Annotated in this window: 44 protein-coding genes and 2 tRNA genes (2 of these 46 cut by a window edge); 33 read left to right on the plus strand and 13 right to left on the minus strand. The window is 31.6% G+C overall.

Annotated elements, in window-relative coordinates; genetic code table 11:
- Positions 1-1,033 carry the 3' portion of a G-D-S-L family lipolytic protein gene (locus tag ACQY6M_RS09690; protein ID WP_428741606.1) on the plus strand. The gene continues 620 nt to the left of window position 1, outside the view, so the window shows 1,033 of its 1,653 coding nt (coding positions 621-1,653); its start codon lies off the left edge, out of view; it ends in the stop codon at positions 1,031-1,033.
- A gap of 31 nt (positions 1,034-1,064) precedes the next feature.
- On the opposite strand, the gene ACQY6M_RS09695 is transcribed toward ACQY6M_RS09690, so the two are convergent.
- Together ACQY6M_RS09695 and ACQY6M_RS09700 are read right to left on the minus strand one after the other, a co-directional pair.
- Positions 1,065-1,292 carry a hypothetical protein gene (locus tag ACQY6M_RS09695; protein WP_428741605.1) on the minus strand — a complete coding sequence of 76 codons (228 nt, stop codon included), beginning with the start codon at positions 1,290-1,292 and terminating at the stop codon, positions 1,065-1,067.
- Positions 1,293-1,377: 85 nt separating this feature from the next.
- Positions 1,378-2,925 (minus strand): glycine--tRNA ligase, encoded by a 1,548-nt coding sequence (locus tag ACQY6M_RS09700; protein WP_428741604.1) that lies wholly within the window; start codon positions 2,923-2,925, stop codon positions 1,378-1,380.
- 93 nt (positions 2,926-3,018) lie between these two features.
- Here ACQY6M_RS09700 and ACQY6M_RS09705 point away from each other — a divergent pair, with 93 nt between their 5' ends.
- The gene (locus ACQY6M_RS09705) at positions 3,019-5,544 is read left to right on the plus strand and encodes a DUF3857 domain-containing protein (RefSeq protein WP_428741603.1); all 2,526 of its coding nucleotides are present in this window, start codon (positions 3,019-3,021) and stop codon (positions 5,542-5,544) included.
- Positions 5,545-5,578: 34 nt separating this feature from the next.
- Here ACQY6M_RS09705 and ACQY6M_RS09710 read toward each other — a convergent pair whose 3' ends face one another.
- From ACQY6M_RS09710 to ACQY6M_RS09720, 3 genes are all read right to left on the minus strand, one after another.
- Positions 5,579-6,457, minus strand: coding sequence for a hypothetical protein (locus tag ACQY6M_RS09710; protein ID WP_428741602.1), 879 nt, complete (start codon positions 6,455-6,457; stop codon positions 5,579-5,581).
- A 42-nt stretch (positions 6,458-6,499) separates the two neighbouring features.
- Positions 6,500-7,345, minus strand: coding sequence for a hypothetical protein (locus ACQY6M_RS09715; RefSeq protein ID WP_428741601.1), 846 nt, complete (start codon positions 7,343-7,345; stop codon positions 6,500-6,502).
- A gap of 113 nt (positions 7,346-7,458) precedes the next feature.
- Positions 7,459-8,019 carry a class I SAM-dependent methyltransferase gene (locus ACQY6M_RS09720; RefSeq protein ID WP_428741600.1) on the minus strand — a complete coding sequence of 187 codons (561 nt, stop codon included), beginning with the start codon at positions 8,017-8,019 and terminating at the stop codon, positions 7,459-7,461.
- A gap of 55 nt (positions 8,020-8,074) precedes the next feature.
- Here ACQY6M_RS09720 and ACQY6M_RS09725 point away from each other — a divergent pair, with 55 nt between their 5' ends.
- Positions 8,075-8,767 (plus strand): ComF family protein, encoded by a 693-nt coding sequence (locus tag ACQY6M_RS09725; RefSeq protein ID WP_428741599.1) that lies wholly within the window; start codon positions 8,075-8,077, stop codon positions 8,765-8,767.
- Positions 8,768-8,821: 54 nt separating this feature from the next.
- The gene (locus ACQY6M_RS09730) at positions 8,822-10,417 is read left to right on the plus strand and encodes an Ig-like domain-containing protein (protein ID WP_428741598.1); all 1,596 of its coding nucleotides are present in this window, start codon (positions 8,822-8,824) and stop codon (positions 10,415-10,417) included.
- A 96-nt stretch (positions 10,418-10,513) separates the two neighbouring features.
- Here the strand turns inward: ACQY6M_RS09730 and ACQY6M_RS09735 are convergent, their stop codons facing one another.
- Positions 10,514-10,732 carry a hypothetical protein gene (locus ACQY6M_RS09735; RefSeq protein ID WP_428741597.1) on the minus strand — a complete coding sequence of 73 codons (219 nt, stop codon included), beginning with the start codon at positions 10,730-10,732 and terminating at the stop codon, positions 10,514-10,516.
- 15 nt (positions 10,733-10,747) lie between these two features.
- A complete protein-coding gene (locus ACQY6M_RS09740) occupies positions 10,748-11,239 on the minus strand; it encodes a DinB family protein (RefSeq protein WP_428741596.1) in 492 nt (163 codons plus the stop codon).
- Positions 11,240-11,458: 219 nt separating this feature from the next.
- On the opposite strand from ACQY6M_RS09740, the gene ACQY6M_RS09745 reads away from it, so the two are divergent.
- A complete protein-coding gene (locus tag ACQY6M_RS09745; protein WP_428741595.1) occupies positions 11,459-12,415 on the plus strand; it encodes a helix-turn-helix transcriptional regulator in 957 nt (318 codons plus the stop codon).
- On the opposite strand, the gene polA is transcribed toward ACQY6M_RS09745, so the two are convergent.
- Positions 12,412-15,243, minus strand: coding sequence for a DNA polymerase I (gene polA / locus ACQY6M_RS09750; RefSeq protein ID WP_428741594.1), 2,832 nt, complete (start codon positions 15,241-15,243; stop codon positions 12,412-12,414). The genes ACQY6M_RS09745 and polA overlap by 4 nt on opposite strands.
- Before the next feature lie 171 nt (positions 15,244-15,414).
- Between polA and ACQY6M_RS09755 the strand changes: the two genes are divergently transcribed.
- Complete coding sequence (locus ACQY6M_RS09755; protein ID WP_428741593.1) at positions 15,415-16,638, plus strand: metallophosphoesterase; 1,224 nt, start codon at positions 15,415-15,417, stop codon at positions 16,636-16,638.
- Positions 16,639-16,725: 87 nt separating this feature from the next.
- Complete coding sequence (locus tag ACQY6M_RS09760; RefSeq protein WP_428741659.1) at positions 16,726-17,019, plus strand: thioredoxin family protein; 294 nt, start codon at positions 16,726-16,728, stop codon at positions 17,017-17,019.
- Here the strand turns inward: ACQY6M_RS09760 and ACQY6M_RS09765 are convergent.
- Together ACQY6M_RS09765 and ACQY6M_RS09770 are read right to left on the minus strand one after the other, a co-directional pair.
- On the minus strand, positions 17,016-17,663 hold the full coding sequence (locus tag ACQY6M_RS09765; RefSeq protein ID WP_428741592.1) for a polysaccharide deacetylase family protein: 648 nt from the start codon (positions 17,661-17,663) through the stop codon (positions 17,016-17,018). The genes ACQY6M_RS09760 and ACQY6M_RS09765 overlap by 4 nt on opposite strands.
- 3 nt (positions 17,664-17,666) lie before the next feature.
- Positions 17,667-20,780, minus strand: a complete 3,114-nt coding sequence (locus tag ACQY6M_RS09770) for a protein O-mannosyl-transferase family (RefSeq protein ID WP_428741591.1) — start codon at positions 20,778-20,780, stop codon at positions 17,667-17,669.
- Between the two features lie 185 nt (positions 20,781-20,965).
- Here ACQY6M_RS09770 and ACQY6M_RS09775 point away from each other — a divergent pair.
- The 22 genes from ACQY6M_RS09775 to ACQY6M_RS09880 all read left to right on the plus strand — a co-directional run bounded on the left by ACQY6M_RS09775 (position 20,966) and on the right by ACQY6M_RS09880 (position 52,625).
- A tRNA-Gln gene (locus ACQY6M_RS09775) sits at positions 20,966-21,036 on the plus strand.
- A gap of 173 nt (positions 21,037-21,209) precedes the next feature.
- Positions 21,210-21,896 carry a toxin-antitoxin system YwqK family antitoxin gene (locus ACQY6M_RS09780; protein ID WP_428741590.1) on the plus strand — a complete coding sequence of 229 codons (687 nt, stop codon included), beginning with the start codon at positions 21,210-21,212 and terminating at the stop codon, positions 21,894-21,896.
- A 61-nt stretch (positions 21,897-21,957) separates the two neighbouring features.
- Positions 21,958-23,067, plus strand: coding sequence for a hypothetical protein (locus ACQY6M_RS09785; RefSeq protein WP_428741589.1), 1,110 nt, complete (start codon positions 21,958-21,960; stop codon positions 23,065-23,067).
- The gene (locus ACQY6M_RS09790; protein WP_428741588.1) at positions 23,040-23,393 is read left to right on the plus strand and encodes a hypothetical protein; all 354 of its coding nucleotides are present in this window, start codon (positions 23,040-23,042) and stop codon (positions 23,391-23,393) included. Before ACQY6M_RS09785 ends, ACQY6M_RS09790 begins: the two co-directional genes overlap by 28 nt.
- Positions 23,383-23,871 (plus strand): PulJ/GspJ family protein, encoded by a 489-nt coding sequence (locus ACQY6M_RS09795; RefSeq protein WP_428744952.1) that lies wholly within the window; start codon positions 23,383-23,385, stop codon positions 23,869-23,871. Before ACQY6M_RS09790 ends, ACQY6M_RS09795 begins: the two co-directional genes overlap by 11 nt.
- Positions 23,861-24,994: a type II secretion system F family protein gene (locus tag ACQY6M_RS09800; RefSeq protein ID WP_428741586.1), complete on the plus strand. Its 1,134-nt coding sequence runs from the start codon at positions 23,861-23,863 to the stop codon at positions 24,992-24,994. Before ACQY6M_RS09795 ends, ACQY6M_RS09800 begins: the two co-directional genes overlap by 11 nt.
- A 27-nt stretch (positions 24,995-25,021) precedes the next feature.
- Positions 25,022-25,429, plus strand: coding sequence for a prepilin-type N-terminal cleavage/methylation domain-containing protein (locus ACQY6M_RS09805; RefSeq protein WP_428741585.1), 408 nt, complete (start codon positions 25,022-25,024; stop codon positions 25,427-25,429).
- A 158-nt stretch (positions 25,430-25,587) separates the two neighbouring features.
- On the plus strand, positions 25,588-25,923 hold the full coding sequence (locus ACQY6M_RS09810) for a hypothetical protein (protein WP_428741584.1): 336 nt from the start codon (positions 25,588-25,590) through the stop codon (positions 25,921-25,923).
- The gene (locus ACQY6M_RS09815; RefSeq protein WP_428741583.1) at positions 25,924-27,300 is read left to right on the plus strand and encodes a GspE/PulE family protein; all 1,377 of its coding nucleotides are present in this window, start codon (positions 25,924-25,926) and stop codon (positions 27,298-27,300) included.
- Entirely contained in the window at positions 27,301-29,187 is a 1,887-nt protein-coding gene (locus tag ACQY6M_RS09820; RefSeq protein WP_428741582.1) for a type II secretion system protein GspD, read from the plus strand. It abuts the gene before it with no gap.
- Positions 29,188-29,189: 2 nt separating this feature from the next.
- The gene (locus tag ACQY6M_RS09825; RefSeq protein WP_428741581.1) at positions 29,190-30,338 is read left to right on the plus strand and encodes a hypothetical protein; all 1,149 of its coding nucleotides are present in this window, start codon (positions 29,190-29,192) and stop codon (positions 30,336-30,338) included.
- Positions 30,335-30,868: a hypothetical protein gene (locus ACQY6M_RS09830; RefSeq protein WP_428744950.1), complete on the plus strand. Its 534-nt coding sequence runs from the start codon at positions 30,335-30,337 to the stop codon at positions 30,866-30,868. Before ACQY6M_RS09825 ends, ACQY6M_RS09830 begins: the two co-directional genes overlap by 4 nt.
- Before the next feature lie 3 nt (positions 30,869-30,871).
- Positions 30,872-31,339 carry a hypothetical protein gene (locus ACQY6M_RS09835; RefSeq protein WP_428741579.1) on the plus strand — a complete coding sequence of 156 codons (468 nt, stop codon included), beginning with the start codon at positions 30,872-30,874 and terminating at the stop codon, positions 31,337-31,339.
- Between the two features lie 7 nt (positions 31,340-31,346).
- The gene (locus ACQY6M_RS09840) at positions 31,347-31,880 is read left to right on the plus strand and encodes an OmpH family outer membrane protein (RefSeq protein ID WP_428741578.1); all 534 of its coding nucleotides are present in this window, start codon (positions 31,347-31,349) and stop codon (positions 31,878-31,880) included.
- A complete protein-coding gene (locus ACQY6M_RS09845) occupies positions 31,867-32,517 on the plus strand; it encodes a hypothetical protein (RefSeq protein ID WP_428741577.1) in 651 nt (216 codons plus the stop codon). Before ACQY6M_RS09840 ends, ACQY6M_RS09845 begins: the two co-directional genes overlap by 14 nt.
- Before the next feature lie 92 nt (positions 32,518-32,609).
- Positions 32,610-38,963 (plus strand): thrombospondin type 3 repeat-containing protein, encoded by a 6,354-nt coding sequence (locus tag ACQY6M_RS09850; RefSeq protein ID WP_428741576.1) that lies wholly within the window; start codon positions 32,610-32,612, stop codon positions 38,961-38,963.
- Between the two features lie 10 nt (positions 38,964-38,973).
- Positions 38,974-40,416 (plus strand): hypothetical protein, encoded by a 1,443-nt coding sequence (locus ACQY6M_RS09855; RefSeq protein ID WP_428741575.1) that lies wholly within the window; start codon positions 38,974-38,976, stop codon positions 40,414-40,416.
- Positions 40,403-41,143 (plus strand): hypothetical protein, encoded by a 741-nt coding sequence (locus tag ACQY6M_RS09860; RefSeq protein WP_428741574.1) that lies wholly within the window; start codon positions 40,403-40,405, stop codon positions 41,141-41,143. The genes ACQY6M_RS09855 and ACQY6M_RS09860 overlap by 14 nt, the downstream gene beginning before the upstream one ends.
- A 10-nt stretch (positions 41,144-41,153) precedes the next feature.
- Positions 41,154-51,107, plus strand: coding sequence for a DUF6443 domain-containing protein (locus tag ACQY6M_RS09865; RefSeq protein WP_428741573.1), 9,954 nt, complete (start codon positions 41,154-41,156; stop codon positions 51,105-51,107).
- Positions 51,091-51,516, plus strand: a complete 426-nt coding sequence (locus tag ACQY6M_RS09870) for a hypothetical protein (protein WP_428741572.1) — start codon at positions 51,091-51,093, stop codon at positions 51,514-51,516. The genes ACQY6M_RS09865 and ACQY6M_RS09870 overlap by 17 nt, the downstream gene beginning before the upstream one ends.
- Positions 51,517-51,832: 316 nt before the next feature.
- Positions 51,833-51,903: transfer RNA gene (locus ACQY6M_RS09875), tRNA-Gln, on the plus strand.
- Positions 51,904-52,139: 236 nt separating this feature from the next.
- On the plus strand, positions 52,140-52,625 hold the full coding sequence (locus ACQY6M_RS09880) for a DUF4252 domain-containing protein (protein ID WP_428741571.1): 486 nt from the start codon (positions 52,140-52,142) through the stop codon (positions 52,623-52,625).
- A 91-nt stretch (positions 52,626-52,716) separates the two neighbouring features.
- Here the strand turns inward: ACQY6M_RS09880 and ACQY6M_RS09885 are convergent, their stop codons facing one another.
- Positions 52,717-53,064, minus strand: coding sequence for an arsenate reductase family protein (locus ACQY6M_RS09885; RefSeq protein ID WP_428741570.1), 348 nt, complete (start codon positions 53,062-53,064; stop codon positions 52,717-52,719).
- A 120-nt stretch (positions 53,065-53,184) separates the two neighbouring features.
- On the opposite strand from ACQY6M_RS09885, the gene ACQY6M_RS09890 reads away from it, so the two are divergent.
- The 4 genes from ACQY6M_RS09890 to ACQY6M_RS09905 all read left to right on the plus strand — a co-directional run bounded on the left by ACQY6M_RS09890 (position 53,185) and on the right by ACQY6M_RS09905 (position 56,067).
- Entirely contained in the window at positions 53,185-53,640 is a 456-nt protein-coding gene (locus tag ACQY6M_RS09890) for a DinB family protein (protein ID WP_428741569.1), read from the plus strand.
- 51 nt (positions 53,641-53,691) lie between these two features.
- Positions 53,692-54,840: a cystathionine gamma-synthase gene (locus ACQY6M_RS09895; RefSeq protein ID WP_428741568.1), complete on the plus strand. Its 1,149-nt coding sequence runs from the start codon at positions 53,692-53,694 to the stop codon at positions 54,838-54,840.
- A gap of 97 nt (positions 54,841-54,937) precedes the next feature.
- A complete protein-coding gene (locus ACQY6M_RS09900) occupies positions 54,938-55,531 on the plus strand; it encodes a TetR/AcrR family transcriptional regulator (protein ID WP_428741567.1) in 594 nt (197 codons plus the stop codon).
- Between the two features lie 50 nt (positions 55,532-55,581).
- Positions 55,582-56,067: an acyl-CoA thioesterase gene (locus ACQY6M_RS09905; RefSeq protein WP_428741566.1), complete on the plus strand. Its 486-nt coding sequence runs from the start codon at positions 55,582-55,584 to the stop codon at positions 56,065-56,067.
- A 50-nt stretch (positions 56,068-56,117) separates the two neighbouring features.
- Here the strand turns inward: ACQY6M_RS09905 and ACQY6M_RS09910 are convergent, their stop codons facing one another.
- Both ACQY6M_RS09910 and fbp read right to left on the minus strand, forming a co-directional pair.
- A complete protein-coding gene (locus ACQY6M_RS09910; RefSeq protein WP_428741565.1) occupies positions 56,118-56,726 on the minus strand; it encodes a superoxide dismutase in 609 nt (202 codons plus the stop codon).
- 124 nt (positions 56,727-56,850) lie between these two features.
- A protein-coding gene (fbp, locus tag ACQY6M_RS09915; protein WP_428741564.1) for a class 1 fructose-bisphosphatase crosses the window boundary here: on the minus strand, positions 56,851-57,671 show its 3' portion. It continues 214 nt past the right edge of the window; only the last 821 of its 1,035 coding nucleotides appear in the window; its start codon lies beyond the right edge, outside the window; the stop codon is at positions 56,851-56,853.

Consider the following 57,671-nt stretch of genomic DNA (forward strand, 5'->3'; position numbering starts at 1 on the left):
AACATTTTTTACGTTGTCTGAGTTTGGAGGAAACGATGTGTTAGGATATGCCATCTCAGGAGGTGATGGATCTAGTCCAATTACAGCTACAGCAACTTTTGATTTTGCTTTAGGTACGGTTGAAACGGCTTTAAAAGCAACAGGAGCAAAAGGTGTAGTGGCAAACTTACCATATATTACAAGTTTACCTCATTTTACAACTGTACCGTACGCACCATTAGATCCAAGTAACCCAAGTTTTGGTTCACAAATACCTACGTTAAACAATGTTTTTGGAGCAATTAATGGTGTTTTTGCAGCGCTAGGAGTTCCAGAGCGTTCAATAGTTTTTGCTACAGATGCTGCTAGTGCTGTAGTTATTAAGGATGAATCATTAGTGTATATTGGAGATCAAATGACGCAGGCTTTTTTAGCTAGTCCAACTTTCCCTCCTTTTGTAGCGAGTTTTGGTTTGCCTACAGACAATACTACTTTACAGAAAGTAGCAGGTTTATTAGGAGCTTACTATGGGCAAGCAAGACAAGCAACGGCTGATGATTTATTAGTGCTACCTAGTAAGAATGTGATAGGAGAGGTAAATACGGATTCTGTTCAATTTTTAATGGCTCAAGGTTTACCACAACAGTTAGCAGGAATGTTTTCTGTAGAAGGGGTGTCTTTACCATTGGAAGATAAATGGGTTTTAGTTCCTAGTGAGCAGGCAGAAATTCAAGCAGCAACAGATGCTTATAATACAAGTCTTAAGACAATGGCTGATGCAAACGGGTATGCTTTTGTAGATTTTAAAGCAATTTTACAAGAAGCCTCTACAGTTGGTTTAGAATTTGGACGTTACAATATGAATACTAGTTTGGTAACTGGTGGTTTAGTTGGTTTGGATGGAATTCATTTAACAGGTAGAGGATATGCTTTAATGGCTAATAAAATGTTAGCAGCTATTGATGCAACATATGGATCTAACTTTAGTGTTGGAAAAAATGGTTTAGCAAAGCCAGATAATTATCCAACGAACTATTCGCCTACTTTACAATAAAGAGGTGATATAAAATAAAAAAAGCTGAGGATTAATCCTCAGCTTTTTTTTTGTCCTTATCATTATTGATAACGTATTTTTTATACTTTCCATCTTTGTACCTATGATAAATAAATAAGGGCATTAATATAAAAGACATATACATAACCCCTAATCCCATTACTATTTGTGCTTTGGGATGTTCTATATTTAACAAATAGGCGCCAGTTATCATCCATAATAAAAAGATGATAAAAAGTATTTTTATAACTGTTTTCATTGTATAAACATATTTATTACAAAAGTAAAAATCCTAAACAGGTAATGGCTTAGGATTTTTTTAATTTATTTAAGGCTTTTAAAAGCTATGCTTCCATTTTTTGTAACCAAGAACGTATATTTACCTCTTGATTAATAATGTCGCGTAATTCTTCTATTTTAACACGTTTTTGTTCCATAGTGTCTCTATGACGAATGGTAACAGTATTGTCTTCTAAAGTATCGTGATCAACAGTGATACAGAAAGGAGTTCCTGCTGCATCTTGACGACGATATCTTCTACCTACTGCATCTTTTTCATCGTAAGAAACGTTGAAATCCCATTTTAAATCATCAACAATTTTACGGGCTACTTCTGGTAAACCATCTTTTTTAACTAATGGTAAAATAGCAGCTTTGGTTGGTGCTAAAACAGCAGGTAATTTTAATACGGTTCTAGTTGTACCATTCTCTAGCTCTTCTTCTTGCAATGAGTTTGAAAAAACAGCTAGGAACATTCTGTCTAAACCAATAGACGTTTCTACTACGTATGGTACATAGCTTTTGTTTTCTTCTGGATCGAAATATTGTAATTTCTTTCCTGAATATTCTTCATGTGCTTTTAAGTCGAAATCGGTACGAGAGTGAATACCTTCTAATTCTTTGAAACCAAACGGGAATTTAAACTCTATATCAGCAGCAGCATCAGCATAATGCGCTAATTTTTCATGGTCATGGAAACGATAGTTGTCAGCCCCCATTCCTAATGATAAGTGCCATTTTAAACGGGTTTCTTTCCATTTTTCGTACCATTCTTTTTGAGTTCCTGGTTTTACAAAAAACTGCATTTCCATTTGCTCAAATTCGCGCATTCTAAAAATAAACTGGCGAGCTACAATCTCGTTACGGAAAGCTTTACCTGTTTGTGCAATTCCGAAAGGAATTTTCATACGACCTGTTTTTTGAACATTTAAGAAATTCACAAAAATTCCTTGTGCTGTTTCAGGACGTAAATATACTTGCATAGAACTTTCTGCCGAAGCTCCTAATTGAGTTCCGAACATTAAGTTAAATTGCTTTACCTCTGTCCAGTTTTTAGAACCAGTTAACGGATCAGCAATTTCTAATTCTTCAATCAAGGCTTTTACATCAGCTAAATCTTCCTTTTCTAAGGATTTTGCTAATCGGCTAAGAATAGTATCAATTCTTTTCTGATACTCTAAAACTCGTCCGTTAGTTGATACAAACTCTTCTTTGTTGAAAGTATCACCAAAACGTTTTGCAGCTTTTGCTACTTCTTTATCAATTTTAGCCTCAATTTTAGCACAGTAATCTTCTACTAAAACATCAGCTCTGTAACGTTTTTTAGAGTCTTTATTGTCAATTAATGGGTCGTTAAAAGCATCTACGTGACCTGAGGCTTTCCAAGTAGTTGGGTGCATTAATATTGAAGCATCAATACCAACAATATTTTCATGCATTTGCACCATTGCTTTCCACCAATATTCACGAATATTTTTCTTTAACTCTGCTCCGTTTTGAGCATAATCGTATACCGCACTTAATCCATCATAAATCTCTGATGATTGAAATACATAACCGTATTCTTTAGCGTGCGATAATACCTTTTTAAATTGATCTTCTTGTTTTGCCATTCTGCAAAAATAAATTAATTAAACTAAATAATTATTCTCAAAAATATACATTTGCAAAGAATTGCTAATTAATTAAAACTCTTTGAAAAGTCTATGAAAAAAAACTACATTATTTCTTTAGTATTTGCTTTAGTTTTCACAACATTAAAAGGGCAAGTACGTAAGATTAAAACTCCTGATTGGGTAACTTTAAATGAATATGAATTAAACCCAGAAATTGCTTCAAATGAAGTTGATCAAGGTAGTTTAATGTTATTGTACGATGAGCAAATAAACCTTGATAGTCAAGAAGACTACTTTAAAACAGCTACAAAAATTACTGAAAATGTTGGTGTTCAATCTTCGTCTACAATTAATATAGAGTACGATCCTAATTATCAAAAACTGTTTCTTCATTCATTGTTTGTAACAAGAGAAGGAAAGAAAATAGATAAATTAAAATCTTCTGAGTTTAATTTGTTGAGAAGAGAACTTAATGCTGAAAACTATATTTATGATGGGTCTATTACTGCAATGACCAATATTAGTGATGTTAGAGTTGGAGATGTTATAGAATATAGCTACACCATAAAAGGTTTTAATCCTATTCATAAAGGGAAGTATGCTTCTACCTTTAATCTTGAAACTTCAACACCTTTAGGTATGTTGTTTTTAAAATTTCAATCAACAAAACCATTACACACCAAGCTTTTTAACACCAAGGTTAAGTTAATTTCAGAAAAAAAGAACGGGAAAAACATTTATACAATAAATGAAAAAAATATTAAACCTTTTGAATATGAGGATAATATTCCTTCATGGCATATTACTTCTGCAGTTTTAAATATTAGTAACTATGGAGGTACTTGGAAGGAAGTTGTAGATTGGGGAATTAATGTTTTTAAACATAATGATAAACTATCTAATGCACTTGTAAAAAAGGTTGATGAAATTCAGGAAAATAATGAAACTGAAGGGCAGAAAATTAAAGCATCTTTAGATTTTGTTCAAAATGAAATTAGGTATTTAGGCTTAGAGAATGGTATTGGAGCTTACAAACCTTTTCCACCGAATAAAGTTTTTGAGCAACGTTATGGTGATTGTAAAGATAAAAGTTTATTGTTAGTTACAATGCTTAACAAAATGGGCATTGAAGCATATCCAATACTTGTTAGTACATATTTAAAGAATACGATAACGGCGTTATTTCCATCGGCATATCTTTTTGATCATTGTGTTGTGAAAATTATTGATAGTGACAAAAATGAACTTTATTATGATCCTACAATAACAAACCAAGGAGGTGAATATAACAGTACTCCTTTTCCTGATTATAGATATGGATTAGTGTTAAAAAAAGGGAATACAGAACTAGATGAGATAGCGCCGGTTAACAATAATTTAGTTGAAGTAACGGACAAATATGTCTTAAATAAAGAAACAAAAGGAGCTAGCTTAACAATAACAACGGTTTATTATAGTTCTGAAGCGGATGTAATTAGAGGATATTATAAAAACAATAGTATTTCTTCAATAAAAAAAGAATATGAAAGCTTTTATTCTAATTATTATACTACTATCCGAAGCCAAAAAAATCCTGAGTTTATTGATAACTTAAAAGAAAACAAGTTAACTGTAATTGAGTTATACCAAATTGACAGTATTTGGAAGCCATCTGTTTTTAATAACAACCAAGGTGTTATAGAGTTTTACCCGTATTCAATTACTAACTTACTTAGCATGCCTAGTAAGAATGAGAGAAACACACCTTTTTATTTAAGTTACCCAATTGAAAGAAGCCATAAAACAATTGTACAGTTACCAGGAAATTGGAATGTAGATCAAACCAGTTTTTCAGTAAATAATGACAACTTTTTTTATGATATGAATGTTTACTATGATAATAAAAGTAATATAGTTACAATTGATCATTTGTATAAAAGTCAAAAGGACCATGTAAATGTAGATGAGTTTAAATCTTTTTATTCAGATTTAAAAAAGTTAGATAATAATATTGGTTATAGTATTATGCAATATAATACTAACCTTAGTGCTGGTAATTGGTATAAAATTTTAGGGCCAATTATTTTTATTGCCTTATTAATTTTTTATTCATGGTTAGCTCTAAAATTATACAGGTACGATCCTAAGCCAATCATAGAGTCTTATTTTGAGGAAAATAAACAAATTGGTGGATGGTTGGTGCTAATAGCTATAGGGTTATGCTTTTCTCCTCTTAGAGTTATTTTTAATTTAATTTCTAATGATGTTTATATAACAGGAGAATGGATTTTATTATCTATGAACTCAAACTTTATGATTGGAGTTTTATTGTTTGTTGAGGTTTTGTTTAATTCTTTTATTCTTGTTTTTCTTCCTTTAGCTATAGTTTTGTTTTTTAAGAGAAGAAGTAGTTTTCCTAGAGTTTACTCTATCTTTTTAATAGGAAATTTTGTTTTTATATTAGTAGACTACATGTTAGCTAATAGTCTTTCGAATGAAAATATAATTAGTACTAATGAAACCAATACGCTATTAAGATTATTTATATCAACATCAATAATAGTTCCTTATTTGTTGATTTCAGAGCGTTCAAAAGAAACTTTTGTTATTAGATTACATAAAAAAAGCGATGTTTAAACATCGCTTTTTTTAATTTTTTGTTAGTATATGTTTATCGTAGGTTTATGGTAGTATTTCCTGCATACACACCATCAACAAAAGCACTAATTGTATATTTACCTTTTTTGATATCGTCACGGTTTACCAAAACCAAAGACACTAAGCTTAATTTAGTGTTGTTATAATTTACATCTAATGAGTCTGTGTATTGAATTTGGTTTCCATCTTTTAAAGGAGTTTTCCCTTTAGGAGCCACTACTTTTTTATCCTCATTCATAATTTGAATATGAACTAATTTTTGACCTGGAGTTGTAATAGGATTTTCTAAAAGATCAAAATTAATTCTAAAGGCATCTGTTCTGTTTGATCTAGATGTAGAGGTTAATTTCCCACTACTGCGCTCTTTCATAGCAATAGCTCTTACAGGTGTTGTTTTAATAATTCCACCAATAGCAACTTTAGCTTCTAGTTCTTTGTTTTTTTCAGATAAAGTTACGTTTGCACTATCTTTTTGCTGTAAAATTTCGTTAGCAATAACATTTTCTTGAGTTAAAGCTTCGTTGGCGCTATTTAAAGAGTCTATTTGTATAAATAGTTTTTTGTTTTCGCGTTCTAAACTAGCTAACCTTTTTCGATACTTGCTTAAAAGATTAAAGTTTTCAGATTTTAAACCTTTTATAGAATCACTTAGGTTTTTCATTTTAGCTAACTCCATATCTAATCTATCAGCTAATTGTTTTTTCTCTACCACAACACCTGTATAATCCTTAATCATTTCATCTAAATCTTGCTGTAATTCAGCTTTTTCTTCTTGAAATATTTTATGAAGATTTTCGTATTGATTCGATTTTTGAAAAGAATAATAAACAAGGATTAACGATAAGATTGCTAATACAATTATTAGGGCATTTTTCTTTTTTTGTTGGTTCATGATTTTAGGGGGGATTGATTAAGTTAATTTTAATATTTGTTTTTATTTAAGTGCTATAGTGTTATTGCCAACATGTACACCATTTACAAAAGCATTGATGTGGTATGTACCAGTATTTATTTTGTTATTATCTATATTAACGAGGGAAACTATTGATAATTGTTTGTTCTGATATTCAGTCACAAATACATCACTACACCATATATTTTTGTTATTTTTTAAATGTAACTTTTTTTGGGGAGAAAGGACATGTTCACTTTCGTCTAATATTTGAATACCTATTTCTTTTGGCCCAGAATTTATAAATTTATTTTCTAATAGATCAAAAGTTACTTTAAAAGCATCAGTTTTGCTTGACCTAGTTGTTGAGGTGTATTTTCCATTATTTCTTTTTCTCATAGCTCTTGCTTTTATAGGTGAAATTTCAATTACTTCAGCACTTGCTATTTTTTCTTTAAGCACTTGTTTCTCTATGTGTAAATAACGATTGATAGATGCTAGCTTAGTATTTTGATCTTCTTTCTTTATTAGGGCTTTATTAACACTATCGTTTTTAGAAAGAAGGTTATCGTTAATTTTATTAAGAGAGTCAATTTTAGAGAACAAGACTTTATTTTCTGCAACCAGTTCTTTAGTTTTCTTACTATAATATCGAATGAATTTATAGTCAGTTTCTTTTAAGTTTTTAACAGAATCTCTAAGTTGAACCACTCTATGGATTTTATCTTTTAGTTTTAAAGAAAATTCATTCTTTTTATAATAAGTCTCTTTATAATCTGTTATAATTGATGTTAATTCAGATTCTAACTCGTTTTTTTCGAGCTCAAAAACTTTTTTTAATTCAGTATACTCTTTAGCGTTTTGATAGGATAAAAATCCTATAACCATCACTAAAAGAAGTAAAAAGGCAGTGAAACCTTTATGTTTTATTTTGGAAGGGGTCATCATTACAAAAGATGAATATGATGGATATTTTTTTATAACTCGGGCTAATATACTATTTATTTTTTAACGCATTTATAAATAAAAGCAGGAGGGAAGTTTAAAGGTTCAAAACTTAAATTGATATTGTCACCAAAAACTTCTTTTAACTTTTTATAGTAGGTTAAACTATATTGATATTGAATGAATAACCCTTTTGGTTCAAGGAAATTATAGCTTTTTACTAAAATAGAATGAGATATTTCTTTAGGTATAATGGTTAATGGTAAGCTAGAAACAATATAATCGGTTTTTGAATATCCTAGTTTTTCAATTTCACCTTTAATATTTTCTGCTGAAGCTTTTAAGACGATTAATTGAGGATGTTTTATTTTCTTTAATTCTTTGTAAAAAGCGTCATTAATTTCAAAACAAATTAATACGGTATTAGGTTGAATTTTTTTTAAGATATGATGTGTAATTGCTCCATTCCCTGGGCCTAGTTCTACAATTACTTCTGCTGTATCAAAATCGAGATCTTCAAGCATTTTGTTTGCTAGATATCTAGAACTAGGAACTACTGTTCCAGAGGTTTTATAGTTTTTTACAGCTTCTTTAAAAAAATTAAACTTTTTACCCAAAATATAGTTTTCTTGTTACTTTTTGTATCTTTCTATTAAAAAATGGCTTGTAAAGATGCAATTTTTAAAAGATATATTCTATTTATTTTACCCTAACTTATGTGTTAATTGTGAAATTGCTTTACTACCCAACGAACAATTTTTATGTACCGTTTGTAAAAACGATCTACCAATTATAGACGATAACAAGCATATAAATGTTACATTAACGTCAACTTTTTATGGAAGAGTACCAGTACAAAATGTTCGTTCTTTTTTATACTATCAAAAAAGAGGGGTTACTCAAAAATTGATTCATCAATTAAAATATAAGAATCAAGCTGAAATAGGAGGGTTTATAGGAAATTGGTTTGGTGCTCAATTAAAAGAAGCGAAAGTCTTTACCAATGTAGATTATATTATTCCTGTACCACTACACCCAAAAAAGGAGAAAAAGAGAGGGTATAATCAGGTGACTTTATTTGGAGAAACTATGAGTAAGATTTTAAAGGTTGAATATAAACCTAATATTCTTATTAGAACTTCAAAAGCTACAACCCAAACATTAAAACAACGGTTTGAACGCTTTTCTGATAGCAAAACAAAATTTAAACTTGTTGATACTACAATTTTTGAAAACAAACATGTTCTTCTCATAGATGATGTCATCACCACAGGAGCAACGTTAGAAGCTTGTGCAAATGAGTTATTAAAAACTAAAAATATAACAATTAGTATTGCTACCATGGCCTATACACAAAAAGACTAACAGCATTCCATCTTAATTTACTACTTTTGAACTTGGATTTAAAACCATCAATTTGTGAGAAATAAACATCTTATTTTAGTAACACTTTTTGCATTTATAATAAGTAGTTGTGCCCGTAAAGGAAGGCCAGAAGGAGGTCCAAAAGATGAAAAAGCACCTATTATGGTTACTGCAAATCCACCTTATGAAACGATACATTTTAAAGAAAACAACATTCGTATTTATTTTGATGAATATATTGTTTTAAAAGATTTGCATAAGCAATTGGTGGTTTCTCCTCCAATGAAAAATCCACCACTAATTACACCTCAAGGAACACCTAGTAAATACATCAATATAAAAATCTTAGATACATTACAGCCCAATACAACGTATACTTTTAACTTCGGGAATGCAGTTCAAGATAATAATGAGAATAATAAGTTAGAGAGTTTTAAGTATGTGTTTTCTACAGGAGATTATATCGATTCCTTAAAAATTAAAGGAACAGTTGCCGATGCATTTGATAAAAAGGAAGTAAAAGAGGTAAGTGTATTGTTGTATAAATTAGATAGTTCTTATAACGACTCAATTATTTACAAGCAAAAGCCCAATTATGTAACCAGTACGTTAGATTCTACAAATTTTGAATTTAGTAATTTGCGTGAAGGTAAGTATTTAATGTTGGCTTTAAAGGAGCCAGGAAACGATTATGTTTTTAATAGCAAAACAGATAAGATTGGTTTTGTAGCAGACACCATTACATTACCTGCTGACAGCTTGGTAAATAAACCAATTCGTTTTTTTAAAGAAGTTCAACCGTATCAATTCAAAAGAGGGAAAGAGGTAACGAGAGGAAAAATTCAGTTTGGTTTTGAAGGAAAACAAGAAAATATGAATGTAGAGTTATTGTCAGAAGTTCCTGAAGACTTTAAGTCGTTTTCTGAGTTTGAAAAGGATAAAGATACCTTGAACTACTGGCACACTCCAATAGAAAAAGATTCTTTGAATTTTATAGTAAACAACCTAAACCTTAAGGATACTGTTACAGTGTTTTTAAGAAAAAAGAAAATAGATTCTTTATCCGTAGCATCAAGTGTAAGTGGTGTTTTACATTTAAAAGACACCATGTTTCTTCAAACCAACAATCCGATAGTCTCTTTTGATAAATCGAAGTTTTCATTGGTTGATAAAGATACTGTAGATGTAGCTTTTGAATTAAAAAAACAATCGATTAATAAACTAGCAGTGTTGTTTGAAAAGAAACCAAAACAAGGTTATGTTTTTAAAGGACTGCCTCAAGGAATAACCGATGTTTATGAGACTACAAATGATACCTTAGATTATAAATTTACTACTCGTGCTGTAGATGATTATGGTAGTATTGTATTAGATGTTAAAAAAGAAACGCCTTATCCCGTTATTATCCAATTACTAGTTAAAGATGAGGTAATGGAAACAGTTTGTCTTTCTGAATCTAAAAAAGTAGAGTTTACCTTGTTAGAACCAAAGGAATACAATGTGAGAGCCATTATTGATGAAAATAATAACCATGTTTGGGATACAGGAAACTTTTTAGAGCGTAGACAACCAGAGCAAATTCTTTATTTAGAAACTGTGTTTAAACTAAGAGCTAACTGGATTCAAAACGAAACATTTGTAATTAAATAAACGATATCAAGTAAAATAATGAGAAGTTATAAGGTTTAACTTCTCATTATTTTTGTTTTACTCCTTTGAAATAATGCAGATTGTTAACTCTGATGTTTATAACAGTTCTTCACAATAAAACCCATGATACTGCAATGCTTTTAAAACTGCATCTGCTTTAACCATTTGGGTTTCTACTCGAAGAATATTGTCACAATCCTCTAAATCAAAATTCCAGCGGTCATTTTTAGCAATCAAACGACTTAATGTAGGTTGCACAATTTTTATCTCCTTGTTTTTTGTAACAGATGTTTTAAATACCAAAACTGTTTTCATTTCAAATAATTTTGATTAACGTTCATAAAAATATGGGGGTTCAATACCTAAGGCACGTAAATAAACATATCCTTGTCCGCGATGGTGTATTTCATTATCCATAAAATAGAAGATTGACGACCAAACCGTACCTTCAAATTGACCAAAAATTTTAATGCTTTGTTGAAATTGTTCTGGTTTTATCTGTGCCCAATAAGTGTTTATTTCATTGGTAGCTTCATCCCAAAGTTCAAGAATTTTTGCTTTTTTGTTACCATGATCTACCTGTTCAATTAATTCTTGGATTTTTCCAGTAGCAATTTCTTTGATGCCAGGACCCGCTATACCTAAAAGCTCCATAACCATTTCGGCAAAAGTGCGCATGCCTCCAATAGAATAGTTAAAAAAGGCTTCTTCAGGAAAAGCTTCAATAACTCTTCGGGTTAAACCTCGGTGTCCTTGCCAATGTTTTAATAAATCAGAAGGGGTAATTACTTGTTCTAGTAATGTGGTTGTTGTTGATTCCATAATTGTAATTTTTATTATTTGAAACCAAAATTATGATGGGGTGGTGACAGCTTTATGTCAACAGTAAAAAATAAATTTTAAAAAATACTATTGACAAGCGGTTGTCACTTGCCGTATGTTTATTTGTATGCCATAAGAAGTGAAATCATTATGTTGAAGCCAAAATTTAAAACATACTTCAACCTGAAGTCCTATCTTTGGGAAATATGTTATTGCATTATGAGTATAGATACGGTAAAACGTTTTGATAGAATTATAGCTATTCTTATCCAATTGCAGTCCAAGCGTATTGTAAAGGCACAAGAATTAGCTGATAGATTTGAGGTAAGCCTACGTACCATTTATCGCGATATACGAACGCTTGAAGCCTCAGGGGTACCTATTATAAGCGAAGCAGGTGTTGGTTATTCTATTATGGAAGGATATCGTTTACCTCCTGTTATGTTTACAAGAGAAGAAGTAGGTAGTTTTGTGGCTGCCGAAAAGTTAATGCAAAAGTTTGTAGATAAATCGTTGGGGAATTACTACGAATCTGCCATGATGAAACTAAAATCGGTGTTACGTGGTCGTGAAAAAGATTGGATTTCGGCTTTAGAATCGCAAATATTGGTTGATCCTACACATAAATTATTCAATGAGAGTTTACCAAATGCACTTGAAACGTTGTTTGAAAGTATTGCTGAAAAAAGACAAGTGTTTTTGAAATATCAAGCGTTAAACAGTGAAATTCCTTCTGAGCGTTTTGTGGAGCCAGTTGGTATTTATCACGAATCAGGATTTTGGTATGTGTTAGCTTTTTGTCATTTAAGAAGCGAATACAGACAGTTTAGAACCGATAGAATGCTGGCTATTAAATCAACCCAAAATAATTTTACTAGAGAACATATTACATTAGATGAATATCGCAGTCAGTATGAAAATACCCCAAAAACAAAAGTTGTTATTTCTGTAGATAAAAGTGTGGTGCGATATATAAGCAATAGTAAATGGCAACACGGTTTTGTATCTGAAAAAAACAAAGGGAATCAAGTAGAAATGACTTTTATGACCCCCTATGTTGAACACGGTTTTTCAAGATGGTACATTGTGTTTTCAGATTATGCTAAAATAATTGAACCTGAGAGTTTAAAACTTCAGGTAAAGGAGATTTTAGAAAAAGCGATTACTAAACTTTAATGCGCTTCTAACCAATTTGCCCCTGTATCAATCTCAACATCTAACGGAACATTCATCTTAAAAGCATTTTCCATTTCTTGTTTAATGATAGGTTTAATGATATCAATTTCATCTTTATGAGCATCAAAAACCAATTCATCATGTACCTGTAGTAACATTTTCGATTTAAAGTTTTCTTGCTCAAAACGCTTGTAAATATTAATCATGGCAAGCTTAATAATATCAGCAGCAGAGCCTTGAATAGGTGCATTTACTGCGTTTCTTTCTGCAGCACCACGAACAATAGCATTTCGAGAATTGATATCTTTTAAATAACGACGACGTCCTAAAACAGTTTCTACATATCCGTGTTCACGAGCAAAATCTACTTGTTCAGCAATGTAACTTCTTAATTTAGGGTAGGTAGCGTAATAGGTGTCAATTAATTCTTTGGCTTCTGAACGCGTTAAATCGGTTTGATTACTCAATCCAAAGGCAGAAACTCCATAAATAATTCCGAAGTTTACCGTTTTAGCATTACTACGTTGCTCACGAGTTACTTCTTCAATAGGAACATTAAATACCTTAGCAGCAGTAGAGGCATGAATATCTTCTCCATGCTGAAAGGCTTTAATCATAGTTTCTTCTTCGCTTAAAGCAGCGATGATTCGTAATTCAATTTGACTGTAATCTGCCGCTAATAAAACATAATCTTCATTTCTTGGAATGAAAGCCTTACGTACTTCTTGTCCACGTTTTGTACGAATAGGAATGTTCTGTAAGTTCGGGTTGTTTGAACTTAAACGTCCAGTAGCAGCTACCGCTTGCGCATACACCGTGTGTACTCTTCCTGTTTTTGGGTTGATTTCATTAGGAAGCGCATCAACATAAGTACTTTGTAATTTTTTATACTGACGATATTCTAAAATATCAGCTACTATTTGATGATCTTTTGCTAAATACGAAAGTACATCTTCCGCAGTAGAATATTGTCCTGTTTTTGTTTTTTTAGGTTTGTCAACCAACTTTAATTTGTCAAATAGGATAGGGCCTAATTGCTTTGGAGAAGCAATGTTAAACTCTTCTCCAGCTTGTTGGTAAATGTTTTGTTCTAATTGCTGAATATCTTTGGTTAACTCAACTGATAAAGACTTTAAAAAGTCAGTATCTAAGTTAATTCCTTCAATTTCCATTGCTGATAATACAGAAACTAACGGGGTTTCAACGTCGTTGAACAGTTTGGTAACGTTTCCGCTTTCTAATTCCTTAGAAAAATGCTCTTTTAACTGGTAAGTTACATCTGCATCTTCTACAGCATATTCAGTTTGTTTCGGCAATTCAACTTCGCGCATAGAAAGTTGATTTTTACCTTTTTTACCAATCAATTCAGTTATTGAAACGGGTTGGTAGTTTAAATAGGTTTCAGAAAGTACATCCATGTTATGACGCATATCTGGATTGATAAGGTAATGCGCAATCATGGTGTCAAATAATTTACCTTTTACAGGTATATTGTAATTCGATAATACTTTGATGTCGTATTTTAAATTGTGACCTATTTTTTCAATAGTTTCCGTTTCAAAAAATGGACGGAACTCTTCTAAAATAGTTGTAGTTTCTTCTTGGTCTTCTGGAAAAGCAACATAGTATCCTTTGTTAGCTTCCCAAGAAAAAGCAATTCCAATTAATTCAACCTCTAATGCTTTTAAACCTGTTGTTTCAGTATCAAAACACACAGAGTTTTGTTCTAACAACTTTTCTAATAAAAGTTTTCTTGAAAGAGGTGTGTTGACTAACTGGTAAAAATGATTGGTGTTATCAATGGTTCTAAATCCGTTGATATTAGTTTCTTCTGAAGTGTTTCCACTACCTGGAGCTGCAAACAAATCGAATTGACCAGAAGTGCTAGCTTTTGCAGTTTTTGGTTTTTCAACAGAAGAAGAATTTTCTTGAATCTCTTCTGGAGAAGCAAATGTTTTTAAGAAGTTTTCTGTTAAACGACGGAACTCTAAATCAGTGAAAATTTCTTTGGTAGCCTCAATGTTTGGTTGTTCAAAAATTAGCTTATCCAGTTCTAATTCTACAGGAACATCTAGCATGATGGTGGCCAATTGTTTTGAAAGTAAACCAAGTTCCGCATTGGCTTCAATCTTTTCTTTCATTTTGCCTTTTAATTCATGGGTATTGGCAAGTAAGCCTTCCATAGAACCATAAGAAGCAATAAACTTTTTAGCTGTTTTTTCACCCACACCAGGTAATCCAGGAATATTATCAACAGAATCTCCCATCATACCTAAAAAGTCAATCACCTGTAATGGATCTTCAACTTCAAACTTAGCTTTTACTTCTTCAACTCCCCATTTTTCATATCCATTACCCATACGTGGTGGGCGATACATAAAAATGTTGTCAGAAACTAATTGAGCATAATCTTTATCAGGAGTTACCATGTATATTTGTAAACCTTCTTTTTCTGCTTTTTTAGCTAGGGTTCCTATAATATCGTCGGCTTCATATCCTTCTTTTACAATAGCAGGAATTTTCATGGCTTCTAATATTTTTTCAATATAAGGAACCGCAATTCGTATAGCTTCAGGAGTTTCTTGACGATTGGCTTTATAATCAGGAAAAACATCTACTCGATCTACACTTCCTCCTTTATCAAAACATACCGCTAAATAATCAGGCTTTTCGCGTTTTATTACATCCATTAAGGAATTTGTGAATCCCATAATTGCTGAGGTATCCAATCCTTTTGAGTTGATACGTGGATTTTTTATAAAAGCATAGTACCCTCTAAAAATAAGCGCGTATGCATCGAGTAAGAAAAGTCGTTTTTGATCTGCCATGGTATATATTAAGCCTGTTGAAATAAATTGTTGATACCGATTTGTTTACAAAAAGAAGTCGGTAATTATAGCTATTGTGTACTTCGCAGGTAAAGCTACGAAACTTTAACAAGATGTTAAAAACCAATTTTAAGAATCACAGTATCTTTGTTTTTTTGTAAATAAGAAAATATGTCTCGTTGGTTAGTAACACTTCTCATAATATCAGCACTAATTATTGTATTTGAAACATACGCTTTCCAAGCAATAAGAACGTTGACAAAAAGTAAATTTATTCATTACGGATGGTTATTGTTAGGTTTTTTAGCATACCTAAATTTCTTTTATATCATTTTTACTTATGATAGGAGTTCTGGTCAAACAAGAGAGTTTCAATGGGCTTTCGGAATGCTTTTATTAGCGATGTTACCTAAGTTAATTATACTAGTAATGATGTTTGGGGAAGATGTGGTAAGAGGAATTCAGAAAGGGATTTCGTTTTTTTCAAGAGAAGAAACCAAAACATTGGCAAGCAGAAGAAGTTTTGTAGCTAAATTAGCTTTAGGATTAGCAGCCATTCCATTTGCTACCATACTTTATGGTATTTTTAAAGGGAAATACAATTTTAAAGTACTGAAATATCAATTAAAATTTAAAGACTTACCTGAGGCGTTTGATGGTTTTACAATTACACATATTTCTGATGTTCATTCGGGAAGTTTTGATAATAAAGAGAAGATTCAGTACGGAGTTGATTTAATTAATGAGCAACAGTCGGATGTAATTTTATTTACAGGTGATGTCGTAAATAACTTTGCTCATGAAATGAATGATTGGATTCCTATGTTTTCTGAATTAAAAGCTCCTATAGGTAAATATTCAATTCTTGGGAATCACGATTATGGCGATTATTCTCAATGGGATTCAGAAGAGGCTAAAAAAGCCAATTTTAAAGCCATTAAGGAGATTCATCCTAAAATAGGGTTCGATTTATTGTTGAATGAAAATCGTTATATTGAAAAGGATGGACAACGAATAGCATTGATTGGTATTGAAAACTGGGGAAAAGGATTTAATAAAGCTGGAGATTTACAAAAAGCTTCTGAGGGAATTCAACAAGATGATTTTAAGATATTGCTTTCTCACGATCCTAGTCATTGGGAGTATAAGGTAAAGGAAAACAATTTTAACTATCATTTGACGTTAAGTGGTCATACACACGGTTTACAATTTGGAATTGAAATTCCGGGGTGGATTAAATGGAGTCCTGCTAAATATATGTACAAACAATGGGCTGGTTTGTATGAAGAATTTGGAAGGTATGTTAATGTAAATCGAGGCTTTGGATACCATGCTTTTCCAGGTAGAGTAGGTATTTGGCCTGAAATTACCGTAATAGAACTAAAAAAAGCTTGATTCACAGTATTTTTAAGGTTAAAATAATATTTACCTAACAAAAAATTAGTAATTTTAGACTCCTTACTGATAAAACTTATGCAAAAGATGACAAAGTTTGGTGAAATTATAAGTATTAACAAACCAGTGTTAATTGATTTTTATGCAGATTGGAGTGATTTTGAACCTAGTTTAGATACGCTTCGAGATGTGGCTGCTGCTTTAGGAGACAAAGCTAAAGTAATTAAGATTGATATTAGAAAAAATGAAATTCTTGCTGAGGCTTTGCGCGTCAAAGGAAATCCTACATTTATGATTTATAAAAATGGAGAGATGAAATGGCGTCAAACAGGTGAGCAAGATGCGAATACGCTAATTGGTTTGGTGCAACAATACGTTTAAGAAATCACCTTAAATTCGTAACCTCTCTCTGAAAATTTTTGTAGTAATATAGGCAGTGTGTAATATAGTTTATCACTGGCTTTTATGCTGTCGTGAAAAACGACAATGCTTCCGTTTTGCGTATTGTTAAGTACATTTTGTACACACTTTTCTTTTGAAACTGTCTTGTCAAAATCAGCCGATAATACATCCCACATAATAATTTTATAGCCTTTTGCTATCAATCGCCTTGCCTGACTTCTCTTGATTTTTCCATAAGGAGGACGAAATAGTTTTTGCTGTGTATTGGTTGAGGTGTATGATTGCTGAATTGATTTTTCAGCCAACTCAATATTTTCAAGATAGCTAGTATTGTTGCTTTTCCAGCCATTTAAATGATTAAACGTGTGGTTTCCTACGGAATGCCCTTCGGTAATAATTCTTGAAAAAATAGCTGGGTGTTTTCGAATATTATCCCCAATGCAAAAAAAGGTAGCTTTTGCGTTGAATTGTTGCAATTGGTCAAGTACAAATTCGGTTACTTCAGGGATAGGGCCGTCATCAAAAGTGAGATAAATAGTTTTTTTATTAGAAGAAAAAGACCACGTATACTTAGCAAATAATTGTTTAAGTATACGTGGTGTTTTTATAAAATACAACCTCATTAATTAAGGTTTAATGGTGTCTAGCACTTCAGGAACTTCAGGCTCTTCATCAGGCATTAAATGTTTGAATAAACGAGCGTGATTTATATAATCTTCAAAAAACTTTTTACCATAAGCTTGGTCTTTGTCGTATCTAGTAATTTGTTGCACTAAATTTTGATACATATACAAAGTAGTTTCTAAATTATCAATAACCAACTCTATATCATTGCCTTTAAAAGTACTGTAATATTGAAGTTTTTGTTTAAAAATGTCAGCTAAGGTATCAGCAGTTTCATGAGCCTTATCAACATCACCTATACGATAATACAGTTCAGGGTACCCTAAAGAGAAATTGTAGTGATCAAAATCTTTAATAGGCATTTTGTACAATGATAAATCTAACACGTCTTTAGCTTTTACAGAGTCTCCTTCTTGTAAAAACTCTTCTGATAAGCGAATTAAATTGTTGCGTAATGAAATAGCATTTCTCTTGCTTTGTTCATCAAGGTATATTTTACCATTATTGATTGTTTTCCAGTCCCATTTATTCACATTGGCAAGCATTTTTTCAGGGTCAATACGTCCCATGTCAAAAATAGTTCTTCCTTGGTTTGAGGTTTTAATAGGAACCAGTTTATACGCCATTCCGTCTAATTGTAAATAATCTTTCAACCAGATGTATTCCTCATCAGCATTGGCCCCTCCTGTAAAATAAATAGGTCGTTTCCAGTCGAAGTTGTTTAAAATGTCTAGCATTAAAAGACGTGCTTTTGATAATCCTCTATCATCTACAGTAATATCAATGTAGTCTACAATTTTATCAGCATCTTTTTGAGCTACTAATCCTGTTTTTAACACGTTTTCTTTATTTACAGGAATACGAATTCTATTGGTTGGGTAGAATTTTTCTTTTGACCCTTCACCAGTTTCTAAATAAGTAGCATCATTATCACTAGCAATCCATCTCATAAAATCTTTTATAGACAGTACAGAATCTTTTAACTGCGGAATAGGATAATGATATGCCATATCTAATGTGCCATATTTGTATTGATCGTGTGTCAACTGCGATGGAATAGGATCCGCATCATAGGTTTTCTTTTTCATTTGATCGATGTACCAATCCGTTTGAAAAAGACTTGTGTTTACAATCTTAATATCTCTACGTACACCTTCTATTTGTTGCATGTACCAAAGAGGGAAAGTATCATTATCACCAATAGTGAAAAGGATAGCATTCGGGTCACAGCTCTCTAAATAGGTTTGTGCGTTTAATTGTGCTAAATAACGATCAGCTCTGTCGTGATCATCCCAGTTTTGGAAGCCCATTAATGTAGGGACAGCAAGTAACGAAACTACAGATACCGCTATAGCTACAATTCGTTTGCTGGCATACTTTTTAAAGTAATCATAAAGCGCTAATACTCCAAAACCAATCCAAATGGCAAACACATAAAACGAGCCAACTACTGCATAATCACGTTCACGTGGCTCAAATGGCTTAGGGTTTGTGTAAAATATGATGGCAAATCCAGTAAACACAAAGAATAAGGTAAGTACATAAAGGTTCTTTTTGTCTCTGTTTACTTGATATAATAAACCTATAATCCCTAAAATAAAAGGGAAGAAGAAATAGACATTACGACCTTTATTGTTTTTGATATCGTCAGGTAAGTTTTCTTGTGAGCCTAAACGAGCTTCGTCAATAAATTTAATACCACTTAACCAGTTTCCATTTTCAACATCTAAATGACCTTGTATGTCGTTTTGACGTCCAACGAAATTCCACATAAAATAACGTCCGTACATGTAGCCAAACTGATAATCAATCATAAACTTTATGTTTTCTATAAAAGTAGGACGTCTTTTACTACGAGCAGGAATTCCAGCAATACTTTTGTATTGTTGTTCAGATCCTGGATCAACCATACGAGGGATGAATCCTTTATGTTTGCTTGAGTAATTAGGAATTACATTTTTGTATTTGTTTACAATTACATATTTACCATCCTTTTTTTCGTACTTAGGTTTGTCATCTTTGTACGGATTTTCAGCATCTTGTTCTCTGTCGAAGGCAACAGAATAGTAATTGTCGTAAAAAACATTCGCATCACCATATTGTTCACGATTATAGTAGGCCAATAACTCACGTGCACTTGATGGGTTATTTTCGTTGATAATAGTATCTGCATTGGCACGAATTGGTAACATTAACCAAGACGAGAACCCAATCATGATAAATAATACAGATAGTATCAATGTATTTGCGGTAACAAAGTTCTTTTTACGCGTGTATTTTAATCCAAAAAAGAAAAGTCCAATTAAAACAAGTGCTGCAATGATGGTTCCTGAATTATATGGTAATCCTATTTGATTGATAAAGAATAATTCAGCAACACTAAAGAATTTTAAGGTAAAAGGGAATAGGAATTTAAAGACAAAGGCTAAAACTAATATCGCAACTACGGTTGCAATCGCTGTTGTTTTTACTGTGATGTCTTTATATGTTTTGAAGAAATACAATAAAACAATGGAAGGAATTACTAGTAATGACAAGATGTGTACTCCAAAAGACAATCCTACTACAAAACTGATTAATACTAACCATTTATTCCCTCTAGGAGTGCTTAGTTCACTTTCCCAACGTAAGCCTAACCAGAATAATATTGCCATTAAGAAAGATGACATTGCATACACTTCACCTTCAACTGCACTAAACCAAAAACTATCTGAAAATGTATAGGCTAAAGCACCTACTAATCCACTACCTAGTACAGCGATTGCCTCATTTTTACTAAAGTTTCCATTTTTTACAGCCATTTTTCTAGCCAAATTGGTAATGGTCCAGAACATGAATAAAATGGTAAAAGCACTAGCTAATCCTGACATAAAGTTGACCATTCTAGCCCATTGACTAGGATCGCTGCTAAACATAGCAAAAAAAGCACCCAACATCTGGAATAAAGGAGCTCCCGGTGGATGTCCTACTTCTAAATTTACTGCGGTTGAAATATATTCTCCACAATCCCAAGAACTTACTGTAGGTTCAAGGGTTAGGGTATAAGTGATTAACGCTACTGCAAATGAAACCCATCCTAAAATTATGTTCCATTTTTTATAGTTAAACTCAGTCATAGTTTTTTATCTAGATATAAAGTACGAATGTATTAATTACTTATGATTTTTTGTTGATAACAAAAATATAATTTTGAGTAAACTCATAACTCGAGAACTGATATAAAGTTGTGTTAAATGAAAAAAAACACAAAAAATTTGTCAAAATAAAAGTTTGTATTATATTTGCACCCGCAATAAGCAATTGGCCTATGGTGTAATGGTAACACACCGGTTTTTGGTACCGATATTCAAGGTTCGAGTCCTTGTAGGCCAACAAAAAGTCTTAACTAATTTTAGTTAAGACTTTTTTATTTTCTTTATTATAAGTTTTACTGTTTTCAAAACATTACACTTCGATGATTGATTAAAAGAATTTATGATTATTGAGTGTTTTTTATTTTGAAAATATTGTTTATTTGCCTAAAAAAAGCATGTAATTATATTGTTATGAAGTTTATATATATCTATTGTATTCTGTTTTTTTCGTTATCTACTTTTTGCCAAGATAAGAGCAAAAGAAAATATGATGATGGGAATTTTGTTTATGAGTTTCATGTATCTGATGGGGATAAGGTAAGTTTGAGGAAAGGAGTACGCTTTTATTGGTACAGCATTGAAGGAATAAAATCATCCATATATGGAGTTAGAGGAAAAGTTCTTAATGGTTTGTTTGTTAAGGTTTTGTCTAGTTCTGGAGATATGGTTGAGAGAGGAAGTTTTCTTAATGGTTTAAAAGAAGGCGAATGGAAAGAATGGTATAATGGAGGAGGACAAAAAAAAATTGAGTTTTGGAATAAGGGGCTTAGAGAAGGTAGACTTCAGTTGTTTGATGTGAGATCTAATTTATTAAAGGAAGGATGTTATAAAAAGGGAAGAAAAGAAGGAAGGTGGGAAGAGTATATAGGCGATACAAGAATTGTTAATAATTGGTTTAATGGTTTCTTAAATGGTAAATATGAGGAGTATAAAAATGGAGAACTGATTAAATATGGTTGGTATAGCAGAGGGGTGAAGCACGGTATATGGTGGAATAAGGAAGAAAGAGTGAAAAAGAAATTCAAAAAAGGAAAGTTGGTAGATGAAGATGCTAAAACATTTTGGGATAAGCTGCGTAAAAAGAAAGATTCAATCTAGCTCTTTGTCATATGCATTACTCGTAATAATAGTAATAAGTGTATTGTTGTTTACTCTCATAATGCTTGTTAGTCTTAGTAATAAGGTTTTTACAAGGTTAGAGACTGATAATGCTCTAATAGAAGAAGCTGAATCAACAATAAATTATGCTTTAGTAAATCATAATGGTATAAAGAAGAGGTATGTAAAAGTGCCTTTAACAGGGGGGGGGGGCAATGCCAAGGTTAGAAAAAGTTATTGGGGGGCTCTAAAAATGCTTCAGTATGAAGTGAGTTTTAAAGGAGATACTATCAAAGAAGCACTTTTTATAGAAGATGAGGTAAGCGACAGTACAGTTTTGTTTTTGTCAAGAAATGATAAGCATTTTTTTTTGGGAGGGAAATCAATTATAGAAGGAGATGTTAAGGTGCCATTTAAAGAAATTGCTAACTTAAATCTATCTGGGTATGAAGGTAGTTTTATACATAAAAGAGGGAATATAAAAGAAGCAATAAATGAATTACCTACACCTAGAGAGTTTCATACAAAAGAAAATACTGTTAATATTTCCGAAGAGAGAATTTACAATGAAAAGATAAATAGTTTTTTTAGTAAGACAAAAAAAACCAGATTTTCAGCAAATACAGTTGAGAATTTAAATCTTTCAGGAAACTATATAATAGAATCAGAGAATAAAATTCTGCTGAAAAACAATAACAAATTAAACGATGTAATAGTAATAGGGGCTACTGTTGAGCTTGAAGAAGGTTTTAAAGGAGCAATTCAAATATACGCTACAGAAAAAATAATAATTAATAAAAATGTAGAGTTACAGTATCCTTCAGTTGTTTATTTAGAAGGTAGTAATAAAGATGTTGAGATTAAAATAGGGAAAGGAAGTGAAATATCGGGTTTAATTGTTGGTGTTTCAGATAGAAAGGAAGATAGTAAAGTGATAGTATTAGAGAATTCCAGCATATATGGAGATTTATATTGTTCAGGAGAGGTAGAGTTTAAAGGAGAGATGTATGGAGGGATGTATGTTCGTGAATTTTATTTGAAAACAGAAGAATCAGAGTATCAAAATGCATTATTAGATTTTAAGTTGTTTAAACTTCCAAAGTTTTTTTACAGGATAAATGCAATTGGTGTTAATGATAGTTTATGCGAGGTTATAAAAAAGGTAAGGTAAAAGCAAGTTCATTATATGAAAGTGTAGTTGCTATTGCAATAATAGCGATAGCTATTACAATGGGACTTATGATATTCTTTAATGTAACTAATAATGTGAGTAATCAAGTAATATATCATCAATTATTAAATAAGGTTGAGCAAATTAGGTATGATTCTAATATAATTGATGAAAAAAAAGAGAAAAACTATTTTTTTAAAGGGTATAACATTATTCGGAGAAGAAAAAATAAAGGTAAAAAAAGGTTTTTGTTGGAGATAATTGTTTTGAAAAATGATAAAGTAATTTTAAAAAAAGAGTATTTTCTCAGAGATGATGAAAAGTAAATTAAAGTCATACACTATTATTGAAATGCTAATTAGTATGTTAATAATTAGCGTTGTTGTTGTTGTTACATATGCTCTATTCTCTTCGTTAACTAGACAGTTATATATGTTTACCGAAACAGAAGACAGTTTGTTAGAATATACATATTTTAAAAATGCATTAAAAAGAGATGTGTTTGAATGTGAAAAATTAAAAGTAAAAAAAGAGGTTGTAAAATTGAAGTATAAAGACAAAGAGATTAGATATGTTCTTGGGGAAGGTGTTGTTTATAGAGAAGAGGGAAGAATAATTGATACTTTTTTTGTTAAGGCAGGAGTAGAGAAAATTAATCCAGTTTTCATTAAAGAGAATGGTGAAAAGTTAACGTTGAGTTTTGTTCTTGATGTCGATATTCTGAAGGAGAAAACACATGTGTTTATTAAGAAAGATTATGGGGTTGATGTTTTGGTTAATAGTTTTTTAGGGTATGAAAATTAATGTAAGAGAGTTTAAACAAGAAACACCTTCAAAAAAAAAGGATTCAAAACCAGTGTTATCTAGATTAACACATGTTTTGAAATACAAACTTAGTGATAAGATTAAGTCGAAATTTTATAGAGAACTAAAAGTACTATTGAAATCAGGAATAACTGTTGAGGAGGCTTTATTTATTTTAATGAATCAAACTTCAAAAAAAGAATTAAAATCTCTTATGATTAAAACTCATCAAGAGTTGCTGAAAGGAAGGTCTCTGGTAGATTCAATTGCTGTAACTAACTCTTTTTCGCCTTTTGAAATCAATACACTTGCAATAGGAGAAGAAACTAAAAGTCTACCTAAAGTCTTAGCGGAGTTAGAGGTTTTTTATGATAGGAAGCATAAATTAAAAAGTCAGATAATAACTGTATTGACATATCCCTTTTTTGTCATTCTTATAACGATAGCTGTTTTAATATTTATGTTAAGAAGTGTTGTTCCAATGTTCGAAAAAGTTTTTAGGCAGTTCAATAGTGAATTACCTAGTTTAACAAGAAAGATAATATATATTTCCAATAACTTTTCTTATATAATGGCTTTTTTTACATGCGCTACGGTGTTAGTTGTATTTGTGTATATAAAATATAGAAACACTGAAAAATATAGGAAGTTAATATCAAAGATACTGCTGGGACTTCCTTTTATAGGAGGGATGATAAAAGCAGTCTATTTATCAAGATTTTGTAGAGCATTAAATTTATTGTTGTCGTCAAGAGTTTCATTGGTAGAATCATTGGGCTTTGTGAAAATGATGATTGGGTTTTATCCAATAGAAAGTTCTATAGATAGAATCAAGGATGATATTGTTAAAGGAAGTTCTTTTAGTGATAGTCTAAAAAAACATAAAATATATGATGTGAATTTAGTCTCAATGGTTAAAGTGTCAGAGGAAGTGAACGAATTAGATGAAATGTTTAATTATCTGACAGAACAGTATACAGAAGAGGTTGATACAAAATCAAAGAGATTAGGGGTGTTGATAGAGCCATTTATTATTATTATCATAGGAGGATTAGTAGGTACAATAATGATAGCAATGTATTTACCAATGTTTGATTTAAGTAAAATATTAAACTCAAATTAATTTATATATTTGCCCCCAAAAAAAAATATGAAAAAAAATAAAAATCGTTTAAAAGCATACTCTTTAAGTGAAATTTTAGTTGTCTTAGCAATTATAGGAATTCTTATTTTATTGGTAATGCCTAGCCAAACAGCAGTAATATCTCAAGCGAAATCTTTAGAAGCTCAAAATATGTTAGCTCATTTACATGGCTTACAAAAAAATTACTTTTACAGACACTCAAAGTATGCTGATAATTTTGAAGATTTAGGTTTTGAGCAAGAAAAAACAATAGAGGAAAACGGTCAAGCCGTATATCTGATAACTATAGAAGAAGCTTCAAGTAATAGTTTTGTGGCTAAAGCAAGGGCTTTAGCAGATTTTGACGGTGATGGAGTGTTTAATGAATGGCAGATTGACGAAAAAAGAAATCTAAAAGAGACTGTTAAAGATTAATGCTACCCTTTTTATATATTCTACTTTCTGTTTGTTTAATAATGATATTTCTTCAAGATTGCAAAGATAGAGAGGTACATATTGTGTGTTTTCTTGGGGTACTAATCTTATCAAGTCTTATTTTCTATCTTAAAGAGAATCTTTTCTACAATTTATACATGAATATGTTGTTTTTAGGGGTTAATCTAATCCTCTTATGGGCATATATGTATTTAAAGGGGAAGAAGGTTACTGAAGATTTTTTTTTAGGAATAGCTATTGGAGACATAGTGTTTTTAGTTGTAATTATTCCTTTATTTAGTTTTGCGAATTATGCTGTTTTTTATATAGTAGGAATGTGTTTTTCATTAATTCTTCACATAATAGTACAAAAAAGAAAATTAGATGAGAGAAAAACGGTGCCTTTAGCAGGATATTTATCATTTTTTTTAATGATAACACTATTTTTAGGAGAGGTATTGGGTTTTGATTTTTACAACGGATATTTTTTATAGATGAAGAATCTTGATAGTATAATAACCAAGGAATTTGCTTGGCATTATAGGGTTATACCCAAGGAAGAAAACGAAGAGGAAATAACATTTTTCATAGATGAAGAAAAAGAAATAAAAACAGTCGTTAATGACCTTAAAATAATTTTAGGAAAAAAAATAAAAGTAGTTCCTAGAAAATCTTTTGAAATAGAAAAACTACTGGTTTTAAAATACAGAACAACAGAAGAAGTTGCTAAAAAAATTAAAGCAAGTGTTTTAGAAGAAGTCATAAACGAAGCTATATCTTTTAGTAGTAGTGATATTCATTTTGAAATTTATGAAGATTATACCAGAGTGCGATACAGGATTGACGGGGTACTAGTTGAGAAAAAAAGAATAAAAAAAGATCTTTACGCTGAGATAGTTAATATTGTTAAAATCCAGTCAAATCTTGATATTACGGAAAAGAGATTGCCTCAAGATGGAAGAGCAAAGATTGATGGTTATGATATTAGAGTTTCTGTACTACCTACTCAATTTGGAGAAAAAATTGTAATGAGAATTCTAGGGAAGAATACAGATAATCTACAATTATCCTCAATAGGTTTTGAAGAAAAAGAACTTAAAAAATATATTGAGTCAGTAAATAAGAGTAATGGCATAATACTTATTAGTGGACCAACAGGTTCTGGTAAAACAACAACTTTGTATGCAACGTTAAAGATGTTGAATAATACAGAGAAGAATATAATGACGATTGAAGACCCTATTGAGTATGTATTAGATGGTGTTAATCAAATACAACTTAATGAGGAGATAGGCTTAACATTTTCAAGCGCTTTACGCTCTTTTTTAAGACAAGATCCAGATATTATTATGTTAGGTGAGATTAGAGATAAAGAAACTTCTGAAATGGCTGTTAGAGCTTCTTTAACTGGGCATCTAGTATTGTCAACAATCCATACAAATTCTGCATTGGGAACCATTTCAAGATTGATAGATATGGGCATTCCTTCATTTTTACTTTCGGAAACTATAAACGCTACATTAGCTCAACGTTTACTTAGAAAATTGTGTAATGAGTGTAAGAGTAAAGAAAATTTTAGCAAAGAAATGCTTCCAAGTACATACAAAGTTCAAAGAAAGATAGAATATCATTATGAACCTGTGGGGTGCGAAAAGTGTCATTATACAGGTTACAAAGGTAGGAGAGCAATTTATGAATTAGTTGTTATAGATAATGATATAGCAAGAGAAATGAATAAAAAAGAGCAAGATTATTCAAAAATCATTAAAGAAAAAGGAATAAAAACTCTTCCAGAAAAAGCATTTGACTTATTGGAAAAGGGAGAAACTTCATTGAAAGAAATTTATTCAATACTTATTAATGCTAATTAAATGAAAAAAAAAATACTATTACTTTTAATTTTATTCGTTCAATTTGCTTTTGGGCAAGATAATACACGAATAAAATTAGAAAAACTCTCAGAAATAGAACCCGGATTAAATGAGTTAGTGCAAGTTAACGTGTCTCAAATTTCTTTGTACGATTTTGTAACGGCATTAAGTAACGAGCATAAACTTAATGTGAGTGTTGAAGAGTCATTAGATCAAAGTGTAATCAATAATTTTTATAATGTTAAGGTCAAAGATGTTTTTTTGTTTTTAATAGAAAAATACAACTTGGATGTTCAGTTTTTGGACAAAATTATAATCCTTAGTAAAAAGAAAATTGTTAAAGAGAAAAAATCTCCCAAAAAGATAAATGTTTCTTATAACTCTCAAAAAGAGCTATTGTCTTTAAACTTGGTTAGAGATACTTTGTTTCTTGTATCTAAAGAAATAACCAATAAAACTCAAAAAAATATAATTGTATCTCCAAAAGTTAAAAATAACCTCATAACTAGTTATGTACTTGATAAGTCTGTGGATTTAACATTAGATATGCTCTCTAAAGCAAATGGACTTGAAGTAACTAAAGATCAAAAAGGGTATTATTTTATTGATGCTAAATCGAAAAAGGAGATACAGAATAAAATTGAACAATCTCATACCATTAAAGGAAACAGAATCACTAGAAGAAATGATAACTTATATGTTAAATTAAATAATGATGGTTCGATTGATGTAGCGGCGGATGAGGTTCCTATAATAGATGTGCTTTATAATGTAGCACTTAAATCTAATCAAAATTATTTTTTGTATTCTAAAATAGATGAAAACCTAACGACATCTTTTTCAGTTAAGAGTTTAAATTTTGAAGAGGTTTTAGAGCATTTATTGAAAGGAACGAGGTATACTTTTAAAAAAGAAGTCGATTACTTTTTAATTGGGGAAAAAAATAAGGAAGGACTGAGAATAACTGAGTTGATAAGGATGAAAAATAGAGCAGTTGAAAATGTTCAAAGATCGATTCCTTCTCGAATAATTTCCGAACTCGAAATAAAAGAATTTAAAGAACTAAATGGTATAGTAGTTACAGGACATTTCTCCGCAATTCAAGAATTAAAGTCTTTTTTAAAGCAAATAGATAAGAATGTGCCAGTAATCCAAATTGAGGTTATAATTTTTCAATATGAAAAATCACATGAGATTCAAACAGGGTTAAAAGCAGGATTTGATAGTGAGCAAACTTCATCTTTGAAAAATGCATTTCCAACAACGGATGTTAAATTAAACTCAAATAATATTAATAAGTTAATAGATGCTTTTAATGGCTTAGGAATAGTTAATCTAGGGAAAGTTCCTCAGAATTTTTATTTAGGATTAAAAGCTTTAGAAAATAATGCTATTATTAAGTTAGAGTCTACACCCAAAATAGCCACTTTGAATGGGCATGAGGCAAATTTTAAAATAGGAGCAACAGATTATTATTTTGAACAAACCAATCAACTCATAACAGGAGGTGTTGGAAATAATGATGTATTACAGTCAGGACAATGGCGTCCTACAGAAGCTAATTTAAGTCTGAAAATCAAGCCTTTTGTATCTAAGGATGAAAATGTGACTTTAAATATTGTGGTTGAAAAAAGTGCTTTTACGGGAAGAGTTGGAGAGACAGCTCCTCCAAGTAAAACAACACAACAATTTGAATCTTTAATCAGAGTTAAAAATGGAGAAATGATTTTGTTGGGTGGACTTGATGAGGCAGAAAAAAAGAATTCAGGAACCGGAACTCCATTTTTTTCTAGGATACCAATTATTAAATGGTTTTTTAGTGGGCGAAACAAGAAGAAGAAAAAAACGAAACTACATATGTTTATCAAGCCAACAGTCTATTATTAATTATGAAAATTTTTCAATTAAAAGAAGAGATAGCTGTAGTAAGAGTCTTATTCTATAAAGGAATAGTAAAATATCTTTACACAAGAGTTTGTAGAATAGGAGAAGTTTTAGAGCTTGACAAAGAAAGTCTTCATATTACCAATTCACTTGAAGAATTAAAGCAGGTTGTAATGGATCAACCTGTTGTATTAATATTCTTAGGAGATGAAGTATTATACTCAGAAAATGAAGTTCTTTTCAAGTCTTCAGAAAGTAAGTTTTACTCAACTCGTTATGATTCAGATAAATCTGAAAAGAGGTTTTTAGCATTAATAAGAAAAAGTGTCGTAGATTCTTTGATTGATGAATTTTCAAACAAACAGTTTTTTTTATTAGATATTTATATTGGGGGGATAATTTTTAATCTGTTATTTAAGAATAATCTATCAAACGAAGAAGAACTTGTTGGTGGAATACTTTTAAAATATGAAGAAGGAGTTTGTACACATGTAGAACCTTCTTTTGAGGAAGTATACTTGACAGATAAGTTAACTGTTAATGAAGAGATATTGATATTATCGTCAGTGTTTAATTGTTTTTATCCGTCTAATAATATTATAAATGTATATGAAGGGGAGGTTTTAGATGAAAACAAAGAAGAGTTAAAACATAAGGTAGAGTTTAATTTTATAAGTAAAATAAGTGTCATTATTTTATTAATAGTTGCAATTCTAAGTTATTCTGTGGGAAAGTTTTTTGCTTTTAAAAATTCAGAAATTGAAGTTCAGCGTAGCGTGGAGGCTAGTAAGCAAAGACAATTAAAAGAGCTAAAGCAAAGAGAGCAGCAACAAATGGGTATGTTACAACTTTCAGGTTTTTATAAAACCAATATTTTATCCTTTTATGTTAACGAGTTAGTTAAAACGTTACCTGAAAAAGTTAAGTTGTCAGGACTAGAAGTTTTTCCTCATAAGAAAGAATTAAAAGAAAATAAAAAAATTGTTATTAATGAAAAGCAAATACTTGTAGAAGGTTCTTTTGAAGATATGAGTGATTTTAATGCTTGGATAAACAAACTTAAAAGCGTTCTAAGTGTAGAAAAGATAAATATAGTTAAATATGAAAAAGAGAGAGATGAAACAAATTTTGAAATACAAGTTTTGTTAAAATGATGAATAGAAAATTTACCTATAAAGTAAAAAAGAAGCTACTTTTTTTATTCACATTATTATTGGTGATAGTAATTTATCAGAGGGTTTTAAAAAGGACTTATCATGAAACATCAAACTATTTTTTCCACTCTTCAAAAAATATAAATCAAGAAAGAATTAAAGATTCCATATTGAGTTTAAAGGATAAAGTTGAGCAAATAGAAGAGGCCTTGGGAGAAGATGACTTTGATGAAAATTTCATTCAACAGGAAATTTTAGAGTTTTTATCAAATAAGAGTAAAGAAAATGTAGTAGAAATAACAAACTTGAAGAAAACTCATATTGTAAAGGAAAAAGAGTATACTCTAGTCACTACTTTTTTCACCTTAAAAGGAAGTTACAATTCACTAATAAAAATAATGTACGAAGTCGAAAGGGAATTCAAAAAGTCTAAACTCAATAGTGTAGGTTTTTATAAGAAAAAAAACCATTCGTTAAAGAGAGAAGAGTTGCATGCAGAGTTACTTTTTCAAAACTTTAAAAGCAATTAGATTTTGAGTAAAGCAATAATAAATAGAATACTACTAATAATAGTTCTTTCAATATGGGGAGGGGTAATATATAAATTCTTTTATAGTAAAGGCAAGGAGAGTGCTGTTAGTGATAGAGTCATTAATAATACATTTGTTGTAAAAAAAAGTAGTAATAAGAATTTTGAGTTATTCTTTTGTGAGAGAGATCCCTTTCTAGGGAAAGCTAAAATTAAAAAAAAGGTAGTTGAAAAAAAACAAACGATAAAGAAAAGAAAAAAGAGAAAAAAAGTAACCTGGCCTGCTGTAAAATATTTAGGAACATTAAAAAAAGAAACAGGCGAAGAACTGGTACTGTTAAAAGTTAAAGGAGCTTTTGTGAAAATGAAAAAAGGGGAAAAAATAAAAGAATATGAATTTTTTGTTTACAAGGTTTACAGAGATTCAATATTATTAAAACAAGAAGCAGAAAAAAGGATAATAAAAAAATAAAGAAAGTATGAAGTCTAAATATATATGGAGTGCAATTAATAGTTTGTTGATAGTAGGTTTACTAATTTGGAGTGTTTTTTTAATGCAGAACAAAAAAAAGACAATTGTGTTTATTGATAATGTAAGGGTTTTTAAAGAATTTAATATGACAAAAGAACTAGGAAGGATAAATGAAGAAAAGTATAAGCCAGAATTAGTGGCTTACGATAGCTTAGTTAAGGCAATGTCTATTGTAGAAAGTGATTTAAAAAACAAGAATAGCAAAGTAGATAAAAAAGAAACTGAAAAATATCTTGATTTAAAAAGAAGGGTATCTAACAAAGAAAAAGAGCTAGAAGAGATACGCATATATGTTAAAAATGAAATTAATAAAAAAGTATGGACTAGGTTAAATGCTTATGTTAAAGATTATGGAGAAGAAAACAATTTTGATCTTATTATAGGGGCACAAGGAAGTGGTAATATAATGTATGGTAATTCTACCATTGATTATACAGATGAATTTATCAACTATGCAAATTTTAAATATGAAGGGAATTAAAAAGAAGTTGGTTACAATACTTGGAATTTCTCTTTTTGTAGGTTGTAATATAAAAAAAGAAGAAAGAAAAAGTGTGAAAAATGAAATTACAAACAATAGTAATGAGAAGATTTCCAGGGGTTTAAGCAATGATTTGGTGAATGAAACTAACTTTAAAGATAATGTAAAGTTTTTTGAGTTTAATAATCAGGATTATAAAGGATTTAAAAAAACAATTTTAATTGAAGATGTTTTTTATACAGCAGCAATACTGCCAAAAGATTATTATATTTTAAAAAATCTAGATCAAAAGGATTCATTAGACCTTTATAGAGAAAAATTAAAAAAAGAAGAAGTTATTCAGTTAGATTTTCAACAGATCGAAGGAGAAGATTTGTTTAAAAAGAAAAATTTTGATTATGAGAAGTGTGTAAAATATTTGTCTTTTAATATAAAGAGAGATTTTTATGCAATAACAAGTAAAGGAGATACCATTAAACCAAAAGGAGTTTTTTTTGAAAGAAACTACACATTAGCTCCTTATAAAAGGGTTTTAATCTTTTTTTCTTTTCCTTATGAGATAAACACTGAAGTAAAACTTGTTTATAACGATAAATTGTTTGAAAAAGGAATACTTAAATTTTTATTAAAAAAATAATTTTTTATACTTTCGCGCTGCTTAAATAAGAAATAAAAAAATAACGCTTAAAAAGAAAAAGTAACACACACATACATTCCGTTTTTTTCCAAATGAAATTTTATAGAACCAACCATTTTTTTAAGGTTATATCTGTGTATATAGCCCTAAATATCATTTTTCCTCAAACTTTTGTTTATAAGACTTATGCTTTAACAGGAGGTCCGTCACAACCAGAGTTTAATTCATTTACACCTATAGGTACATCCGATATGGTAGATCTTACATCGGGAGACTTTAATTACAATATTCCAATAATGGATGTTGGTGGTTATCCATTAAATTTATCCTATAATTCTGGAGTAAATATGGACCAGGAGGCTTCATGGGTAGGGTTAGGTTGGAATTTAAACGTAGGTCAAATAAAAAGAAACGTAAGAGGGTTGCCAGATGATTTTGATGGAGATAAATTAATTTATGAAAACAACTTTAAAGCTAATAGAACAGTTGGAGCACATTTTGGAGTAGGTGGATCTATTTTTGGTAAAAGTGAGTTGTTAGGAGCTAATATCGGTTTAGGGGTACAGTACAATAACTATGACGGAGTGACTACTACGCCTTCAATAGGAATCTCTTTTAAATTGTCTGATGCAGCAAGTGTAGGGGTTAATGTTTCAGGGTCAGTAGCAGACGGTCCAACAGTAAGTCCGTCTATTTCTTTAAGTACGAAATTAGGAGAAAAAGGGGTATTGTCAACACAAGCATCTTTAGGAGCATCAATTAATTCAAGGCAAGCTTTAACTTCTTTGAGTTTAAGTGCGGGGTTAGGTTATAAAAGTCTAAATTTTGGTCAGGGAGGTTTAATTATTTCTAATAATGATAACATCTTGTTTACTCCTACTAAAAGAGTTTCAGTATTAACTGATAATTTCACATTTAATGCGGCTGTAGGAGGTACAACTTTTGGTATCAGTGGTCAGGTTAAAGTAACTGGGTATGGCTCTACACAATACATTAACCCAAAAGAGAAATGGAAAGAAGTAAAAGGGTTTGGTTATGAAAATACTGATAAAAATGAAGCTTCTAATAACGGAGTGTTGGACTTTAATAGGGAAAAAGATGGTAATTTTTCAAAAAACACAACCATTTTACCTATTACCAATTATACGTACGATATGTATTCTATCAATGGGCAAGGGATTTCAGGAGCTTTTAGACCTTATCGAAGTCAAATAGGTTTTATTAATGATCCAACGGTAGTTGATTCTGGAACAAGCAAAAGCTTTGGTGTAGAAGTTCAAGGAGGGTGGATTTTTGCCGTAGGAGTAGACGTTGAAATGTCTGATACTTACGCAAGAACAGGACTTTGGGATAAAAATGGAAAAAATTATGCTCTAGAAAATTTTAAAGTAAGCAAAAAGGAAAGTAATAACTTAGATTATGAGAAAGTATACTTTAGAAATACAGGAGAATTAAATGTAGATAGTGAAAATGAAGTAGGAGGTTTGTTTACGGATTTATTAGACGCAGAATCTCCAGTGGGAATAGGTATTTCAGGGAAAAGATATAAAAGAAGAACAGTAAACCAGTTCAATAGAATAGATAATAAAGACCCTAAATCATTTGAAGGAAAATTACAAAGAGAAAATAGATTACTGCGTAATCAGTTAATTCAAAAAGTAACTGTTGATAACGCCAAAAAATTTGATTCTATATTTTTTACACTTAATGAAAATGCACGACCACATCATACAGCAGGGTTTAATGTTATAAAACCAGATGGTAGTAGATATGTATATGGTAAAACTGCATATAATAAAGTAAAAAAGGAAGCAACATTTGCTATTAATGAAACAAATTCTAGTGGATGTTCACCTGATGGTTTAGTGGAATATATTCCAAATATTGAAAATACTAGTGGGAATAATGCAGGGATTGATAATTTTTTCAATAGAATAACAACACCTGCTTATGCGCATTCATATTTACTAACCAGTGTCTTGTCAACAGATTATGAAGACCGAACAGGAGATGGTATTTCGGATGATGATTTTGGTAGTTACACAAAGTTTAATTATTCAGATGCTTATGACTATAAATGGAGGGTTCCTTACCAAGAAAACAGAGCGACTTTAAACAAAGGGTTATACTCTCATGAAAACGATCAAAAAGGAAACTATGTGTATGGAGAGAGAGAGCAGGTGTATATAAATACAATTGAAACCAAAACACATATTGCTGTTTTTAAATTATCAGACAGAAAAGACGGTTATGCAGTTAAAGGAGAAAATGGAGGTAGATCAGCAACTGTTACAAGTAAAAAAATAGATAAAATTTTGCTGTATTCTAAGAAAGAGTATCAAGAAAAAAAGGAAAATGCCACTCCTATAAAAACAGCACATTTTGTTTATGATTATTCTTTGTGTAAAGAATTACCAAATAACAATAATTCAACGGAGCTATTAGAAAATGAATTATCAAACGATGGAGGTAAACTAACATTAAAAAAAGTGTTTTTTACCTATGAGAATTCTAACATGGGAGCATATATGCCATATGAGTTCAATTATGGTCAAATAGATACTAATAATGACGGTGTTTTTGATGATGTTTCCAACCCTAATTATGATTTAAAAGGGTATGATATTTGGGGTAACTATAAGGCTAATACAGGTAGTTGTGATTTAAATGACGAGCCTTCTAGTTCAGAATTTCCTTATACACTTCAAAATAGTCAACAAGAAGCTGACAAAAACACAACTGCTTGGACATTAACATCTTTAAGACTACCTTCAGGTGGTAATATGGGGGTGCAATATGAGTCGGACGACTATCAGTATGTTCAGAATAAAGAAATAATGCAGCTGTATCAGGTTATAGGTGTAGGAGAAAAAGCGATACCTGAAAATGATCAATTCTTAAAAAATACTGTACTGTATTCATTTTGGGATAATAAGTACCTATATGTGAAAATCCCTGAAAATCAAAAAGAATTTAAAGCGGAAGATTTTTATAAAGGGATTGAAGATAAACCTGTTTTCTTCAAGTTTTTATTAAGCATGACAAAAATGAAAAATCAATTTGATTTTGTCTCAGGGTATTTAAATTTTGATAAGAATAGGGAGATAACGAAAATTAATGATTCTGAAGGGAATAATTATCTATCTATACCTATGGAGTTTGTAAAACTTGATGGTAAGTCTGGTGATAGAAAGGTGAATCCGATTTCTAAGGCAGGTATGTACTTTGGACGAAAAAACATGAACAGGATTGTTTATAGTCAAGGAGGAGAATATAGGAATGATGATTTTGTCTCTGTAGTTGAAGATTTAGTAGGATCGATAGGGAGCTTATTTGATATAGGAGTAGCGCCTAATCAAAAATTAAGAGATAAAGGTTGCGCTAATAAGTTTAAACCCAAAAAATCGTGGTTACGTTTAGTAAATCCTACTAAAAGAAAGTTTGGAGGAGGAGTTAGGGTTAAAAAACTCCAAATGAGTGATAACTGGGATGTGATGACAGGAAACGATGACAACCCATTGTACAAAAAATTCTATGGACAGGTGTATTCTTATGAAAAAGAAGATGGAACAACAAGCGGTGTTGCTACTTTTGAACCTAATGGAAGTAAAGAAAATCCATTTGTAATGCCTTTCTATGATAAAAGTCCTTCTGGAGCAGATAAAGTATTGGCTCCTAAAGAATCTAACTTTGTAGAAAAACCAATAGGAGAATCATTTTTCCCTTCCCCAGCAGTTACCTATGGTAGAGTAACGGTAAAAAACATTCCTTATGAAGGAGTTAGTAAGCATGCTACTGGTAAAGTTGTACACGAATATTATACGTCGTTTGATTATCCAACAGTAACAAAACATTCTGAATTAGACAAGAGAAATTTATTTTATGATAAAACAGGATCTATTAAAAACTTATTGAGCTTTAGTGTAAAAAAGCATATAACAGCATCACAAGGTTTTGTGATTGAATGTAATGATATGAATGGAAAACCTAAAGGGCAATGGGTATATGCAGAGAATCAAGAGAACCCTTTATCAGGTGTTGAGTATAAATATTATGAGAAAGGTAGTGGAGAAATAGAAAATAGAGTTAGTGTAGTAGATGAGAAAGGAGTCATAAGTCAAAAATTAGTAGGTGTAAATTATGATGTTGTTAATGATTTTAGAGAAAGTTATTCTAGAGAAAGGACAGTAGGTGTAAATTTAAATGTAGCTGGATTTTTAGTGTGGATTTGTCCAGCGATAATACCAGGTTCTTTACCTAAATATGCGAAACATGAAACCGTTTTACATACTGCTGTAACAACTAAGGTGATACAAAAGCATGGTTTGTTAAAAGAGAAGATAGCGTACGATTTAGGAGCGAAAGCTTCAACGCAAAATATTGCTTGGGACGCTAATACAGGTCAAGTTTTAGTAACCAAAACAGTTAACGAGTATGATGATGCTTATTTTAATATTAACTATCCAGCCTATTGGAAGTACAAAGGTATGGGAGCAGCTAGTAAAAATATTGCCGTGTCAGGAAGTTTTATTCCTGTTGAAGGGAATAAGTTTAAACTAAGTAATGGAATAGCAAATGAATATTTACTACCAGGTGATGAGCTTTACGTTTCATATAAGAAGATAATAATGGAACTAGGGTTGTTTAATGCATACAAGGATATTAACGAGAAGGTATGGGTTTTAAATGTAGAAGGAAATGAAGTTATCTTAATGAAGCAGAATGGAGAGATTTTAAATGATTGCCCTGAAGAGGATAGAATAGATCAGAATGTAACTTTTGAGGTGGCACGTTCAGGACATAGAAATTTACAAAATGCTTCTATGGCAAGTATCACAACTAAGATTAACCCAATAGTAAATGATGATACAACGTATAGACAAACACTACCTTCTTTTTATAACGTTAATCCACAAGATTCTAAAATTATAAATAGTAGCGCAGTTGAATATAGCGATTACTGGAAACCTGTAAATGAGAAAGGGAATAAGTATTATGTTGAGGAGCCAACAATGTATCAATCATACCCTAATGCTCCTGAAGGAAGTACAGATAATGTAAATAATACAGCACTATTAAATACATATGATAAGTATAATATAAACCCATATGTATACAATATAAGAGGAGATTGGAGAGCGAAAAGATCTTGGGCTTACTTAACAGGAAGATACCATTCAGATAATGTAAATACGAGAGAAGATGGGTATTTTACAAGCTTTACACCATTTTATAAATATGGTAATGGTGAATGGGAAATCAATGCAGAAGCTATTGATAAGAGTTCGGCAAAAAAATGGACTTTTGCTAGTGAAGTAACCCAATATGCACCATACGGTGTAGAGTTAGAAAACAAAGATGCTTTAAATAGATACTCAGCAGCGCAGTATGGTTATAATTACACATTACCTACAGCTGTGGCTTCAAATACTATGTATAAAGAAATTGGTTTTGATGGTTTTGAAGACTATGAAGAAACAAAGGAAGCAGGAACAAGCTCACATTTTAGCTTTAGAGATATTTATGGTGTCGACGCTTATACGATGGCTACCGAAAAAGAAGCCCATACAGGAAGAAAAAGTATAGCGGTAACACCAAAATCTAGAGTAAGTTTAATAAAGAACTTAAAAGATGTCAATACTACAGAGGTTCAAGATTGTGTATCAGCAAACCCATGTCCACCAATTACCAGTGGAGTAGATGATATAGATGGCGATGGTATACATAATGATTGCGATAACTGTCCTAACATTGGTAATCCAGATCAAATGGATAGTGATGGAAATGGAACAGGTGATGTTTGTGAAAAAAATGTGGAAAGTTTTACAATTAAAGATATCATTACAGGTGAAGTAGGGTGTGATTACAATGTTACTTTTACTATTGTAGGACAACCCAATAAAACCATTACTTATTTTAATGGGGGGGTAGAGAGTACAGTCACCCTTAATACTGAAGGAGAAGCACAAGTAGTAACTGGAGCTTCAGCTCCAGGAGATTATGCATGCGAAGATCTTTATGCTACACCATCAACTAGTGTTGGTACAGCAAAAGTAATAATTACTGATGTCAATGGAGAAGTTAAGTTAAATAGATCAAAATCCTTCACTTGTGGAGATTGTATGTATAAAGAAGAATCTGTTAGGGTTACAGCAGAGAATATTGTTATAACACGTTCTGTTTGTGGGTTTACAGCTGAATTTGATATCGTGGGTAGTCCTAATTCAAATGCTAAATATTATGTAAACGGTTATGAATATAATATTGCATTGGGTTCTACAGGAAGGAAAAGAGTTACGCATTCTAATAATAGAGTTACTGATTTAAACGCTTGTGCTGATCCTACTCCTGGTCAATATTTCGAAAAAGAGATGGTGGTTTCAGATGCATTCACGGGTATACTTCTTGTTGAGAATGGAAATTTTAGCTGTAATGATTGTAACTAAGAAAAAGAAAATGAAAAATTACATATATATTATTATAGTCTTATTTTTTCTTTTTGGAAAAGAAAATATGTTAGCTCAAAAAAAAGCTCCAAAGGCTCAAAAAATAGAGTTAAAAAGGCAAAAATTAGATAAAAAAAGACAAAAAATAGAGTTAAAAAGGCAAAGAAAAGACTTTAAAGATCAAAAAATAGAGCTGAAAAGGCAAAAAGTGGATCAAAAAGATCAAAAAATAGATCTAAGATTACAAGCAATAGACCTAGAAGTACCAGAATGTCAATACACATATACACTTCAAGATTTTAAAGCGGATGCTGTAACAGATAGTTCTGTTGGATTATCGTGGTTAAGTTATGCAAATGAACCAGGAGGATATACTGCTAGTGCAGAGATAGTATATGGTTATAAAGACTTTCATATCGTTAACACAACAGAATATCTAGGAATAGCAAATACGTATTCTACTAATAGTTGGACATTTAATAATTTACAAGCTAATACAGAATACGATTTTTACATAAAACTCATATGTCAGGATGTTGAGTATTGGACAAAAGCAACTGCAAAAACACTAACAGGTTGTACACCTGCACCTGTGGCTCTTGATACTGGAAGTTTTTTAGCTTATGGCGCCTCTACAGAGAGTGTTAGAATTCATTGGAAATCTGGAGTTAATTCGAGTTCCCCTCTAACTATTGCTTATGGTAAAGCTGGAGTTTTTGATTTAGCGAATGCAAGCACCTATAAAACGATAACAACACCCACTAATATTAACGAGTTTTATATACTTGGTTTGGAGCCTTCTACAGCTTATGTTTTTTATATAAAAGCAGAGTGTCAAAGCAATGATTTATACGTAGGACCTGTAGAAGCTACAACTTTAAGCGATATAACAGGAGTTAATATAGATATTGAAGCAATAAAAGCTACGCCAGGTACTTCATTTAGACCTATATATGAAAAAAAGTACGTAATAAGTGGTTGGGTGAAAGAAGAAGGTGTTAACAGCAACCAACAAGCTGTTTATACTAATTCAGCAATTAGGTTGTATACGCTAGCTCTTGAAGGGGGAGCGTTGTCAGATCCTGTAGCAATAGGTGATTTTTATCCAAAGGGTAATGTTATTGATGGATGGCAGAGAATTGAAGAAGTATTTGTTATAAAAACTCCAAATGGAGGAGAAGTTACCCCTAATAACTTAATTATAGAATTAATTAATAGTTCCTCTGAAACTACTAGTTACTTTGACGATATAAGAATCTTCCCATTCAATGCAAGTATAAAGAGCTTTGTATATGATAACAAAACAAAGAAATTAATGGCAGAGTTAGATGAAAATAACTATGCTACATATTACGAATATGATAAAGAAGGAGGTTTGGTAAGAGTAAAAAAGGAAACTTCTAAAGGAATATATACAATACAAGAAACAAGGTCTAGTAATGCCAAAAATTAATAAACTAACAAAAATAACAGTCCTGTTATTTTTTGCATCTTTTTCTTCTATCATTGCTCAAAATAATGTGAAAAATGTGCTTGAATTATATAAAAGTAGAGTTGAAAAAGATAAAGAATATCAAGTAAATCTTACTTATAAAATTTACAAAGGACATTCGGAAACTTTAGCGTATGAAGTTCAAAAAGGAACTTTTTATAAGAAGTTAAATAACTCGTATACTAATTTAAGTAATGTAGAAATAATAAACACAGCAAATACATATTTAAAAATTAATCATGATGAAAAAGCAATATTAATAGATAATGGAGTTGAAAAACCTGAAGATTTACATTTGGGGTTAGAGGAGTTATTTAAATATTTAGATGCAAAAATAATTGAGGAAGATTCTAAAATTTGGAAAATTAAACTTACCCCAAAAGGAAGTATCACCCAATTGCCTTTTAATCAATTAATAATTGAGTTAGATAAAAGAACTTATAGATTAAAAAGACAATTGTTCTATTATTTAGCTAAAATGAATTTTTCTGATGATCTAAGAAAATCTGATGAAGCAAATGTAAAATTAGAAGTTTTATTTGACGGGTATAAAACATCAAACTTAGAAGCCTTAAACAAGGTCTTTACTATTGAAAGATACATAAAAAAAGAAAAAGAGGCATACAAACCCTTAGGAGCTATAAGACAATATGAGGTAGTAAACCTTAAAACAAATAAAGAGTTATAAAAAAAGAACTATGATAAGAACTTTACGATTTTTAAATAAGTCACGCTGTTTATTATTTTTATTAATACTTACGAGTGTAAAATTTTATGCACAAGACTTAGTCGTTACTGATGCAGTTTATAATTCTACAAATGTTTTTTTGGATGCAAACAGCACATCTGTAATTGCGTCTAAAAAAAGTTATGTAGAACTTGGTATTTTGAAGGATACTGCACCTTATACTAAGGGTACAACTACAGTAAAACTTAATGTAGAAGAGTTAGATGCTTACGGAGCTGTTACAACTACAAGACAATTGGAGTTGAATGTAGTGAATAATCAATCAAATACTAGAGATTTATATAAAGATGTTGCTGTCAAATCATTCTCTTCATTTGGTGTTAAGGTTAAGGTTTTAGAAATAAAATATGATGAATCTGGACTCATTTCATTCAATAATCCAGGAAATGTATATATAAAAGTATGGAGTGATAATGATGTTATTTCTGAACTTCCTGAATTACCTAGCTTTGGATTACAAATAAAAGAAAATAATACTACCAATGAGTTAGAGTTTACATGGAGCAAGATAAATAATGTAGAAAGTTATGAGCTTGAATGGAGTTGGGTAGATAACTATGGAAAACCTAGTAAAGGAGGAGTGGTGAGTTTTTTAACGTCTTCAGATATACCTTTTAGTACTAAAGATTTTTCACAAAGTAATACTAGAATCGAAACAAGTGATGATAACTATAAAATATCTAATATATATGATAATGGTTTTATCGTAGCAAGAATTAGAGGAGTAGGTAGGTTTTTAGATGCAAGTAAAAAATCAAAAAAATACACAAAATGGAGTTCTGTAGGAGGTGATGATTGGAAAGTTTCTAATTGGACACATTTTGAAATTAAGAATATTGAAGGAGCTACTAAAAACTGGCAATATCAGGCTTCATATGCAGAACAAGGAAAGAAGAAAGAAGTAGTTAGTTATTTTGATGGAACCTTACGTAACCGTCAAACGGTTACCAAAATAAATACAGATGACAATGTAATAGTAGGTGAAGTTATATACGATGCCCAAGGTAGACCTTCAGTAGAAGTTTTACCTGTTCCTACAGAGAAAAAAGCTATTAATTACTACAATGACTTTAACAAAAATTTAAATAATCAAATCTACACCTATAAAGATTTTGATATAGATAGTGAAACTAAATGTGAGAATCCTGTTTTAAGTATGTCAAATACAACAGGAGCAAGTAAATATTATTCTAGTAATACAACAGTAAAAAATAATTGGCAAGATTTTGTTCCAGACGCTAAAGGCTTTCCTTTTTCACAGGTAGAGTACACACCAGATAATACTGGTCGTATCAATAGAAAAAGTGGTGTGGGAGAAAATCACCAATTAGGTACTGGGCATGAAATGAGGTATTTCTACACAACTCCAAATAAAGTAGAACTAACTCGTTTATTTGGAAGTGAAAATGTAGGAAATTTAGAGCACTATAAAAAAAATATAGTCATTGACCCAAATAAGCAAACCAGTGTAAGTTACATTGATGCACAAGGTAGAACAATTGCTACAGCATTAGTAGGTGATAGCCCTATTAATATGGTTGGCCTAAAAGAAGAAAAAGGTGAGGGAGATTTAACACATAATACCATAACAGAAAGTATCTTACAAAACAGAAGCACAAGTAGTTTTGAACCATCTAATACAGATGATACTTTTATTAGTAATAAACAAGTTATTTCATATCAAGAGAACACACGTTTTGACTTTACATATAATATAAACCAAGAAAAAAGCTATACACCAATTGAGTGTAATGAAGGATTAACTTTTCCATTTACATATGATTTTAATTTTTCGGTAAAGAATGAATGTGGTGATGAATTTGTAGTACCATCTGAGGCAAATGATATAATTGTAGGAGAGGTAAGTAAGCAAAAGGAATTCAATGTTGTATTACCTTTAGGAACTTATGGAGTTGCTAAAAAACTGATGGTAAATAAAGACTCATTAAATTTTTATGCAGATAAATACATTAGTCAGTTTACGAACCCTGAAAACAATTGTTATGTAGATCCTAATGATTTTGCACCTAAGGTAGAGGTGAAAAGTTGTTTAACTGTTTGTCAATTATGTGTGTTAGACTATGGGATAGATATGGTTATTTATGACAAAGATGGAAATCAACTTACCGTAGCCCAATATAAGCAAGAACAAAATACATATGTTACAACCGAACTTAATAAACTGTATGCTTCGTTAAGTGTTACTTTTGAGTATGATGGAGTAGGAGATTTAGGGTGGAGTGATAAGTCTATAGATATTTTTGATGTAAAACAAAACGAACTTTGGTTAATAGAAGATTTTAATAAAGGGTATTCATATAAATATACCAAAGAAGCCTATACAGAGGCTCAAGAAACTTATATAACAACAAGTTTAAGATTATACTTTGAGGTAAGCGATGGTTTTGATTATGGTTTAGACCATAAGTTACAAATACCGAGTGCTTTTTTAGAAAAGCAACCTCTAGTAGAAGGATTAGAAGCCACATATCAGCAAGAGTTTAAAGAAGGGGTAGCGACATGTGAAGCACCTTGTGACACAACTCAAATGGTTTTTGACGGATGTGATATTTCTGAAACCTTATTATTAAATGATATGAGTCCTAGAGGGCAGTATGGTGACTTTGAAGATGATTTAGACGATAACGCAGAAGGAGAATTAATTGTAGTAAATCCACTAAGTATTTTTAACGAAAATAACAGCTTGCCACATGAAGGTACCGAACCTAATAATTGGCGTAAACCTTTTGGAGGAAAATATTTAGATGCGGATGGACAAGAGTCTAAAATAGAGTTAATACTATTCAATGGTAAATATGAACCAGAATATAATGGTGATTATTTTGAAGAAGATGGGAAAAAATGGGTGCGCCCACAAAATTTAAAAAGTGTTTTTGATTTTGTAGATAATTGGCAAGAATCGTGGGCCAAATCATTACTGCCATATCACCCAGAGTACGAATATTACCTATATGCACAAGCACAATGTAAATTAACTAGTGAGATAGACGTATACGATCCTCGTAGAAAAGTTGTACAAAAACAAACATTAAGCTCTGATGAGTTTGATTCATATATTGGACAAATAGAGTCGTATGCAAATGCAAAAGAAGCAGGGTTATTAAGCACGGAGTTAAATGGGGAGCTAAAATTATTTGATAATGACCCCTATTTTAATACTATAATTCCAGGAGTGAATGATGATTTAGCAGCACGACGAGACATTATGCACTATGCAATTACTAAGATGTATGAATATATGGTAGGTGGACCACCTGACTATGGTAAAGACAGGTTGGAAGATCCATTGAATCCACTTAGAATGTTAGAAGCTGCTTATATGGCGGTTATAGGCAATGGAGTTCAAGAAGATTATAAAAGTAAAGATGAAAGACCAGCTTTCACCTTATCATTAGTTGAAAGTTTGCCTGAAAGCCAACAGAATTTAGTATGGCAAACATACAGTTCTTTTTATACATCGTTGAAGAAAAAAATTCAACATGTGTTCATGAATCATTATGCTTCTCAAAGAAATATATATAATGATTGTATTGGTAAAAAATCAGGAGAAGCAACGAAAGACTATACTAAGGTATTTAAAAAGAGGGTAAGGTTTAAGGTAAAAAAGCACGTTTGGTGGTGGACTGTTACGGTAATGAAGGAAGCAGATGTAACGTATTACCCAAGTGTGCCCGAGTATATAAACAATAGCACAAATTATTGTGCAAGTACTGATGAATGGGAAAATAAGCAGAAACGCTTTGTACCTGTTGATTATTTACACGATTCAGATAAAATTCCTGATGATGAACTTAATGAAAGTCAAAACAATAATGCTTATCATCAATATACCCAAACAGGAAAATGCCCATTGGCACTAGATTTAGAGTATTATTTAAATGGTTTAGTAAAAGACGAGGATAGTAATGGAACAAAAATTAACCTAGGTAAGCAGTCATTTGAATATGATTTTAAAGGTCAGTATATAACAAATAAATTATTTGAAGCTGTAGGAGGTGTGGTAAGTGCTGAAGCAGTAAAAATAGCAGGAAGTGCAGAAGGTTCTATGTTAACCTTATCTATTCAAGGTAAAGAAGCTTGTCAATTAAGTTTACAAGGCACAGGTTTAGACTGGGCAAGTTATGAAACACTAACCTCTTCTGGTTGGAGTATCAATGGTTTTTCTGATATTTATTATGAGGATTATCGACTTAATGATGGTATAGCGACCTACTTCTTCAAAATTTTGGCATCAGTAAGAGAAGGAAGCAAGCAAATAAAAGAGGTTGTAATATTTGGAAGCACACAAGTTGAAATAGGAGAGTGTACCATAAATCAAGGTATAGAACCTAGCAATCCTGTAGGTGTTGGACAAGATTTAGGTAGTGGAGGAGATTATAATATAACCCCATGCGATAGTAACTCTGTTGTATGTAATGTAGATACTACTACAGCTAATGGGTTTGCTACAGATTTAAAGAATATTATAAATGAAGCTATTTCAGTTCCTAATTTTGGAACAACTTCTATTCAGTATCAGTCTAATAATTTTTACCAATTTTTTACAAAATATATAGGGTTTAACCAACCGGATTCAAATCAAACATACAGCTTAAATATAGATAGTAAAGGTCTTCTTAATATTGGGTATGACATATTTGAAGATGATAGAAGACACGATAACTTTAGAATTTATTTGAATGGAGATAATTGGAATCAGGTAAAGTCAATTGAAAATGTTGAATTTTTAGAAATAGCACCACTATCTATTCCTATTCTACCATATCTTGGAGAAGAGTACAATGGAGGTAAAAGTTACTTTGCTACACTAACTTATACAAATGCTTTAGGAAATACTATTCAAAGTAAAATAGAGGTTATTTATTACCAAACACGAGGATGGGATAATTGGATGACAAAAGATTTTTGTGATATTTTAATATCACGAGTTTGCTTTACCCCGTCAGGTAACGATACCGATAATGATAGTATTGATGATGCTTGCGATAATTGTCCTAGTATAGCTAATGTAGGTCAAGTTGATGTAGATGGCAATGGTGTTGGAGATGTGTGTGAGAATTGTATTAAAGATGGGGTGATATTAGCAAATTTCCAAACTCATTTAAAAAATGCAATTAATGAAGTGATTCACACACCTAAGTTTGAAACAGCAGATCATATACAGACTTATGATGATGTTATTGATATGGGGAGTGATTTAAAAAGTTTTGTTCAAGAATATAATATTATAGGTTCAGTTAATGAGTACAAGTACAGTATAGGAAGATTTGTAAACTGGACACCACAGTCATTTAATCTTTATTTTAATGAGTTCGCAGCTGACGGAACAACAAAAAATGATATTACCCATGCTATGCGTGTCGAGGCTACGTTTGGTAAATGGGATGATATAGATTTGATTTTGGATATAAACCTTGTTGATGTAGATCAATTAAATAGAAAGGTCAAGTTTAACTTTAGATTTAGGTTAAAATCAGGTGAAGAAAAGGAAAGATCGTTAACACTAACATTTCTACAGTATGATCCAAATAATCCAACAATAGTGGGAAATCCATGTAAATATTTGAGTAAAGAAACAGATATTTATGATATAGCTTCAGGAGAAACAACTGAGACTCCATCAGAGAATGAAACCAACGAACCAAAATGTCCATGTATTCCACAACCAGTAGCACCAAAAAGTTGTACGGATGAATATCGAGCATTCAAAATAGGGTTAGGAGTTGATGGATTTAGAATGGATGCCAATGAGTTAAAAGAAATTGAAGACCCGTACGGTAATAAAATTAAAGTAATAGAAACAAATATTTTAGGCTATTACTTGCCAGAAGAATTCATAAACCAACGATTTGCCGAAGACCCAACAAATGAATTTGATGAAGGTCAAGAGTATTTCTGTGCAATGAATTATGCATACCTAACGGAAGATTATTTATACTATTTAAATAGAATTTTAGGAGGTAGCCGTACTGTAGATAATCCATACTTTATTACAATCTCAGAGTTTGGTAATACCTATTTAAACTATGGGTATAAAGACATGAAGTCGGTAATAGATAGTTACAAAGCCTATACCTTAGAAGAAGGTGATTATACATGGCAAGAATATGTAGATGGTATTTTTAGAGATGATAATCCAAATATATGTCCACCAAAAGGAATGGCACCTGCCGAATTATCATTACCTGAACCAAGAGATGTATGTTCACAATTAGCTGAAAGTTTAATAAATACGTATACAAACGAAAACTACTTAAACTATTTAACAACCTTACGTGAACAGTTTATAAGAGATTATACAACACAAGCCTTAGCTACTGTTACAGAAGGGTTAACAGCAGCATACTCTGACAAAGAATATCAATATACTTTATATTATTACGACCAAGCAGGTAATTTAGCACAAACAGTGCCTCCACAAGGTGTTGACAGAGCTACACAAAACCACACGCTTAAAACAAAATATAAGTATAACTCGTTAAACCAATTAGTATGGCAAGAAACACCAGATGGTGGTATAACTCAATTTGCTTATGACAATTTGGGGCGTATTATAGCCTCACAAAATGCGAAGCAGAAAAAAGGATCAGGGCATCAAGATAGCCCAGGGTATTTAAGTTATACAGAATATGATGAATTAGGTCGTATTATAGAAGCTGGAGAAATACGTCCAACAGGAGGTAGAGGAGCTGTAAGCTATTATATTGATGATTTAGGAAAATTGGTGAAATACAATCAAGGAGAAGAAACTTTTATGAACTTTTTCGATGAAGGAATAAGTAAAGTAGAAGTAACCAAAACTACCTACGATTATATAGACCCAACATTAGCTCCTATTGAGCAACAAAACTTAAGAAATAGAGTAGCAAGTGTATCGTATTTTGATGAGTACAAAGGCGATAATACCAACTATAACAATGCTATTTTCTATTCGTACGATGTACACGGTAATGTACAAAAGATAGCAACCAAGATTAATGATTCAGATTTAGCCAGTACTAATAATAATATTAAGGTCGTAGACTATGAGTATGACTTAATAAGCGGAAATGTACATAAGGTTATTTACCAAAAAGACAAGAAAGATCAATTTATACACAAGTACGATTATGATGCTGATAACCGAATAGTAAAAGTATATACCTCTCAAAACGGTGTTATTTGGGATACCGATGCTAGCTATAATTACTATGAGCACGGACCATTGGCTAGAACTATTATAGGAGAGAAAGATGTACAAGGGTTAGATTATGTATATACCTTACAAGGTTGGTTAAAAGGGGTTAATGGTGAAAATCTAAACTCTGCTAACGATTTTGGTAAAGATGGAGACAAGGTTGCAAAAGATGCGTTTGGCTATTCATTATCGTATTTCGATGGCGATTACCAACCACGTAAAGCTACTGCTGAAAATTATTTTACAGTAACTACAAACACGCAGCTTTCTCATAACAATGCTAATTTGTACAATGGTAATATAAAGGCTATGGTTACCAATATGCAAAATTTAGACAATATTGCATTGCCAACAGCTTACAACCATTACCAATACGACCAATTAAATCGTATAAGTAGCATGAACTCGAATATTATTTCGAGCAGTAATGTTCAAAACGTTCATACGAGTTACGAGTACGATAAAAACGGAAACTTAACGCAATTAAAAAGAGAAGCGTTAAAAGACAACACTGTTATGCCAATGGATAACTTTACCTATCATTATCCAAATGGTAACAATCAATTAGCTGTTGTTGAAGATGCAGAGCCATCTAGCAGATTCCAATCTGATATAGATGACCAAATAACGCAGTTGGCTAGTGCAGGTATTATATACGATGCTAATAATAAAAGTACCCATAATTATGTATACGACGAAATAGGGCAACTAGTAAAAGACCAAACTGAAGGAATAGATGAAATAGAATGGACGGTTTCTGGTAAAGTTGCTAAAATTGTTAAAAATGCAAAAACTATTAGTTTTGCCTATGATGGGTTGGGTAATAGGTTAAGCAAAACAGTAACAGACACCAATGGTGAAGTAAAAACTTTTTATGTTCGTGATGCACAAGGAAACGTATTAGCTGTTTATGAAAATAACAAAAGCGGAACCAATAATAAACTTGCAGTAAAAGAGTACCAAATTTATGGTAGCAGCAGGTTAGGTTTAGTTAATGTAAATGAAGAATTAACAGCAACTGAATTTGTGCAAGGTGACGATTTTGAAAGAACCATAGGTAAAAAACGCTACGAGCTAAGCAACCACTTGGGTAATGTGCTAAGTGTAATAAGCGATCGTAAAGTTGCAAAACAAGAACAGGCAACGCCAAATGAGGTTTATACAACGGTTGAAAGTAATCTTGGAACCTTAAGCTGGGAAGGAGCAGAATACGATTCTGATGCTTTACAAATAGCACCAGAAGGAGGAGAGCCAACAATGCTATCGTACGATTACGAACCAGGAAGTTATCGTATACGTTTTACGATTGCAGACTTAAATACGGCAAACAATGTATCTATAGCTATGTCTACCGATTCTGATATGGAAAATACAGCGGCATTTGTGTATCAAGGAAACTTAGTTACTGGTGAAAACACAATTGCTTTTGAAGCAACCGATTATCAAGTGTTACATCTCATCTTGTATTCATCTGATAATAGCTTTACAGCGGTAGCATCTAATTTAATATTAGAAAAGAAAGACGAAAATGCAACCGCTCCAGTGGTAGAAAACACTATCTTTATACCAGAGGTTATAGCCTATAACGACTATTACCCATTTGGTATGCTCATGCCAAATAGGCACGGACAAGCAGATAGCTACCGTTATGGCTTCCAAGGGCAAGAAAAAGACGATGAAGTAAAAGGTGAAGGAAATTCTATAAACTATAAGTTTAGAATGCATGATCCAAGATTGGGTAGGTTCTTTGCGGTAGATCCGTTGTTTAAAGAATATCCATTTAATTCTCCGTATGCATTTAGTGAAAACTTTGTAATTGCTGGTACAGAGATTGAAGGTCTAGAGTCACAATGGGTAATAGATAAAAGTGGAATTATATTCGAACGAGCTGTAGGTCCTGTTGTAATGAATGCTGATGCTTTTCAATCTAAGACAGATGCAGAAATAGCAAGAGCAAATGGTTTTGTTAATGGTGCGGAGTTTTATAAAGCTATGGAAATGCAGCGTCAAATAGAACAATTTAAGGCTAGAAACCCAGGGTTTAATATAAAACAAGAAAATGCTATAATTAAAAAAGCACCGACTATTATTGATCCTGAAGTATATTTAAATCGCCCAGACTTGCAATTGTCTATGGGGGTTGCACAAGGGTTTAGAGAAGCTCCATCTTTGATTGCAAGTGAATATTTATTTGATAAGTTAGGTGCAGCATATTACAGTTGGAGGACATCTAAATTGGCTAAGAAAGCAGCTACACAAATTAATAAGGTTGATAATGTTGCAGGTGCTGAATTTATTGACGATGCAATCAGAATGGTTGAGCAGCCTTTTGAAAAAGCGGCACCAAAGATTTCGTCAATAGAGGAGGTCGCCCAAAAAGCAACTCAGGTAGATGACTTAATTAATTCTTCGAATCAGATTAGGGTAAAACCTAATGCTCCTGAGGCTTATTTATCTAGGACAGGTTCTTATGATGATGCTGTACGAGAGTTTAAATCAATAGAAGGTTTGGAGCAAGTTAAAGAAATAAATAACTCAAAATTTATAGGGATGAGAGGGAAATTACCTGATGGTAGGACTATATCCGTTAGAAATGGTAGTACTGGAGCTAATTCAGGGAGTGTTAGTAGGCCTACAATTCAAATAAACCCAGCTAAAGGGTCTAGTGGTCAGAGGATTAAAATAAGGTATGATGCAAGCAATTAATAAAATCGTTTTATGGGATATAGAGAGTCAAGGGCAGAGTTATGATAAAGGTAGCGATGTTTATCTTGATAAGGTTTTATACAATAAATATTTAGAGATATTTATAAAATCTGAATATCAAAATATAAAAATTATCTTTAAAAAGATTGTTGCTTATAGAGTTTTGGATGAGTCTTACTTGTTAGAATATTGGAATAATTTGTCTAAAGAAGTGCGTAATATTACTTTTTGTAAAGTAGAAAACTCTTCTTTTTTAAAGGATATAGAGTTTTTGTCAAATGACTTTTTTGTAGATGGTGGATCGGAAATGATAGAACATTTTGCAATATTTACATCTAATGATTGTGTGGAGATTATTAGCGATATTTCTCCATTGATTATTATTGAAGATGCTATCTCCGCACCTTGACATTTAGCGATAACGTAATGGCAAGATTTAAAAGGGTTTAAAAAGAAACTAGCATATTATTAGCCATTTATAATGGCAAAACGATAAGTTAAAAAAGAAGCTACCTTGCATTTGATGGTGAGGTAGTTTTTGTATTTTAAGAGCTAAAAAAAGATACTTTAAGAATAAAATTATCATATAAAATCTACCAATATAAAGTTATGGTAGTGTTTAGTGCTTGATAAATAGTAAGATAGTATAAGGTGTGTTTTTATAAAAAAATATGCTTCGTGGTAAAAAATATAAAACTTTGTTTTTATATTTGCAGTGCACACACTGGCCCATGGTGTAATGGTAACACACCGGTTTTTGGTACCGATATTCAAGGTTCGAGTCCTTGTGGGCCAACTAAAAGTCTTAACTGAATAAGTTAAGGCTTTTTTATTTGTAACAAATATAAGTGAGCAATTAACAGCTTTACCATTAAAGTATTTGACAGTAATAACAAACGTCATAGCGAGGAGAGATAACGACGTGGCTATCTGTTAATAGAGAATAGATTGCTTCACTGCGTTCGCAATGACAATAGTTTTTATTTGTAACAAATGCATACAGCAATCGTCTTCAATTAAAACACTACTATTATGAAACGAATTGCAACCATTATTTTCTCCCTTTTTGTATTAAGCACAGCATTTGCCCAAAAACAAAACTTTAAAGAGTTCTATCAATCTAATAAAGACAAGGCAGAGGTATCGTTAAACATCCCTAGTTTTTTTGCTAACATGTTTATTTCTGATGAAGACACCGATGAGTTTGGAGTGTTTTTAAAGAAAGCACGTAATTATAAAATTATGGTATTTAATAATGAGACACCTTCAGTTCAAAAAGACTTTCAAAAGTTTGCTCGAAAAAATGGGTTAAAAACCTTGGTACGAGTAAAAGATGGAAACGAAAAGGTAACAGTGTATTTCAGAGAAACAAAAGATCGTATCAAAGAAATTATTGTAAACGTTCATGATAAAAGTGACGAAATGGTATTATTAGGAATTAAAACCAACCTTACCATGGACGAATTATCAGCTATGGTAGAAGCATCTACCAAAAACAAAAGCATAGCTTCAAATTAAAAAGATTTCTGAGTTCCTTGAGCGTAGCCGAAGGGAGGCATATAAATTAGTATTATAGAAAACTCCGACTGATAATGTCGGAGTTTTTTTATTAACTAAGCAATGCTTTTAAACTATCTACTACTTTTTTACTGTTTCCAATAAAAATTTGATCGTCAACAATAAAAACTGGGCGTTTTAAAAAAGTGTATTCATCTAAAATATACTGGCGATAGTCTGCTTCAGTAACATCTTGATTTTTTAAATCCATTTCTTTATACAGTTTGGCTCTCTTGTTAAATAAACTTTCGTAGCTGTCGGTCATTGCACGCATTTCTTCTAATTGAGCAACCGTAATTGGTTGGGTTTTTATTTCTTGCTTTTCAAACCCATCAAGATTCACTTCTTTTAAAATTCTACGGCAAGTATCACAAGTTTGTAAAAAATAAACTTTCTTCATGTATGTAAGCTTTTATTGTATTGGTTATAGCGATTAGTTTTAACCATTAAATAACAAATATGCATTATAGGTTTTCATGGTTAAATAGGTATCTTTGAAATAGCTAAAATAACTAGAAAAATGAACAAACAATTTGAAGCTTTAAAAAAATCGAGAGAGTTAGTTTTAAAAAGAATAGAAAACTTATCGCACGAACAATTACATATCATTCCAGAAGGATTCAACAATAATATTGCGTGGAATGTGGCGCACCTAGTGGTTACGCAGCAACTACTACACTATAAACTATCAGGATTGGATTGTTTAGCACCTGATGAGTTAATTGAAGGTTACAGAAAAGGGACTTTTCCAACGAAAGATTTTACTGAAGAAGAATTTGAAGAAGTAAAAGAATTGCTAATAGGGTTACCAGATACTTTACAAGAAGATTTTGAAGAGGGTATTTTTAAAGAATATCAAGAGTACGAAACGAGTACAGGTTTTGTGATAGATTCTTTTGAAAGTGCTATTACTTTTAATAATTTACACGAAGGAATGCATTTGGGTATTATCATGAATTTGACCAAATTGGTGTAAAAACTCGTGAATTCGACATTCATTCAGATGAAAAACAATAAATGTCAATAGATGAAATTCAATACGAAAACCATACATGGGGGGCAACAGCATGAAGAAGCAACAGGTTCGGTAATGCCTCCCATATTTCAAACCTCAACCTATGCGCAATCAAGTCCAGGGGTAAATAAAGGGTATGAGTATTCACGAGCAGCCAATCCTACACGTACAGCTTTAGAAAAAGCTTTTGCATCTCTTGAAAATGGAACACATGGATTTGCTTTTTCCTCTGGTTTAGCAGCGATAGATTGTGTCTTACGAACTTTAAATCCGGGTGATGAGGTAGTTGCAGGTGATGATATTTATGGTGGAACCTACCGTATGTTTACCAGATTGTTTCAGAAATACGGATTGCAATTTCAGTTTGTTGATATGAATGAGGTTGCCAATGTTACCAAGGCGATTTCTGATAAGACAAAGCTGATTTGGCTAGAAACCCCAACAAATCCGCTAATGAAAATTGCAGATATTGAGGAAATCACCAAAGCAGTAAAAGCAAAAAATACTGATATTCTAGTTGCTGTAGATAATACGTTTGCAACTCCCTACTTACAACGTCCGTTAGATTTAGGAGTTGATATTGTAATGCATTCAGCTACCAAATATTTAGGAGGACATTCCGATTTGGTGATGGGAGCTTTAATGGTTAAAGATGCTCAACTGGCAGAAGAATTACACTTTATTCAGTTTGCTGTGGGTGCAATTGCTGGACCCATGGATTCGTTTTTGGCATTACGTGGAATAAAAACCTTACACTTACGTATGCAACGTCATTGCGAAAATGGAAAAGCCATTGCTGAATATTTAGAGGCACATCCAAAAGTTGAGGAAGTGTTTTATCCAGGGCTGAAAAGCCACCCCAACTACGAAGTAGCGAAAAAGCAGATGGATGATTTTGGGGGAATGGTTTCTTTTCGTTTAAAAGACCAGAGTAAACAAGCAGCTTTGACTTTCTTAGAAAATACTAAAATTTTCACCTTGGCTGAATCGTTAGGTGGTGTAGAAAGTTTGGTAAGTCACCCAGTGACGATGACGCACGCATCCATTCCTGAAGAAGAACGTTTAAAAATCGGAATTACAGATTCTTTAATTCGATTAAGTGTTGGGGTAGAAGATATCGATGATTTATTAGCCGATTTAGAGCAAGCATTGAATAGATAAATGAAAAATCCGAAGTTACTATATTTCGGATTTTTTATTAATACAAAATATACCAATCAGTATATTTTGTATATTTGTTGATATTTTAATGAGATAGATGTCTAAGTCAGAAAGAACAAAAGCGTTTATTATTGAAACGGTTGCTCCTATTTTTAATAGAAGCGGTTTTTCTGCTATGAGTTTGTCAAAAATAACAGCAGCTACTGGTTTAACAAAAGGAGCTATTTACGGTCATTTTGAGAATAAAGAAGAGTTAGCTATAGAATCGTTTAAGTTTTCAGTAAGGAAAGTACTAAAAGACCTTAATGAAACTGTTAATAAGGGTGAGACACCTTTAAAAATGTTACTTAACGTGGCTCTTTTTTACGAAGGTTATTATGAGTACAATAAGCAATTTGGAGGTTGCCCTATTTTAAATATCGGCGTAGACGCTAACAATCAAAATAAGGTAATTGCTCAATTGGTTCAATCGTATAATCACAGGATTTTAGAGAAGTTTTCTATGCTTATTGAAAAAGCAAAAGAAACTGATGAAATTAAAAATTCAATAGATAGTATGCTATACGCGAAACGCTTTTTTTATATGATTGAAGGAGCAGTGTATATGACACATATTATGAATGATGAAAGTTACTTAAAAGATGTATCTACAGTATTACAGCAAATAATAAAACAAGAATTACAGAAATAATATTTTTTTAACCATTAATATACCGATTGGTATATTTTAAATTTTACAGTATGGATATCCCAAAAATTTTAGAAAGCAAAATAAAAATTAGATTTCAAGATTGTGATCCTTTTAATCACTTAAATAATGCTTCCTATTTCAATTATCTTATCAATGCTAGAGAAGATCAGTTGATTGCTAATTACAATTTAGATATTTACGAACATGGAAAAGAAAGAGGAAAGAGTTGGGTAGTAGGTTCGCATCAAATAGCGTATTTAAAGCCAGCAACCTTAATGGAAACGGTAACGATAGATTCGCAGTTAATTCATTATGGAGCTAAAAACTTATTGGTAGAAATTAGAATGTGGAATGAAAATAAGACAGAATTGAAAGCGATACTTTGGAGTTCTTTTGTGTATTTTGATTTGATAAAATTAACTTCAGCAAAACACTCAGAAGATTTACTAGAATTATTTGAAAATGCTGTTCTACCAGTAGAACAAACAAGTTTTGAAGAAAGAACAAAAAGTTTTCGATTACAGAAAGCTGTATAAAAAAAGACCTGCATTTTGCAGGTCTTTTTTATTTATTACAAAAGCTAAAATTATTTAGCTGCTGCATATCTTCTTTCTACTTCGTTCCAGTTAATTACTTTAAAGAAAGCCTCAATATAATCAGGACGACGGTTTTGGTAGTTTAGGTAATAAGCGTGTTCCCAAACATCTAATCCTAAAATAGGAGTTCCGCTACAAGTTACTCCTGGCATTAATGGGTTGTCTTGGTTAGGAGTAGAACAAATTTCTATTTTCCCTCCTTTGTGAACACATAACCAAGCCCATCCTGAACCAAATTGAGTAGCAGCTGCTTTAGAAAAAGCATCAATAAACGCTTCTTTCGATCCGAATTCAGCTTCGATAGCATCTCTTAACTCACCAGTTAAATACCCTCTATCTTCTGGATTCATTACTGTCCAAAATAAAGAGTGGTTATAAAAACCACCTCCGTTATTACGTACAGCAGCGTTATTCATATCTAAGTTAGTTAAAATATCTTCAATAGATTTTCCTTCTAAATCTGTACCTGCGATAGCATTATTTAAGTTGTTTGTATATCCTTGGTGGTGCTTAGTATGGTGAATCTCCATAGTTCTAGCATCTATATGTGGTTCTAAAGCGTCGTAAGCGTATCCTAATTCTGGTAAGTTAAAAGCCATAATTATTTGTTTTTTAATAGATTAATTTTTTCGTTTTTCCGAATGTAAATTTAACCCAAAAAAATAAGGCAAACAACTGTTTGCCTTATGGATAATTTATTTGAGTATAAATAATAACTATTCTTTAGTACGTTGGTTTATCATCAGCAGAAAATTCACTCATAAATTCTTCTGCTTTTTCAACCAATTGTTTACTTCCGCAATAAAAAGGTACACGTTGATGTAGTTCAGTTGGTTTAATGTCCATGATGCGTGTAAAACCATCAGAAGCTTTTCCTCCTGCTTGTTCACAAATAAAAGCCATAGGATTACATTCGTACAATAAACGTAACTTTCCTTTTGGAGTGATGGCTGTAGCAGGATAAATATATACCCCACCTTTAATCATGTTTCTATGAAAATCTGAAACCAATGAGCCGATGTAACGTGCTGTATACGGACGATTATCAGCTTCGTTTAATTCTTTACAATACACCAAGAAACGTTTCATTCCTTCTTGGAAATGGGTAAAATATCCCTCACTTACTGAATAGATTTTGCCTATTTCTGGAAACTGCATGTTTGGGTGCGATAAGTAAAAAGTACCGATTGCAGGGTTTAAGGTAAATCCATTTACTCCATTGCCAGTTGTAAAAACTAACATGGTTGAGGTACCATAAGCAACATATCCTGCAGCTACTTGCTCGCTACCTTTTTGTAAGAAATCTTCTTTGGTAACAGGTGTTCCAACAGGAGAAATTCTTCGGTAAATAGAAAAAATGGTTCCAACAGATACGTTTACATCAATGTTTGATGACCCATCTAAAGGATCCATTAACAACACATATTTGTTCTCGTTAGCTTTGTTTTGACCTTCAACAATTACAAAGTCATCTTCCTCTTCACTAGCAATACCACAAACAATTTCACGATTAATCAATGTTTGCTTAAATAAATCGTTAGCTA

The sequence above is a fragment of the Tenacibaculum sp. genome, from assembly GCF_050290165.1.
Lineage (GTDB): Bacteria > Bacteroidota > Bacteroidia > Flavobacteriales > Flavobacteriaceae > Polaribacter.

Coding starts and splice junctions, on each gene's coding strand:
- ACQY6M_RS09765 (WP_428741592.1), bottom strand. CDS start 17,663: ATGAGGTTGTATTTTATAAAAACACCACGTATACTTAAACAATTATTT.
- ACQY6M_RS09830 (WP_428744950.1), top strand. CDS start 30,335: ATGATGAATAGAAAATTTACCTATAAAGTAAAAAAGAAGCTACTTTTT.
- ACQY6M_RS09805 (WP_428741585.1), top strand. CDS start 25,022: ATGAAAAAAAATAAAAATCGTTTAAAAGCATACTCTTTAAGTGAAATT.
- ACQY6M_RS09885 (WP_428741570.1), bottom strand. CDS start 53,064: ATGAAGAAAGTTTATTTTTTACAAACTTGTGATACTTGCCGTAGAATT.
- ACQY6M_RS09725 (WP_428741599.1), top strand. CDS start 8,075: ATGCAATTTTTAAAAGATATATTCTATTTATTTTACCCTAACTTATGT.
- ACQY6M_RS09850 (WP_428741576.1), top strand. CDS start 32,610: ATGAAATTTTATAGAACCAACCATTTTTTTAAGGTTATATCTGTGTAT.
- ACQY6M_RS09715 (WP_428741601.1), bottom strand. CDS start 7,345: ATGGTTATAGGATTTTTATCCTATCAAAACGCTAAAGAGTATACTGAA.
- ACQY6M_RS09895 (WP_428741568.1), top strand. CDS start 53,692: ATGAAATTCAATACGAAAACCATACATGGGGGGCAACAGCATGAAGAA.
- ACQY6M_RS09740 (WP_428741596.1), bottom strand. CDS start 11,239: ATGGAATCAACAACAACCACATTACTAGAACAAGTAATTACCCCTTCT.
- ACQY6M_RS09855 (WP_428741575.1), top strand. CDS start 38,974: ATGAAAAATTACATATATATTATTATAGTCTTATTTTTTCTTTTTGGA.
- ACQY6M_RS09790 (WP_428741588.1), top strand. CDS start 23,040: ATGCGAGGTTATAAAAAAGGTAAGGTAAAAGCAAGTTCATTATATGAA.
- ACQY6M_RS09900 (WP_428741567.1), top strand. CDS start 54,938: ATGTCTAAGTCAGAAAGAACAAAAGCGTTTATTATTGAAACGGTTGCT.
- ACQY6M_RS09810 (WP_428741584.1), top strand. CDS start 25,588: ATGAATATGTTGTTTTTAGGGGTTAATCTAATCCTCTTATGGGCATAT.
- ACQY6M_RS09735 (WP_428741597.1), bottom strand. CDS start 10,732: ATGAAAACAGTTTTGGTATTTAAAACATCTGTTACAAAAAACAAGGAG.
- ACQY6M_RS09695 (WP_428741605.1), bottom strand. CDS start 1,292: ATGAAAACAGTTATAAAAATACTTTTTATCATCTTTTTATTATGGATG.
- polA (WP_428741594.1), bottom strand. CDS start 15,243: ATGGCAGATCAAAAACGACTTTTCTTACTCGATGCATACGCGCTTATT.
- ACQY6M_RS09870 (WP_428741572.1), top strand. CDS start 51,091: ATGATGCAAGCAATTAATAAAATCGTTTTATGGGATATAGAGAGTCAA.
- ACQY6M_RS09860 (WP_428741574.1), top strand. CDS start 40,403: ATGCCAAAAATTAATAAACTAACAAAAATAACAGTCCTGTTATTTTTT.
- ACQY6M_RS09890 (WP_428741569.1), top strand. CDS start 53,185: ATGAACAAACAATTTGAAGCTTTAAAAAAATCGAGAGAGTTAGTTTTA.
- ACQY6M_RS09825 (WP_428741581.1), top strand. CDS start 29,190: ATGAAAATTTTTCAATTAAAAGAAGAGATAGCTGTAGTAAGAGTCTTA.
- ACQY6M_RS09820 (WP_428741582.1), top strand. CDS start 27,301: ATGAAAAAAAAAATACTATTACTTTTAATTTTATTCGTTCAATTTGCT.
- ACQY6M_RS09755 (WP_428741593.1), top strand. CDS start 15,415: ATGTCTCGTTGGTTAGTAACACTTCTCATAATATCAGCACTAATTATT.
- ACQY6M_RS09700 (WP_428741604.1), bottom strand. CDS start 2,925: ATGGCAAAACAAGAAGATCAATTTAAAAAGGTATTATCGCACGCTAAA.
- ACQY6M_RS09905 (WP_428741566.1), top strand. CDS start 55,582: ATGGATATCCCAAAAATTTTAGAAAGCAAAATAAAAATTAGATTTCAA.
- ACQY6M_RS09760 (WP_428741659.1), top strand. CDS start 16,726: ATGACAAAGTTTGGTGAAATTATAAGTATTAACAAACCAGTGTTAATT.
- ACQY6M_RS09910 (WP_428741565.1), bottom strand. CDS start 56,726: ATGGCTTTTAACTTACCAGAATTAGGATACGCTTACGACGCTTTAGAA.
- ACQY6M_RS09745 (WP_428741595.1), top strand. CDS start 11,459: ATGAGTATAGATACGGTAAAACGTTTTGATAGAATTATAGCTATTCTT.
- ACQY6M_RS09800 (WP_428741586.1), top strand. CDS start 23,861: ATGAAAATTAATGTAAGAGAGTTTAAACAAGAAACACCTTCAAAAAAA.
- ACQY6M_RS09705 (WP_428741603.1), top strand. CDS start 3,019: ATGAAAAAAAACTACATTATTTCTTTAGTATTTGCTTTAGTTTTCACA.
- ACQY6M_RS09845 (WP_428741577.1), top strand. CDS start 31,867: ATGAAGGGAATTAAAAAGAAGTTGGTTACAATACTTGGAATTTCTCTT.
- ACQY6M_RS09780 (WP_428741590.1), top strand. CDS start 21,210: ATGAAGTTTATATATATCTATTGTATTCTGTTTTTTTCGTTATCTACT.
- ACQY6M_RS09840 (WP_428741578.1), top strand. CDS start 31,347: ATGAAGTCTAAATATATATGGAGTGCAATTAATAGTTTGTTGATAGTA.
- ACQY6M_RS09880 (WP_428741571.1), top strand. CDS start 52,140: ATGAAACGAATTGCAACCATTATTTTCTCCCTTTTTGTATTAAGCACA.
- ACQY6M_RS09815 (WP_428741583.1), top strand. CDS start 25,924: ATGAAGAATCTTGATAGTATAATAACCAAGGAATTTGCTTGGCATTAT.
- ACQY6M_RS09865 (WP_428741573.1), top strand. CDS start 41,154: ATGATAAGAACTTTACGATTTTTAAATAAGTCACGCTGTTTATTATTT.
- ACQY6M_RS09785 (WP_428741589.1), top strand. CDS start 21,958: ATGCTTGTTAGTCTTAGTAATAAGGTTTTTACAAGGTTAGAGACTGAT.
- ACQY6M_RS09710 (WP_428741602.1), bottom strand. CDS start 6,457: ATGAACCAACAAAAAAAGAAAAATGCCCTAATAATTGTATTAGCAATC.
- ACQY6M_RS09795 (WP_428744952.1), top strand. CDS start 23,383: ATGAAAAGTAAATTAAAGTCATACACTATTATTGAAATGCTAATTAGT.
- ACQY6M_RS09770 (WP_428741591.1), bottom strand. CDS start 20,780: ATGACTGAGTTTAACTATAAAAAATGGAACATAATTTTAGGATGGGTT.